60 protein-coding genes, 1 tRNA gene and 2 pseudogenes (2 of these 63 cut by a window edge) are annotated in these 55,217 nt (G+C 68.7%); 39 read left to right on the forward strand and 24 right to left on the reverse strand.

Annotated elements, in window-relative coordinates; translation table 11 throughout:
• Window positions 1-773, reverse strand: the 5' portion of a protein-coding gene (locus G6N45_RS12575; protein WP_163722628.1) for a nicotinate phosphoribosyltransferase. 583 nt of this gene lie to the left of the window's left edge; 773 of the gene's 1,356 nt are visible here — the first part of the coding sequence; its start codon is at window positions 771-773; its stop codon lies off the left edge, out of view.
• A 53-nt stretch (window positions 774-826) separates the two neighbouring features.
• Between G6N45_RS12575 and clpS the strand changes: the two genes are divergently transcribed.
• From clpS to rdgB, 11 genes are all read left to right on the forward strand, one after another.
• Window positions 827-1,129, forward strand: a complete 303-nt coding sequence (clpS, locus tag G6N45_RS12580) for an ATP-dependent Clp protease adapter ClpS (protein ID WP_048416333.1) — start codon at window positions 827-829, stop codon at window positions 1,127-1,129.
• A 7-nt stretch (window positions 1,130-1,136) separates the two neighbouring features.
• On the forward strand, window positions 1,137-1,721 hold the full coding sequence (gene aosR / locus G6N45_RS12585) for an oxidative stress transcriptional regulator AosR (protein WP_057147835.1): 585 nt from the start codon (window positions 1,137-1,139) through the stop codon (window positions 1,719-1,721).
• Window positions 1,721-2,743 (forward strand): P1 family peptidase, encoded by a 1,023-nt coding sequence (locus tag G6N45_RS12590; RefSeq protein ID WP_163722629.1) that lies wholly within the window; start codon window positions 1,721-1,723, stop codon window positions 2,741-2,743. The genes aosR and G6N45_RS12590 overlap by 1 nt, the downstream gene beginning before the upstream one ends.
• Before the next feature lie 16 nt (window positions 2,744-2,759).
• Window positions 2,760-3,173, forward strand: a complete 414-nt coding sequence (locus G6N45_RS12595; RefSeq protein ID WP_057147833.1) for a M67 family metallopeptidase — start codon at window positions 2,760-2,762, stop codon at window positions 3,171-3,173.
• Between the two features lie 19 nt (window positions 3,174-3,192).
• Window positions 3,193-3,465, forward strand: coding sequence for a MoaD/ThiS family protein (locus G6N45_RS12600; protein ID WP_057147832.1), 273 nt, complete (start codon window positions 3,193-3,195; stop codon window positions 3,463-3,465).
• Window positions 3,465-4,427 (forward strand): PLP-dependent cysteine synthase family protein, encoded by a 963-nt coding sequence (locus tag G6N45_RS12605; RefSeq protein WP_163722630.1) that lies wholly within the window; start codon window positions 3,465-3,467, stop codon window positions 4,425-4,427. The genes G6N45_RS12600 and G6N45_RS12605 overlap by 1 nt, the downstream gene beginning before the upstream one ends.
• Window positions 4,418-5,107 carry a rhomboid family intramembrane serine protease gene (locus G6N45_RS12610; RefSeq protein WP_179965315.1) on the forward strand — a complete coding sequence of 230 codons (690 nt, stop codon included), beginning with the start codon at window positions 4,418-4,420 and terminating at the stop codon, window positions 5,105-5,107. The genes G6N45_RS12605 and G6N45_RS12610 overlap by 10 nt, the downstream gene beginning before the upstream one ends.
• Window positions 5,104-5,934: a glutamate racemase gene (murI, locus tag G6N45_RS12615; RefSeq protein WP_163722632.1), complete on the forward strand. Its 831-nt coding sequence runs from the start codon at window positions 5,104-5,106 to the stop codon at window positions 5,932-5,934. The genes G6N45_RS12610 and murI overlap by 4 nt, the downstream gene beginning before the upstream one ends.
• A 58-nt stretch (window positions 5,935-5,992) precedes the next feature.
• Window positions 5,993-6,766 carry a cyclic nucleotide-degrading phosphodiesterase gene (locus tag G6N45_RS12620; RefSeq protein ID WP_163722633.1) on the forward strand — a complete coding sequence of 258 codons (774 nt, stop codon included), beginning with the start codon at window positions 5,993-5,995 and terminating at the stop codon, window positions 6,764-6,766.
• A gap of 111 nt (window positions 6,767-6,877) precedes the next feature.
• Window positions 6,878-7,660: a ribonuclease PH gene (gene rph / locus G6N45_RS12625; protein ID WP_057147828.1), complete on the forward strand. Its 783-nt coding sequence runs from the start codon at window positions 6,878-6,880 to the stop codon at window positions 7,658-7,660.
• Window positions 7,657-8,265 (forward strand): RdgB/HAM1 family non-canonical purine NTP pyrophosphatase, encoded by a 609-nt coding sequence (gene rdgB / locus G6N45_RS12630; RefSeq protein ID WP_163728310.1) that lies wholly within the window; start codon window positions 7,657-7,659, stop codon window positions 8,263-8,265. Before rph ends, rdgB begins: the two co-directional genes overlap by 4 nt.
• Here rdgB and G6N45_RS12635 read toward each other — a convergent pair.
• From G6N45_RS12635 to G6N45_RS28250, 5 genes and pseudogenes are all read right to left on the reverse strand, one after another.
• Window positions 8,262-9,326, reverse strand: a pseudogene (locus G6N45_RS12635) (acyltransferase family protein); the annotation flags it as partial. The gene rdgB and the pseudogene G6N45_RS12635 overlap by 4 nt on opposite strands.
• Before the next feature lie 19 nt (window positions 9,327-9,345).
• A complete protein-coding gene (locus G6N45_RS12640) occupies window positions 9,346-9,693 on the reverse strand; it encodes a DUF3817 domain-containing protein (protein ID WP_163722634.1) in 348 nt (115 codons plus the stop codon).
• On the reverse strand, window positions 9,690-10,073 hold the full coding sequence (locus tag G6N45_RS12645) for a hypothetical protein (protein ID WP_163722635.1): 384 nt from the start codon (window positions 10,071-10,073) through the stop codon (window positions 9,690-9,692). Before G6N45_RS12645 ends, G6N45_RS12640 begins: the two co-directional genes overlap by 4 nt.
• Window positions 10,054-10,611, reverse strand: a complete 558-nt coding sequence (locus G6N45_RS12650) for a hypothetical protein (protein WP_246228975.1) — start codon at window positions 10,609-10,611, stop codon at window positions 10,054-10,056. The genes G6N45_RS12645 and G6N45_RS12650 overlap by 20 nt, the downstream gene beginning before the upstream one ends.
• A 105-nt stretch (window positions 10,612-10,716) precedes the next feature.
• Window positions 10,717-10,824: pseudogene (locus tag G6N45_RS28250) on the reverse strand (hypothetical protein); the annotation flags it as partial.
• A 90-nt stretch (window positions 10,825-10,914) separates the two neighbouring features.
• On the opposite strand from G6N45_RS28250, the gene G6N45_RS12655 reads away from it, so the two are divergent.
• Window positions 10,915-10,997 (forward strand) — tRNA-Leu (locus G6N45_RS12655).
• 215 nt (window positions 10,998-11,212) lie between these two features.
• On the opposite strand, the gene G6N45_RS12660 is transcribed toward G6N45_RS12655, so the two are convergent.
• A complete protein-coding gene (locus tag G6N45_RS12660) occupies window positions 11,213-11,455 on the reverse strand; it encodes a hypothetical protein (protein ID WP_163722637.1) in 243 nt (80 codons plus the stop codon).
• A gap of 197 nt (window positions 11,456-11,652) precedes the next feature.
• Here G6N45_RS12660 and G6N45_RS12665 point away from each other — a divergent pair, with 197 nt between their 5' ends.
• Window positions 11,653-12,534 carry an alpha/beta fold hydrolase gene (locus tag G6N45_RS12665; protein ID WP_163722638.1) on the forward strand — a complete coding sequence of 294 codons (882 nt, stop codon included), beginning with the start codon at window positions 11,653-11,655 and terminating at the stop codon, window positions 12,532-12,534.
• A gap of 6 nt (window positions 12,535-12,540) precedes the next feature.
• Here the strand turns inward: G6N45_RS12665 and G6N45_RS12670 are convergent, their stop codons facing one another.
• Window positions 12,541-12,813 carry a WhiB family transcriptional regulator gene (locus G6N45_RS12670; protein ID WP_163722639.1) on the reverse strand — a complete coding sequence of 91 codons (273 nt, stop codon included), beginning with the start codon at window positions 12,811-12,813 and terminating at the stop codon, window positions 12,541-12,543.
• A gap of 123 nt (window positions 12,814-12,936) precedes the next feature.
• On the opposite strand from G6N45_RS12670, the gene G6N45_RS12675 reads away from it, so the two are divergent.
• Window positions 12,937-13,563 (forward strand): TetR/AcrR family transcriptional regulator, encoded by a 627-nt coding sequence (locus G6N45_RS12675; protein ID WP_163722640.1) that lies wholly within the window; start codon window positions 12,937-12,939, stop codon window positions 13,561-13,563.
• A gap of 15 nt (window positions 13,564-13,578) precedes the next feature.
• On the opposite strand, the gene G6N45_RS12680 is transcribed toward G6N45_RS12675, so the two are convergent.
• The gene (locus tag G6N45_RS12680) at window positions 13,579-14,418 is read right to left on the reverse strand and encodes an AraC family transcriptional regulator (RefSeq protein WP_163722641.1); all 840 of its coding nucleotides are present in this window, start codon (window positions 14,416-14,418) and stop codon (window positions 13,579-13,581) included.
• Window positions 14,419-14,442: 24 nt separating this feature from the next.
• Here G6N45_RS12680 and G6N45_RS12685 point away from each other — a divergent pair, with 24 nt between their 5' ends.
• Complete coding sequence (locus tag G6N45_RS12685; protein WP_163722642.1) at window positions 14,443-15,705, forward strand: amidohydrolase family protein; 1,263 nt, start codon at window positions 14,443-14,445, stop codon at window positions 15,703-15,705.
• Here G6N45_RS12685 and G6N45_RS12690 read toward each other — a convergent pair.
• Genes G6N45_RS12690 through G6N45_RS12700 form a run of 3 tightly spaced genes read right to left on the reverse strand, consistent with a single transcriptional unit; the run spans window position 15,678 to window position 18,578 of the window.
• Window positions 15,678-17,504 carry a sulfatase-like hydrolase/transferase gene (locus G6N45_RS12690; protein ID WP_163722643.1) on the reverse strand — a complete coding sequence of 609 codons (1,827 nt, stop codon included), beginning with the start codon at window positions 17,502-17,504 and terminating at the stop codon, window positions 15,678-15,680. The two genes, G6N45_RS12685 and G6N45_RS12690, sit on opposite strands and share 28 nt — an antisense overlap.
• A complete protein-coding gene (locus G6N45_RS12695; protein WP_163722644.1) occupies window positions 17,501-17,962 on the reverse strand; it encodes an SRPBCC family protein in 462 nt (153 codons plus the stop codon). The genes G6N45_RS12690 and G6N45_RS12695 overlap by 4 nt, the downstream gene beginning before the upstream one ends.
• Before the next feature lie 40 nt (window positions 17,963-18,002).
• Complete coding sequence (locus G6N45_RS12700) at window positions 18,003-18,578, reverse strand: TetR/AcrR family transcriptional regulator (RefSeq protein WP_163722645.1); 576 nt, start codon at window positions 18,576-18,578, stop codon at window positions 18,003-18,005.
• Window positions 18,579-18,686: 108 nt separating this feature from the next.
• Between G6N45_RS12700 and G6N45_RS12705 the strand changes: the two genes are divergently transcribed.
• From G6N45_RS12705 to G6N45_RS12725, 5 genes are read left to right on the forward strand one after another with little or no spacing between them, the layout of a single operon-like run.
• Complete coding sequence (locus G6N45_RS12705; protein WP_163728313.1) at window positions 18,687-19,703, forward strand: NAD-dependent epimerase/dehydratase family protein; 1,017 nt, start codon at window positions 18,687-18,689, stop codon at window positions 19,701-19,703.
• Window positions 19,700-21,928, forward strand: coding sequence for an acyl-CoA dehydrogenase family protein (locus G6N45_RS12710; protein ID WP_163722646.1), 2,229 nt, complete (start codon window positions 19,700-19,702; stop codon window positions 21,926-21,928). The genes G6N45_RS12705 and G6N45_RS12710 overlap by 4 nt, the downstream gene beginning before the upstream one ends.
• Window positions 21,929-21,943: 15 nt before the next feature.
• Window positions 21,944-23,152: a thiolase family protein gene (locus G6N45_RS12715; protein ID WP_163722647.1), complete on the forward strand. Its 1,209-nt coding sequence runs from the start codon at window positions 21,944-21,946 to the stop codon at window positions 23,150-23,152.
• A gap of 26 nt (window positions 23,153-23,178) precedes the next feature.
• Window positions 23,179-23,577, forward strand: coding sequence for a Zn-ribbon domain-containing OB-fold protein (locus tag G6N45_RS12720; RefSeq protein ID WP_163728318.1), 399 nt, complete (start codon window positions 23,179-23,181; stop codon window positions 23,575-23,577).
• The gene (locus G6N45_RS12725; protein ID WP_163722648.1) at window positions 23,574-23,987 is read left to right on the forward strand and encodes a nuclear transport factor 2 family protein; all 414 of its coding nucleotides are present in this window, start codon (window positions 23,574-23,576) and stop codon (window positions 23,985-23,987) included. Before G6N45_RS12720 ends, G6N45_RS12725 begins: the two co-directional genes overlap by 4 nt.
• Here G6N45_RS12725 and G6N45_RS12730 read toward each other — a convergent pair.
• The 6 genes from G6N45_RS12730 to G6N45_RS12755 are packed head-to-tail and all read right to left on the reverse strand — an operon-like array spanning window position 23,982 to window position 30,315.
• Window positions 23,982-25,313: an MFS transporter gene (locus G6N45_RS12730; RefSeq protein ID WP_163722649.1), complete on the reverse strand. Its 1,332-nt coding sequence runs from the start codon at window positions 25,311-25,313 to the stop codon at window positions 23,982-23,984. The genes G6N45_RS12725 and G6N45_RS12730 overlap by 6 nt on opposite strands.
• A complete protein-coding gene (locus G6N45_RS12735) occupies window positions 25,313-26,143 on the reverse strand; it encodes a putative hydro-lyase (RefSeq protein ID WP_163722650.1) in 831 nt (276 codons plus the stop codon). The genes G6N45_RS12730 and G6N45_RS12735 overlap by 1 nt, the downstream gene beginning before the upstream one ends.
• Before the next feature lie 29 nt (window positions 26,144-26,172).
• Window positions 26,173-27,630, reverse strand: coding sequence for an adenylate/guanylate cyclase domain-containing protein (locus G6N45_RS12740; protein ID WP_163722651.1), 1,458 nt, complete (start codon window positions 27,628-27,630; stop codon window positions 26,173-26,175).
• A 14-nt stretch (window positions 27,631-27,644) separates the two neighbouring features.
• On the reverse strand, window positions 27,645-27,947 hold the full coding sequence (locus G6N45_RS12745) for a hypothetical protein (protein ID WP_163722652.1): 303 nt from the start codon (window positions 27,945-27,947) through the stop codon (window positions 27,645-27,647).
• The gene (locus tag G6N45_RS12750) at window positions 27,944-29,464 is read right to left on the reverse strand and encodes a class I adenylate-forming enzyme family protein (RefSeq protein WP_163722653.1); all 1,521 of its coding nucleotides are present in this window, start codon (window positions 29,462-29,464) and stop codon (window positions 27,944-27,946) included. Before G6N45_RS12750 ends, G6N45_RS12745 begins: the two co-directional genes overlap by 4 nt.
• A complete protein-coding gene (locus G6N45_RS12755) occupies window positions 29,461-30,315 on the reverse strand; it encodes an SDR family oxidoreductase (RefSeq protein ID WP_163722654.1) in 855 nt (284 codons plus the stop codon). The genes G6N45_RS12750 and G6N45_RS12755 overlap by 4 nt, the downstream gene beginning before the upstream one ends.
• Before the next feature lie 171 nt (window positions 30,316-30,486).
• Between G6N45_RS12755 and G6N45_RS12760 the strand changes: the two genes are divergently transcribed.
• The 4 genes from G6N45_RS12760 to G6N45_RS12775 all read left to right on the forward strand — a co-directional run bounded on the left by G6N45_RS12760 (window position 30,487) and on the right by G6N45_RS12775 (window position 34,562).
• A complete protein-coding gene (locus G6N45_RS12760) occupies window positions 30,487-32,064 on the forward strand; it encodes a methylmalonyl-CoA mutase family protein (RefSeq protein ID WP_163722655.1) in 1,578 nt (525 codons plus the stop codon).
• Window positions 32,064-32,465, forward strand: coding sequence for a cobalamin B12-binding domain-containing protein (locus G6N45_RS12765; RefSeq protein ID WP_057147804.1), 402 nt, complete (start codon window positions 32,064-32,066; stop codon window positions 32,463-32,465). The genes G6N45_RS12760 and G6N45_RS12765 overlap by 1 nt, the downstream gene beginning before the upstream one ends.
• A gap of 88 nt (window positions 32,466-32,553) precedes the next feature.
• Entirely contained in the window at window positions 32,554-33,510 is a 957-nt protein-coding gene (locus G6N45_RS12770) for an LLM class F420-dependent oxidoreductase (protein WP_163722656.1), read from the forward strand.
• A complete protein-coding gene (locus G6N45_RS12775) occupies window positions 33,507-34,562 on the forward strand; it encodes a CaiB/BaiF CoA transferase family protein (protein WP_163722657.1) in 1,056 nt (351 codons plus the stop codon). The genes G6N45_RS12770 and G6N45_RS12775 overlap by 4 nt, the downstream gene beginning before the upstream one ends.
• Here G6N45_RS12775 and G6N45_RS12780 read toward each other — a convergent pair.
• A complete protein-coding gene (locus G6N45_RS12780; RefSeq protein ID WP_235570299.1) occupies window positions 34,550-34,816 on the reverse strand; it encodes a 2Fe-2S iron-sulfur cluster-binding protein in 267 nt (88 codons plus the stop codon). The two genes, G6N45_RS12775 and G6N45_RS12780, sit on opposite strands and share 13 nt — an antisense overlap.
• 148 nt (window positions 34,817-34,964) lie before the next feature.
• Between G6N45_RS12780 and G6N45_RS12785 the strand changes: the two genes are divergently transcribed.
• Genes G6N45_RS12785 through G6N45_RS12800 form a run of 4 tightly spaced genes read left to right on the forward strand, consistent with a single transcriptional unit; the run spans window position 34,965 to window position 39,031 of the window.
• Window positions 34,965-36,398, forward strand: a complete 1,434-nt coding sequence (locus G6N45_RS12785) for a class I adenylate-forming enzyme family protein (protein WP_163722658.1) — start codon at window positions 34,965-34,967, stop codon at window positions 36,396-36,398.
• Window positions 36,376-37,191 (forward strand): acyl-CoA dehydrogenase family protein, encoded by an 816-nt coding sequence (locus G6N45_RS12790; RefSeq protein ID WP_163722659.1) that lies wholly within the window; start codon window positions 36,376-36,378, stop codon window positions 37,189-37,191. The genes G6N45_RS12785 and G6N45_RS12790 overlap by 23 nt, the downstream gene beginning before the upstream one ends.
• Window positions 37,178-38,266, forward strand: a complete 1,089-nt coding sequence (locus G6N45_RS12795) for an acyl-CoA dehydrogenase family protein (RefSeq protein ID WP_163722660.1) — start codon at window positions 37,178-37,180, stop codon at window positions 38,264-38,266. The genes G6N45_RS12790 and G6N45_RS12795 overlap by 14 nt, the downstream gene beginning before the upstream one ends.
• Window positions 38,267-39,031, forward strand: a complete 765-nt coding sequence (locus tag G6N45_RS12800; protein WP_163722661.1) for an enoyl-CoA hydratase/isomerase family protein — start codon at window positions 38,267-38,269, stop codon at window positions 39,029-39,031.
• Here the strand turns inward: G6N45_RS12800 and G6N45_RS12805 are convergent.
• Both G6N45_RS12805 and G6N45_RS12810 read right to left on the reverse strand, forming a co-directional pair.
• On the reverse strand, window positions 39,028-39,999 hold the full coding sequence (locus tag G6N45_RS12805) for an enoyl-CoA hydratase/isomerase family protein (RefSeq protein WP_163722662.1): 972 nt from the start codon (window positions 39,997-39,999) through the stop codon (window positions 39,028-39,030). The two genes, G6N45_RS12800 and G6N45_RS12805, sit on opposite strands and share 4 nt — an antisense overlap.
• A 183-nt stretch (window positions 40,000-40,182) precedes the next feature.
• A complete protein-coding gene (locus G6N45_RS12810) occupies window positions 40,183-40,947 on the reverse strand; it encodes an SDR family NAD(P)-dependent oxidoreductase (RefSeq protein WP_163722663.1) in 765 nt (254 codons plus the stop codon).
• 102 nt (window positions 40,948-41,049) lie between these two features.
• Here G6N45_RS12810 and G6N45_RS12815 point away from each other — a divergent pair, with 102 nt between their 5' ends.
• Window positions 41,050-41,922, forward strand: a complete 873-nt coding sequence (locus G6N45_RS12815) for an ArgK/MeaB family GTPase (protein WP_163722664.1) — start codon at window positions 41,050-41,052, stop codon at window positions 41,920-41,922.
• Between the two features lies 1 nt (window position 41,923).
• On the opposite strand, the gene G6N45_RS12820 is transcribed toward G6N45_RS12815, so the two are convergent.
• From G6N45_RS12820 to G6N45_RS12830, 3 genes are read right to left on the reverse strand one after another with little or no spacing between them, the layout of a single operon-like run.
• Window positions 41,924-42,505, reverse strand: coding sequence for a TetR/AcrR family transcriptional regulator (locus tag G6N45_RS12820; RefSeq protein WP_163722665.1), 582 nt, complete (start codon window positions 42,503-42,505; stop codon window positions 41,924-41,926).
• 39 nt (window positions 42,506-42,544) lie between these two features.
• On the reverse strand, window positions 42,545-44,158 hold the full coding sequence (locus tag G6N45_RS12825) for an FAD-dependent oxidoreductase (RefSeq protein WP_163722666.1): 1,614 nt from the start codon (window positions 44,156-44,158) through the stop codon (window positions 42,545-42,547).
• A gap of 22 nt (window positions 44,159-44,180) precedes the next feature.
• Window positions 44,181-44,915: an IclR family transcriptional regulator gene (locus G6N45_RS12830; protein WP_163722667.1), complete on the reverse strand. Its 735-nt coding sequence runs from the start codon at window positions 44,913-44,915 to the stop codon at window positions 44,181-44,183.
• Between the two features lie 157 nt (window positions 44,916-45,072).
• Between G6N45_RS12830 and G6N45_RS12835 the strand changes: the two genes are divergently transcribed.
• The 10 genes in view from G6N45_RS12835 to G6N45_RS12880 are tightly spaced (at most 4 nt apart) and all read left to right on the forward strand, a layout consistent with a single transcriptional unit that may run on beyond the window.
• On the forward strand, window positions 45,073-45,939 hold the full coding sequence (locus G6N45_RS12835; protein ID WP_163722668.1) for an alpha/beta fold hydrolase: 867 nt from the start codon (window positions 45,073-45,075) through the stop codon (window positions 45,937-45,939).
• On the forward strand, window positions 45,936-47,624 hold the full coding sequence (locus tag G6N45_RS12840) for a bifunctional 3-(3-hydroxy-phenyl)propionate/3-hydroxycinnamic acid hydroxylase (RefSeq protein WP_163722669.1): 1,689 nt from the start codon (window positions 45,936-45,938) through the stop codon (window positions 47,622-47,624). Before G6N45_RS12835 ends, G6N45_RS12840 begins: the two co-directional genes overlap by 4 nt.
• On the forward strand, window positions 47,572-48,489 hold the full coding sequence (locus G6N45_RS12845) for a 3-carboxyethylcatechol 2,3-dioxygenase (RefSeq protein ID WP_246228977.1): 918 nt from the start codon (window positions 47,572-47,574) through the stop codon (window positions 48,487-48,489). Before G6N45_RS12840 ends, G6N45_RS12845 begins: the two co-directional genes overlap by 53 nt.
• Complete coding sequence (locus tag G6N45_RS12850) at window positions 48,486-50,243, forward strand: FAD-binding protein (protein ID WP_163722671.1); 1,758 nt, start codon at window positions 48,486-48,488, stop codon at window positions 50,241-50,243. Before G6N45_RS12845 ends, G6N45_RS12850 begins: the two co-directional genes overlap by 4 nt.
• Complete coding sequence (locus G6N45_RS12855; RefSeq protein ID WP_163722672.1) at window positions 50,240-51,565, forward strand: LLM class flavin-dependent oxidoreductase; 1,326 nt, start codon at window positions 50,240-50,242, stop codon at window positions 51,563-51,565. The genes G6N45_RS12850 and G6N45_RS12855 overlap by 4 nt, the downstream gene beginning before the upstream one ends.
• Window positions 51,562-52,401: a coniferyl-alcohol dehydrogenase gene (locus G6N45_RS12860; protein ID WP_163722673.1), complete on the forward strand. Its 840-nt coding sequence runs from the start codon at window positions 51,562-51,564 to the stop codon at window positions 52,399-52,401. The genes G6N45_RS12855 and G6N45_RS12860 overlap by 4 nt, the downstream gene beginning before the upstream one ends.
• Window positions 52,401-53,399 carry a cyclase family protein gene (locus tag G6N45_RS12865; protein WP_163722674.1) on the forward strand — a complete coding sequence of 333 codons (999 nt, stop codon included), beginning with the start codon at window positions 52,401-52,403 and terminating at the stop codon, window positions 53,397-53,399. Before G6N45_RS12860 ends, G6N45_RS12865 begins: the two co-directional genes overlap by 1 nt.
• A gap of 4 nt (window positions 53,400-53,403) precedes the next feature.
• Window positions 53,404-54,006: an NADPH-dependent FMN reductase gene (locus G6N45_RS12870; protein ID WP_163722675.1), complete on the forward strand. Its 603-nt coding sequence runs from the start codon at window positions 53,404-53,406 to the stop codon at window positions 54,004-54,006.
• Entirely contained in the window at window positions 54,003-54,854 is an 852-nt protein-coding gene (locus G6N45_RS12875; RefSeq protein WP_163722676.1) for an alpha/beta fold hydrolase, read from the forward strand. The genes G6N45_RS12870 and G6N45_RS12875 overlap by 4 nt, the downstream gene beginning before the upstream one ends.
• Window positions 54,851-55,217, forward strand: the 5' end (the start) of a protein-coding gene (locus tag G6N45_RS12880) for an SDR family NAD(P)-dependent oxidoreductase (protein WP_163722677.1). Its footprint extends 464 nt past the window's final position; the window shows 367 of its 831 coding nt (coding positions 1-367); its start codon is at window positions 54,851-54,853; the stop codon falls past the right edge of the window. The genes G6N45_RS12875 and G6N45_RS12880 overlap by 4 nt, the downstream gene beginning before the upstream one ends.

Raw genomic sequence — 55,217 nt, forward strand, 5'->3', positions numbered from 1 at the left:
ATCGCGTTGGCGACCCCGGCGGTGATGTCGTAGGTGTCGACCAGCAGCGTGGTGTCGACGCCCAGCGCGTCCACCTGGGCCCGGAACGCCGCCTTCTCGCCGTCGGTGGCGGTCTGGCCGGCAATGGTGTGCAGCAACGTGAACGCATGCGCGCTGGTGCCCAGCGCGGGAACGCCGTAGCGGCGCTCGGCCTCGAGGTTCGACGAGCCGGTGAAGCCCGCGAGGTAGGCCGCCCGCGACGCGGCGACCGCGGCGTACTCGTGGGTGCGGCGCGAACCCATCTCGATCAGCGGACGGCCCTCGGCGGCGCTGACCATGCGGGCCGCCGCCGAGGCGATCGCGGTGTCGTGGTTGAAGATCGACAGCGCCAGCGTTTCGAGCAGCACGCATTGCCCGAATGTGCCGTGCACCGAGAGCACCGGGGAGCCCGGGAAGTACAACTCGCCCTCGGGGTAGCCGTCGATGTCGCCGGTGAACCGGTAGTCGGCCAGATAGGCCAGCGTGTCGTCGTCGAGGAAGTCCGACAGCGCGGCCAGTTCGTCGCTGTCGAACCTGAAGTCCGGCAACGCTTCCAACAAGCGCCCGGTGCCCCCCGTCACCCCGAAGCGCCTGCCGTCGGGCAGCCGGCGGGCGAACACCTCGAAGGTGGTCTGCCGGTGGGCGGTGCCGTCGCGCAGCGCCGCGGCGAGCATCGTCAGTTCGTACTTGTCGGTCAGCAGCGCCACCGAAGACAGGGGCGAGGCGTGGGCCGTACCCGGGAGCGGCGAAGTCACGGCCCAACCGTATCGGTTCGGAGCCCGTGGATGACCCCGGTATTCTTGCCGGCATGGTGACGCCGGCGAAGGCACGACCGGAAACCCGCGAAGAACGCGACGTGGACTCCGACGTCGCGGCCGACACCCCCTGGATCACCATCGTGTGGGACGACCCGGTGAACCTGATGACCTATGTGACCTACGTCTTCCAGAAGCTCTTCGGATACAGCGAGCCGCACGCGACCAAGTTGATGCTGCAGGTGCACAACGAGGGCAAGGCGGTGGTCTCGGCGGGCAGCCGGGAGTCCATGGAAGTCGACGTGTCCAAGCTCCACGCCGCGGGGCTGTGGGCGACGCTGCAACAGGACCGCTGAATTCGCTGTGCGTAAATGGAAGCGGGTCGAAGGCGGCGACGGCCCCCGGTTCCGGTCGGCTCTGGCCGCCCACGAGGCCGACCTGCTCTCCAGCCTGGTGTCGTCGCTGTTGGGCATGCTCGACGATCGCGAATCGTCGGCTCCCGTCGACGAACTCGCCGAGATCACCGGTATCCGTACCGGCAATTCGGTTCCGCCGCAAGACGATACGATGAAGCGGCTACTGCCGGACTTCTACCGTCCGGCGACCGACCATCCCGCGGGTTCGGGTCCGGCCGAGAGCCTGAACAGCGCCCTGCGCAGTCTGCACGAACCCGAGATCATCGACGCCAAACGCACGGCTGCACAACGCCTGCTGGCGACGGTGCCGCCCGCCGGAGGCAAGTTCGAGCTGTCCGAGGACGATGCGCAGGCGTGGGTGTCGGCCGTCAACGACGTGCGCCTTGCGCTGGGCACGATGCTCGAGATCGGGCCCGACGGACCCGACCGGCTACCGCACGAGCATCCGATGGCCGGCCATCTCGACGTGTACCAGTGGCTGACGGTGCTGCAGGAGTACCTGGTCGTCAGCCTGATGGGCGGGGCGCGCTGATGGCCGGTGCCATCACCGACGTCGGCGGCATCCGGGTGGGCCACCACCACGTGCTCGACCCCGACGCGGCGCTGGGGTCCGGCTGGGCCACCGGGACGACGGTGGTGCTCACCCCGCCGGGAACCGTCGGCGGGGTCGACGGCCGCGGGGGAGCGCCCGGCACCCGTGAGACCGACCTGCTCGACCCCGGGAACTCGGTGCGCCACGTCGACGCCGTCGTGCTCACCGGCGGCAGTGCGTTCGGGCTTGCCGCGGCCGACGGTGTGATGACCTGGCTCGAGGAGCAGGAGCGCGGCGTGGCGATGGACGGCGGTGTGGTGCCGATCGTGCCCGCCGCGGTGATCTTCGACCTGCCGGTGGGCGGCTGGCAGCGCCGGCCGAGCGCCGACTTCGGGTACCGCGCCGCCGCCGCCGCGGTCAGCGACACCGGGATCGGCACTGTCGGCGCCGGTGTCGGGGCGCGCGCCGGGGTGCTCAAAGGCGGGGTGGGCACCGCCTCGGTGACGCTCGACATCGGCGTCACCGTCGGCGCCCTCGTCGTCGTCAACTCGGCAGGCGACGTCGTCGACCCCGGCACCGGGCTGCCCTGGTCGGCCCACCACATCGAGGACTTCGGTCTGGTGGCCCCGCCCGCGGACCAAGTGGCCGCGTACGCCGACCGGCACCGCGAGTTCGGTCCGCTCAACACGACGATCGCCGTCGTCGCGACCGATGCCGCGTTGAGCAAGGCGGCCTGCCGCCGGGTGGCGGTGGCCGCCCAGGACGGACTGGCCCGCACGATCCGGCCCTGCCACACCCCGCTGGACGGCGACACGGTGTTCGCGCTGGCCACCGGCGCGGTCGAGGTGGATCCCGACCCGACCCTCCCGGCGTCGATGTCACCGGAGGTGCCGTTGATGACGGCCGTCGGGGCGGCCGCGGCCGACGCCCTGGCCAGCGCCGTGCTCGTCGCGATGCTGGCCGCCGAGACGGTCGCCGGAATACCGACATACCGTGGCCTGTTGCCGGGAGCGTTCGAGTGAAAGGAAACCGACGCCGGTGCTGACGATTCGTGCTGACCTCGTGGAGGCGATGGTCAGCCATGCCCGGGCCGATCACCCCGACGAGGCGTGCGGCATCATCGCCGGACCGGAGGGGTCCGACCGCCCCGAGCGGTTCATCGCGATGGTCAACGCCGAGCGGTCGCCGACGTTCTACCGGTTCGACTCGGGGGAGCAGCTGAAGGTCTGGCGCGCCCTGGATGCGGCCGACGAGGCGCCCGTCGTCATCTACCACTCGCACACCGCGACCGAGGCCTACCCGAGCCGCACCGACATCTCGTATGCGTCCGAGCCGGACGCCCACTACGTCCTGGTGTCGACCCGCGACCCCGAGACCCACGAGCTGCGCAGCTATCGCATCGTGGACGGCGTCGTCACCGAAGAGCCAGTCACCGTCGTCGATCAGTACTGAGAAGAAGAGGAGTCTGCCCATGGCCGTTGAGGTGTCGATCCCGACGATCCTGCGTACCCACACCGGCGGCGAGAAGCGCGTGTCCGCCTCCGGCGCCACGCTGCAGGCCGTGATCGCCGATCTGGAGGCCAACTACGCGGGGATCTCCGAGCGCCTGGTCGATAACGGCAAGCTGCACCGCTTCGTCAACATCTACGTCAACGACGAGGACGTGCGGTTCTCCGGAGGTCTGGACACCGAGATCTCCGAAGGGGACTCGGTGACGATCCTGCCCGCCGTGGCAGGAGGCTGATGACCCGGTACGACTCGCTTCTCGACGCACTCGGCGGCACGCCGCTGGTGGGTCTGCAACGGCTTTCGCCTGCCTGGGATGGTGACCCCCACGTGCGGCTCTGGGCCAAGCTCGAGGACCGCAACCCGACCGGCTCGATCAAGGACCGGCCGGCGCTGCGGATGATCGAAGAGGCCGAGCGCGCGGGTCGCCTTCACCCGGGCACCACGATCCTGGAACCGACCAGCGGCAACACCGGCATCTCGCTGGCGATGGCGGCCCTGCTCAAGGGCTACCAGATGGTCTGCGTGATGCCCGAGAACACCTCGATCGAGCGCCGTCAGCTGCTCGAGCTCTACGGGGCGCGGATCATCTACTCGCCGGCCGAGGGCGGGTCGAACACCGCGGTCGCACACGCCAAAGAGCTCGCCGCGCAGAACCCTTCGTGGGTGATGCTCTACCAGTACGGGAATCCGGCCAATGCCGCCGCGCACTACGAGGGCACCGGCCCCGAACTGCTCGCCGATCTGCCCGAGATCACGCACTTCGTCGCGGGCCTCGGCACCACCGGGACGCTGATGGGTACCGGACGGTTCCTGCGCGAGCACGTGCCCGGCGTGCAGATCGTCGCCGCCGAACCCCGGTACGGCGAGGGTGTGTACGCGCTGCGCAACATCGACGAGGGCTTCATCCCCGAGCTGTACGACCCGGAGGTGCTGACCACCCGCTTCGCGGTCGGCTCCTACGACGCGGTGCGGCGCACGCGCGAGCTGGTGCAGGTCGAGGGGATCTTCGCCGGCATCTCCACCGGGGCCATCCTGCACGCGGCGCTGGGCATGGCCGCCAAGGCGGTCAAGGCCGGCGAGCGCGCCGACATCGCGTTCACCGTCTGCGACGCCGGCTGGAAGTATCTGTCGACCGGTGCGTACGCCGGTAGCCTGGACGACGCGGAAGACGCATTGGAAGGGCAACTATGGGCATGACGGGCGCCGGTGGGTATCCCTCGCCGGCCACGGGGCCGCGCAAGCGCCCCGCCTGGGTCCTCGGCGGGCTCACCATCGTGTCGTTCGTCGTATTGCTGTGGGTGGTGGAGCTTTTCGACTCGCTGAGCGGACACCGGCTGGACCAGAACGGCATTCGGCCGCTGGAGACCGACGGCCTGGCGGGCATCCTGTTCGCGCCGATGCTGCACTCGAACTGGGAACACCTGATCGCCAACACCGTTCCCGCGCTCGTGCTCGGCTTCCTGATGACCCTCGCGGGACTGTCGAGGTTCCTGTTCGCCACCGCGATCATCTGGATCGTGGGCGGGCTGGGCACCTGGCTGATCGGCAACGTCGGCGCGCAGTGCCCGTATGTCGGGGTGCGCTGCGAGACCAACCACATCGGGGCCTCCGGCCTGATCTTCGGATGGCTGACCTTCCTCATCGTCTTCGGGTTCTTCACGCGCAAGGTGTGGGAGATCGTCGTCGGCGTCGTCGTGCTGTTCGTGTACGGCGGCGTGCTGCTCGGCGTCCTTCCTGGCACGTTCGGTGTGTCGTGGCAGGGACATCTGTGCGGCGCGGCAGCCGGTGTGCTCGCGGCGTATCTGCTCTCCGGTCCGGAACGCCGGGCCCGGGCGTCCGGCGGACGCAACGCGGCCCCGCCGTACCTGCCCCGATGAGCGCCCATCTGCCGATCGGCATCTTCGATTCCGGTGTCGGCGGCCTCACCGTCGCCCGGGCCGTCATCGACCAGCTGCCCGACGAGGAGATCATCTACGTCGGCGACACCAGCAACGGGCCGTACGGGCCGCTGACCGTGCCGGAGATCCGCGCGCACGCGCTGGCCATCGGCGACGATCTCGCCGACCGGGGCATCAAGGCACTGGTGATCGCGTGCAACACGGCGTCGTCGGCCTGCCTGCGCGATGCGCGCGAGCGGTACGCACCGATTCCCGTCGTCGAGGTCATCCTGCCCGCGGTGCGCCGCGCGGTCAGCACGACCCGCAACGGCCGGGTGGGCGTGATCGGGACCGAGGCGACGATCGCGTCCGGGGCCTATCAGGACGCTTTCGCCGCCGCCCGCGACCTCGAGGTGTTCGGGGTCGCGTGCCCCCGTTTCGTCGATTTCGTCGAGCGCGGCGTGACCAGCGGGCGGCAGGTGCTCGGGCTGGCCGAGGGGTACCTGGAGCCGCTGCAACGCGCGGAGGTCGACACGCTCGTACTCGGGTGCACGCACTACCCGATGCTGTCCGGGCTCATCCAGCTGGCGATGGGCAACGACGTCACGCTGGTGTCGAGCGCCGAGGAGACAGCAAAGGACCTGCTGCGGGTGCTGACCGAACGCGACCTGCTGCGCGCGCATCCGGGCGACGACGCGCCGGCACCGCGCAGGGTGTTCGAGGCCACCGGCGATCCGGAGGCGTTCACCCGGCTGGCGGCGCGTTTTCTCGGACCCTCACTGGACGGGGTCCGGCCGGTGCAGCGTCACGCCGGCACGCGAACATGACGTTGGTCGCGCAAAGCGGCGATGTTTTCGCCATGGCGATCACGGGCATGGCAAGCTAGTGAGCGTGCGAATCACCGTACTGGGGTGCTCCGGCAGTGTGGTCGGACCTGATTCGCCCGCGTCCGGCTACCTGATCACCGCACCCGACGCTCCGCCGCTTGTTCTCGACTTCGGCGGAGGGGTTCTCGGCGCGCTGCAGCGCTTCGCCGACCCGAACTCTGTGCACGTGTTGCTCTCGCATCTGCACGCCGATCACTGCCTCGATATGCCCGGCCTGTTCGTCTGGCGGCGCTATCACCCGAGCCCCGCGCAGCAGCGTGGTCTGGTGTACGGACCCGCCAACACCTGGGCGCGCCTGGGCGCGGCGTCCTCGCCCGAAGGCGGCGAGATCGACGACATCAGCGACATCTTCGACATCCGGCACTGGGTGGACAATCAGCCCGTCGAGATCGGTGCGCTGACCATCGTGCCGCGGCTGGTGTGTCACCCCACCGAGTCCTACGGCATGCGCATCACCGACCCGTCGGGTGCCACGCTCGTGTACAGCGGCGACACCGGCTACTGCGACGCGCTGATCGACCTGGCCCGCGACGCCGACGTGTTCCTGTGCGAGGCATCCTGGACACACGATCCCGCACGCCCGCCGCGCCTGCACCTGTCGGGCACCGAGGCCGGTCGCGCGGCCGCCCGCGCCGGTGTCCGGGAGCTCCTGCTGACCCACATCCCGCCGTGGACGTCGCGTGAGGACGTCATCAGCGAGGCCAAGGCCGAGTTCGACGGACCCGTGCACGCGGTGGTGTCCAACGAGGCGTTCGACGTCGCCCGCGCCTGACTCCGCCCGTTCCCTTGTCGCCCAACCCGACATTCGGGCGGAGAAGTGCGAGAAGCCTCCGCCATTGCGTCGATCTCGGCGCTGTCATGGCGACCGGTTAGGGTTGGGCCCGTGTCCAGACGAGAAGACGGCCGGCTCGACGACGAACTCCGCCCGGTCACCATCACCCGCGGCTTCACCACCCATCCCGCGGGATCGGTGCTCGTCCAGTTCGGCGAAACGAGGGTGATGTGCGCGGCGAGCGTCACCGAAGGGGTTCCGCGCTGGCGCAAGGGCTCCGGCCAGGGCTGGCTGACCGCGGAGTACGCGATGCTGCCGGCCGCCACGCACGAACGCTCCGACCGGGAATCGGTCAAGGGCCGGGTCGGCGGTCGCACCCAGGAGATCAGCCGGTTGGTCGGCCGCTCACTGCGCGCGTGTATCGACCTCGCCGCTCTCGGAGAAAACACCATCGCGATCGACTGTGACGTCCTGCAGGCCGACGGTGGCACCCGCACCGCGGCCATCACCGGCGCCTATGTCGCGCTGGCCGACGCGGTCACCTACCTCGCGGCCGCAGGCAAGCTGAAGGATCCGCGTCCGCTGTCCTGCGCCATCGCCGCGGTCAGCGTCGGTGTCGTCGACGGCCGCATCCGCGTCGACCTGCCCTACACCGAGGACTCGCGCGCCGAGGTCGACATGAACGTTGTCGCCACCGACACCGGCACGCTCGTCGAGATCCAGGGCACCGGCGAGGGGGCCACGTTCCCGCGCTCGACGCTGGACAAGATGCTCGACGCCGCGATGGCGGCCTGCGATCAGCTCTTCGAGATCCAGCGGGCCGCGCTCGAGCTCCCGTATCCCGGCGTGTTGCCCGAGTCCGGCGAGCCGGCCAAGAAGGCGTTCGGCAGCTGATCCGGTTACTGGTTGCCTCGCGCAACCCGAAGAAGCTGGCCGAGTTGCACCGCGTGCTCGACGCTGCCGGGGTCTCGGGGGTGACGTTGCTGTCACTGGCCGATGTCCCTCCGTTCGACGAGGCGCCCGAGACCGGCGCGACCTTCGAAGCGAACGCGCTGGCCAAGGCCCGTGACGCGTACACCGCGACGGGCCTGCCCGCAGTGGCCGACGATTCCGGGCTGGAAGTCGAGGCGCTCAACGGGATGCCCGGGGTGCTCAGCGCACGCTGGTCGGGCCGGCACGGCGACGACGCCGCGAACACCGCACTGCTGCTCGGTCAGCTCGGCGACGTCCCCGACGAGCGCCGCGGCGCGGCGTTCGTCTCCGCATGCGCTCTGGTGCACGGGCCCGCCGACGACGACGCCGTCGTGGTGCGCGGGGAGTGGACGGGCAGCATCGTGCGCGCGCCGCGCGGCGACGGCGGCTTCGGCTACGACCCGGTGTTCCTGCCCACGGGGTCGGAGCGGACGGCGGCCGAACTCGGTCCCGAGGAGAAGGATGCGGCCTCGCATCGGGGCAGGGCGCTCGCCGCGCTGCTGCCCGCGCTGCGTGCTCTGCTCTGAGGCGCCGTCACCCGGTGCAGCAGCCAAGCCGCCGGCACGGTCAGCGCCAGGGTGGCCGCGATCAGTCCAGGCATCGATCCGGTGAACAGCGGCCAGCGCAGCACAAGGTGCATCGCCAGCGCCATCACCACCACGTGCAGGAGGAAGATCTCGTAGGAGATCTCGCCGAGCCACACCACGGGCCGGCTGGCCAGCACGCGGGTGTAGGAATCGCGGCTGCCCAGCGCCGCGGGTGCGACGACCAGGGTCGCGATCACCGCGTACAGCGTCGCCTTCACCGCAGGCACCCACCACGGGTCCGGGCCGAGGATCACTCCGCCGAGCGACGTGGCCACCATCAGATAGAGGGCGCCCGCGACCGGCACGGCGACCACCGCCCGACAGCGCACCCGGAGCGTCTGCAGCACCGCCAGCGCCATGCCGCCGGCGAACCAGGCGAGGTGACCGGGCAGCCACATGCCGGCGGAGCTCGGCAGCGCGTCGGTGGTCTCGGCGGCGACCAGCCATGCCGGCGTCACCGCGGCGAGCGCCGCGAGCCCGATAAGGATGCGCGCCGGCCGCCATCGCCGGCGCAGCAGCGCGAAGGCCAACGCGGGCAGAGCGAGGTAGAACGACACCTCGACGGCCATGCTCCACATCTGGGACAGGCCGGGGTGCAGCAACGTGGTGAGGTAGTCGTCGGTGTAGATCTGGGTGAACGTCAGGTAGCGCAGCAGCCCGTACAGCGACTGACCGGGGTTCGGGCCCGGGGTGAACACGGTGTAGATCTCGAACGCCGCGACGACGGCGATCACGTAGGCGGGCAGGATGCGGCGCAGCCGGTGCCTGCTGTATCGCCGGACCGACGGGGCAGGGGCGCCGTCGGCGGCCGAGCGCACCCACGGGCGGAAGAGCAGGAAACCGGTCAGCACGAAGAAGACGGCGACCCCGATGTCGAGCCGAGCAGACAACGCGCCGACGTAGCCGTGGGTGAGAAACCCGGTCGCGAACGCGGCATGGGTGCCGACGACGGCCAGCGCGGCGACCGCTCGCAGACCGGTGAGGGCGGGGTCCCGCCACACGGTCGGGTTATTCGTCGGGTTATTCAATGCCGAACTGGCTCTTGATGTTCTGGGTCTGGAAGTGCTCGACGACGATGCCGACGAGCGGGATGGTGCCCGCCAGCAGCACGCCGACGGTCTTGGCGATGGGCCAGCGCACCTTCACGGCCAGGTTGGCGGTGAACAGCAGATACACGAAGTACACCCAGCCGTGCACGACCGCGATCCAGCCGAGGGAGTCGTCGGCGAACGCGTACTTCATCACCATCTCGTAGCAGAGTGCGATCAGCCAGACGCCCGTCGCCCAGGCCATCACCCGGTAGCCGGTGAGGGCCTTGCGGATGGTGTCGACGGGAGTGAGCGGCGCGGGCGATTCGGGTGCGGTCACGTATCGGTTCCTGTCGGTCTCTGGACGTCGCTGTCGGCCTTGGCGAGTTCGGCGAGGTAGGCGTTGTACTCCCGCAGGGTGACGTCGGCCTCGAGTGGCGCGACGTGCGGGCGCTCCGGGAGGAGCCCGGCGGGGATCTCCGTCGGGGTGTCCTGGTGATGCGGCACGGGTGGGGCGTCCTCGTAACGGACGAACTTGTAGTACGCGTAGACGCAGAAGCCGGCGAACAGCGGCCACTGCAGCGCGTAGCCCAGATTCTGGAAATCGCCCGAGGTCGATTCGAACCGGGTCCACTGCCACCAGGCCAACGCGAGGCAACCGGACGCGGCGGCGATCACCAACAGGATGAGCGCCGGCCTCCTACGCCGCGTAGTGGACACCGTACAACGGTACCGCGCTGTCCTTGGGGCCGACGAACTCATCGAGCATGGCGGTCGCCTCCTTGCGATAGATCGACACTGTGTGGTTGTCAGATCGCGTCCAGGTGATGTCCAAGAGGTCGAGTGCGTTGGTGAACAGGCCGATGATGTCCTCGGACCGGTTGCTGAAGTGGTACCTGACGCTGCGGATACCGCGATCGTTGGCGACGACTCGACACCCGTCGCTGTGGAGGAGCCCGAGCACGAACTCCTCGGTTTCGCGGTCGACGATCGCCTGCTGCCAAGCTTCCAGCTCAATGCGTCTGCGGTGCTTGCGGCCGGGTCCGTGCTGTGGCAGGAGGCATGGCCAGTGATTCGAAAACAGATATACGTCTGCGCATCCAGTGCGACGCCAATAGACGCCTGCGCGTTGCCGGGGAAACAGAGCGTCTATCGCGGCCCGACAACGGTCGATGATCGCCGGATAACGCTTGTCGCAGGTGATGCGAATGTTGTAGGTGCGCCCCTGGCGCGAAATGCAACCGTCGCCGAGGTACATGCCGAGCACGTAGGCGTACGGCCCCTTGGGGAGGGCGTCGAAGTCATGGTCGCAAGGGCGCGCACCCGCGCTTCTCCGGCATCGGACCCCTGGGCGACGACGCCACTCCCACACAGTTTTCCTCGGAATGCCCGTTTGCCTTGCTATTTCGCAGTCGTTCAAACCTTCGAGAATCATGAGCTGGACAGCTTCGAACTCGTCTCTTGATCTGATGTCGACTCCTTCCGGACAGTGGTGACATCAGACTATGGGCGCGGTCCGACAGGTCGGATCAGTGAACGGCGCGCTAAGATCGGCGGGCTTGCGCGAGTGTCGGAACTGGCAGACGAGATGGATTTAGGTTCCATTGCCCTATGGGCGTGGGGGTTCGAGTCCCCCCTCGCGCACTCGCCCAGTTTGCGCGACGCTCGAAGATCTCACTCTCGCGAATCTTGCCCTGGACGTACTGTGCGACGACCGCCAACCGACGGTCATCATCCGGGTGCTGACTTCCGGTGCCCCGACGATGGTCGGGGTACCGAGAACTCGGGACGAGCCGGGCGACGCTACGTTAAGACCGCGCAATACGACATCGACGTCGCACCCATGGACGGCAGACGGTTCAGGCGGAAACCTCGGCCGCGGCCGGCTCGTGCGATTGAGCGGTGAAGCAGAAGATGCTCGCCGCGAAGCTGACCAGCGCCACTGCTCCGGCGAGAACCGCGAACAGCGTTTCGGACAGCCCCCAGCTCGCTAGGGCGAACGCCACCGCGATGATGGCGGTGATGAGGAGGAAGAGGCCCGTCGTCGCGACGGCCTCGTTGAACGGGTCTTCTGCGTGAGCGGTGCTGGCCCTCTCGGCCATGGTGTTCCTCCTCGAAATGCCGAACAACCGGCGTGTTGTCGGGAAATTACCCCCTCGTCAATCGCTGAAACCTCGGGCAACGTGACTGTGGTCACCGCGATCGCCGGTCGTTGCGCCGCGCACGGTCCGCCCCCTCGGGGCGGCCGTTCTGCGACCATGGTCGGCATGATCCGTCTCGAGCGGGGAAAGGTCAGCCTATGAGCGACGTGAAGTTCCTGGATCTGCACGGCGACCGGCTCGCCTACCGGGACGAGGGCAGCGGCGAGGAAGTGTTGCTGCTGATCCACGGGATGGCGGGCAGTTCGGAGACCTGGCGGTCGGTGATACCCCGGCTCGCCAAACGGTACCGGGTGGTCGCGCCGGACCTGCTGGGGCACGGGCAGTCGGCCAAGCCACGTGGTGACTACTCACTGGGTGCGTTCGCGGTGTGGCTGCGCGACCTGCTCGACGAACTCGGCATCGCGCAGGCCACGGTGGTGGGCCAGTCACTGGGCGGTGGCGTGGCGATGCAGTTCGCCTACCAGCACCGCGACTACTGCCAGCGACTGATCCTGATCAGCAGCGGCGGGCTGGGCCAGGACGTCGGTTGGACCCTGCGCCTGCTCTCCGCCCCCGGTGCCGAATTCCTGCTGCCGGTGATCGCGCCACCGCCGGTGGTCAAGGCGGGCAACACGATTCGCGGTTGGCTGTCGGCGAAGAGCATTCATTCACCGCGCGGCGCGGAGATGTGGAGTGCGTACTCGTCGCTGTCGGACTCGCAGACCCGGCAGGCCTTCCTGCGGACCCTGCGCTCGGTGGTCGACTACCGCGGCCAGGCCGTCAGCGCACTGAACCGGCTGTACCTGACCTCGGAGATGCCGGCGCTGGTGATATGGGGCGACGATGATCGGATCATCCCCGTCGAGCACGGCTACGCGCTCAGCGACCTCCATCCCGGCTGCCGCCTGGAGGTGCTGGCCGGAGTCGGACACTTTCCGCATGTCGAGAAGCCCGACGACGTCGTCGACCTGATCGACGACTTCATCACCGTGACCACGGAGACGGTCGCACCGCCGCCGGTGACCGACCCGATCCGCTGAGCGGACTCACCTCTTCCGGACCGGGTGCCCGTTGCGCTCGGCGAGTGATCGCAGCTGCTTGAGCGCGAACTGGCGGTTGCGGCCGCCTTCGGGGAGCACGATGCCCGCCCACAGCCCCACCGCTCCCGGCGTCACGCACGCCTCGCGGGCGCACTGCCACCGGCGAGGGCAGGACCGGCACAGTTCCTTGGCGCCCTCGTCCGCGGTGGTGATCCACCGATCGGGATCACGCGTGCACGGCGCGGTCCACGCGTCTTCGTCGATCGATACCGGATACATGGCCACACCCCTCCCTGTCGTTTCCTGCGTTCGCTGGCGACTTCACGATACGCGTGTATCGCACCGACAATACATTTGTACCGTCGTCCGCGCTGGGGCGCTGCGTTGTCTACGGTTGGCCACGTGGTATCCGACGCAGACGTAAAAACGGGTGGCGAGCCCCGCAACATCGAGCGAATCCGTGTTGCGGCGCTGCGCAGCTTCGCGCTGCACGGGACAGCGGCGACGACGATGCGCGGGGTCGCCGCCGCGGCCGGGGTGTCACTGGGGCTGGTGCAGCATCACTTCGCGACGAAGGCCGGGTTGATCAGCGCTGTCGACGAATACGTGGTGAAGTTGTTCGTCTCCTCGCTGGCCCGGCCGCTGCCGGACCCGCCGGTCGACTCGGTGGCCGAGATCGGCACCCGGGTCACCACGATCATCGCGGAGCACCCGGATGTCGCGGCCTATCTGAGCCGGGCGCTGGTGGACGGCAGCCCCGTCGGCGCACAGCTGTTCGACACCCTGCTCGCGGTGGGTATCTCGCGCTGGCAGCAGCGCATCGATCGGGGCGAGGTGCGCCCCGACATCGACCTCACCTGGGCCGCGATCAATTCCATGGTGCTCGCGCTCGGAACCATCAGCCTCAAGTCCCATGTGGAACGGCATCTCGGCGGGCCGCTCACCAGTCCGGGGCAACTCGAACGCTGGCAGAAGTCCGTCGACACGCTGTTGCGAGACGGCCTCTTCCGCCCCGGCCGGACTCCGTAACGACCCTCGGTCGCGTCAGCCGGCGACTCTCTTGCGGTAGGCGCTGGGGGTCTCGCCGCTGAAGGCCGCGAAGGCGCGGGTGAAGGAGCTGATGCTGGTGAAACCGACGTCGGTGGCCGTCTGCTGCACGGACTGCGCCGGGGCGGCGAGCAATGCCATCGCCCGCAGCATTCGGGCATGCAGAAGGTAAGTGCGCCAAGGCATTCCGAGGGTCTCGGCGAACAACCGGCGCAGCGTGCGCTCGGACACCGAGACCGCCCTGCTGACCTCCCCGCAGGTGACCGTGCCGAGGTGGGATTTGGTGTAGGCGAGGGCCGCGGCGACCAAGGGGTCCTCGGAGGTCGGCAGGCTCAGTGGAGCCTCGTGGTCGAGGGCCTCGCCGACGAGTGCGGCCAGCGTCCGGAAGAACCCCTCGGACACGCTGTCGTCGTCGGCCGCGCCCGGCCGGCGATCGATCGGCCAGCGCAGCGCGTAGATCATCATCTCCCGGATCAGCGGGGACACCGCGAGGATGCGGGCCCGGTCGCCGCCGTCGGGGATCAGTGTGCGGTCGAACATCACCGCGACGGTCTTGACGTCGGGGTTCATCACTGCCTGGTGCTCCAGCCCCGCGGGTATCCAGGCCGCCTGCTGCGGGGGCAGCAGATAGTGCGCCGAGTCGGTCTCCACCTCGACCACTCCGTGCAGCGCGTACTCGATCTGGTGGACCTCGTGCGAGTGCCAGCCGGTGATCAACGCGTCGCCCTCGTAGAGATAGCTGCCGCCGAGTGCCGGCCCACCGCGGCGCAGCTCGATGACCGGACGAGGTTTGGCCGCTATGGACAAGAAGTTGTCCGAACGCGCGGAGACGGTCACGAATTCTCACGGTACTACTGACTCATGAACGCCGACGACCTGATTCTGGTGAGCATCGACGACCATGTGGTGGAGCCGCCCGACATGTTCCTGCGCCACGTTCCGGCGAAGTACAAGGACGAGGCGCCGATCGTCGTCACCGACGACAAGGGCGTCGACCAGTGGATGTATCAGGGACGTCCGCAGGGGGTCAGTGGCCTGAACGCGGTGGTGTCCTGGCCTGCCGAGGAGTGGGGCCGCGATCCGGCCGGGTTCGCCGAGATGCGACCCGGGGTGTACGACGTGCACGAGCGCGTGCGGGACATGAACCGCAACGGCATCCTCGCCTCGATGTGCTTCCCGACGTTCACCGGCTTCTCGGCTCGCCACCTCAACATGCACCGCGAGGAGGCGACGCTGGTGATGGTGTCGGCCTACAACGACTGGCACATCGACGAGTGGGCAGGCTCGTACCCGGACCGCTTCATCCCGATCGCAATCCTGCCGACGTGGAATCCCGAGGCGATGTGCGCCGAGATCCGCCGGGTGGCGGCCAAGGGCTGCCGTGCGGTGACGATGCCGGAACTGCCCCACCTGGAAGGGCTTCCGAGCTACCACGACGACGAGTACTGGGGTCCGGTGTTTCGCACCCTGTCCGAGGAGAGCGTGGTGATGTGCCTGCACATCGGCACCGGCTTCGGCGCGATCAGCATGGCTCCCAACGCCCCCATCGACAATCTGATCATCCTGGCGACCCAGGTGTCGGCGATGTGCGCGCAGGATCTGTTGTGGGGGCCGGCGATGCGCAAGTACCCGGATCTGAAGTTCGCGTTCTCCGAAGGCGGGATCGGGTGGATCCCGTTCTATCTCGATCGCAGCGACCGGCACTACACCAACCAGAAGTGGCTGCGTCGCGACTTCGGCGACAAGCTGCCCAGCGACGTCTTCCGCGAGCACTCGCTGGCCTGTTACGTCACCGATAAGACGTCGCTGAAGCTGCGCCACGAGATCGGTATCGACATCATCGCCTGGGAGTGCGACTACCCGCATTCGGACTGTTTCTGGCCCGATGCACCGGAGAAAGTGCTGGCCGAGTTGAACGCCGCCGGGGCATCCGATTCCGACATCAACAAGATCACGTGGGAGAACTCCTGCCGGTTCTTCGGCTGGGATCCGTTCGCGCGCACCGAGAAAGCCGAGGCGACCGTCGGCGCGCTGCGAGCCAAGGGTGCCGACGTCGACGTGTCGATCCGGCCGCGTGCCGAATGGGCCCGGCGCTATCACGAAAAGCAGCTCGCCAAGGCCTGATTGAGTCGGCGTACCGCGGCGAACGGCGACCACCGCCGCGGTGATCGGCGGCGCGCGTACGGCCAGGGCTGATGTCGTTCCGGAACCGATTCCGCGCGAGCGGATTTGAGCTGGGCGCGAAGATGGGAACGCAACTCGTGCAGGCTCGGATCGGTCCACCGGTTGACGGCCTCGACGGCGTCGACGGTGAGATCGTAGAGCTCCCATTGGTCGTCGAGCGGGTCGTTGCGGTACATCGGTCCACCCAGACCGGTGGCCGCGAGGTGACGCACCCCGGGCTCGGTCCAGGTGGCGGGGTCGTCGAACGAGCGCACCAGCTTCCAGAGATGACCCGCACCGCCGGGCGCGGCGCTGTCCTCGACCCGCAGCACCATTCCCTCGAAATTGGCGGCGGTGTGCGCGGGGATGCGGATGCGCAGCGGCGCAGGCACACTCCTGGTCAACTTCAGCATCCGCGCCAGCCCGGACGCGCCGGTGTCGCCCTCGAGCACGTTGTCCCGGGTCATGAGGTAGACGGCGCGCGCGTCGTCGGCGTCGGCGCCGTCGACCACCGGCATCAGATCCCGGCCGGGCAGCGGGTGCACCTCGGTGAACGACTGGGCGAGCACCCGCGTCGTCGCTTCGACATCGATGCCCGCAGCCGACAGCAGCGTCGGCACCAGATCGACGTGGGACGTGGGCGCGGCCACCGTCCGCGCCGGCGACGTCCGGGTGCCGACCCGGGCGATGACGAACGGGACGCGGGTGGCTTCGTCGTAGAGGTTGAACCACTTCTGGTGCAGCCCGCCGTGAGCGCCAAGGAGGTCCCCGTGGTCGGCCGTGCGGACCAGGACCGCATCGGCGGATCCGCCGTCGGTGACCGCACGCCGCACCCGGTCGATCGGGGAATCGACCTCTGCGTGCAACCGGTAATACAGGTCCCGGTAGGCCTGCGCGTTGCGCCGGTACGTCCGCTCGATCGCCCGCGCGGGACCGTACCCGGAGTAGTACGCCTCACGAAAAGCGATCTGGGCGGCCGGTTTTCCCGCCAGATCCTCGTCGGCGGTGGGGGCAGGCGGCACGTGCGGCGGGTCGAGCGGGGACGGCCGTAACGGGCTGCGCCGTGCCCAGGCCGGGAACAACACGATGTCGTGCGGGTTGACGAAGCTCGCGACGAGCAGGAAGGGTCGGGCCGCCTCGGGATCGCAGGCCCGGCGCCGGGCGTAGCGGTCCTCGAGCCACGCGACAACGCGGTCGGCGATCAGCGGATCGCGCCGGATACCTGCATTGGACAGTTTCGCGCCGTGGGGCTCGGGGCCGACCCATCCGGAGAAGCCGTAGGGTGCAAGCAGATCCGCGTCGAGGTAGCGGCGCACCGCTTCGGGGTCGACGACGCCGTCGCCGTCGTTGGTGGCCAGCGATTCCCCGGTTGCCGGGTCGACGAGATCGGCGTGGGAGATGTGCCACTTGCCGTCGTAGTGGGTGTCGTAGCCGGCGGCGCGGAACCAGTTGCCCAGCGTTGGCACCTCGCCGCGGCGTAGCCAGCGCAACCGTGCATCGTCGTAGGCCTTGCCGATCCCGTCGGTCTGGGTGACGCCGTGCAGGTCCGGGTACTGCCCGGTGAAGATCGTCGGCCGGCTGGGCACGCAGGCCAGGGAGCCGGTGTAGTGGCGGGCGAAGCACACCCCGTGCGCGTCGAACCATGCTCTGCCCGGCAGGTTCTCGCGCCGCCATGCGGCGAGTGCCGCCGGTTCGTACGGTGGTGCCGCTCGCTCCTCGTCGGTCATCACGATCACGATGTCCGGTCGCGCAGAGGTCATGAGGAAACCCTTTCGGTCGCCTTTGCCAGTGAATCCAGCAGCGTCTGCGAGCGTCTCGCCACCAGCCGCGCCGCGATCCGCTCGAGGAGCCGGCCCAGCGGGCGGGCCGTCGTGCGCACCGAGGTGGTCAGCGTGACGGTGGTCCCCGAGTTGATCCGAGACTCACCCCGGGGCAACACGTCCCAGCGGTTCGACACCGACAGCCGGGGCGGCAGGCCGGCGATCGCGTAGGCGAGGGTCCGGGCCGGCCGGTAGTCGGTGATGGTCTCGACCACGGTGTCGCGGCCCATCTGCACACGCCGGCTCAGCCCCAAGGGTGGTCGCGCCTCGACGTGGTTGAGCAGGCAGCAGTGGTCGACACCGGCCGCCCACCCGGCCAGGTCGCCGAAGTCGGCCAGCAGCGCCCACACCGCTGCTGGTTCGGCGGTGAGGGTGCGGGTGCGGCTGAACTCTGCCATGGGCTCATCATCGCGTGCGGCGGCGACTCGCGCTGGTCGATCAGGTCAAGCGCAGTCCGCCGATCACGGTGCGGGTGATGGATTCGGCCCGCCGACGGGGGAAAGCGCGTCCTTCGGTCAGCGCGGCGTAGACGATGCCGCCGACGATGGCGTCGGCGGCGTCGCGTGCCGCCTCCTCGTCACACCCGTGGGCGACCAATCGGCTGCGCAGGCTGTCGTGCAGTGGCGTCGAGAAGCCCGCATTCAGCCGCGCCGCGGTGTCGGGGTGTTCCATCCCGGCGGTGGTCAGGAAACGCAACATCGCATTCCCCCTGGCTGTGGTCAGTGCCGCCGCCAGTTCGACCGCCCAGGCGCAGACGTCCGCGGTGACGTCGGTGCCGGAGGCCACCGGGCGAAGGATCCGGTCGGCGTCTTCGAGGATGACGTCGGCGACCAGGGCGTGCCTGCTGGGCCACCAGCGGTAGATCGTCTGCTTACCGACGCCCGCCCGGGCGGCCACCGCCTCGATGGTGAGCTTGTCGAAACCGCGGTCGAGCAGCAGTTCGCGGGTCGCCGTGACGATGGCCCGGCGCGACTTCTCGCTGCGCCGCCGGGGCGCGGTGACCGCAACGGCCATCGGCGACCTCCTGACTGAACACGGCTTTACACGCAGGTGCTGCAGCCGTAGTGTGCCACAAGACGAGACGGTGCGTCTCGTGAGAGGCCGACGAAGGGCGAGATGTCGATGGCGGGAACGGCACTGGTGATCGGCGCCAGTGGTTTCCTCGGATCGCACGTCACCCAGCGGCTCGTCGCGAGGGGCGACGACGTCCGGGTGCTGATCCGCACGACGAGTTCGACCCGGGGCATCGACGGACTTCCCGTCGACATCCGCTACGGAGAGATCTTCGATGCCGACGCGGTGCGCTCGGCCATGGACGGCTGCGACGTCGTCTACTACTGCGTCGTCGACGCCCGACCCTGGTTGCGCGACCCGCGGCCGCTGTGGCGCACCAACGTCGAGGGTCTGCGCACCGTTCTCGACGTGGCCGTCGACGCACATCTGTGCAAATTCGTGTTCACCAGTTCCATCGGAACCATCGGCCGGTCACCGGACGGTCTGGCCGACGAGCAGACGGTCCACAACTGGCTCGACATGGGCGGGGACTACATCCGTTCCCGGGTCGAGGCCGAGAACATGCTGCTGCGTTACTGCGCCGACCGGGGGCTGCCGGGCGTGGCGATGTGCGTGGCCAACACCTTCGGCGCGGGGGACTGGCTGCCCACCCCGCACGGCGGGATGCTCGCCGCCGCGGTGCGCGGGAAGTTGCCGTTCTTCATCGACGGATACGACGCGGAGGTGGTCGGTATCGACGACGCGGCGGAGGCGATGATCCTGGCCGGTGAACGGGGCCGCATCGGCGAACGCTACATCGTCTCCGAGCGCTTCATGAGCATCCGGGAGGTCCACGAGATCGGTTGTGCGGCGGTCGGTGTGGCCCCACCGAAGGTGGGTGTCCCGATCCGCCTGATGTCGGCGGCCGCGCACGTCGGCGGCGCCGTCGCCCGGGTGCGCGGCAAGGACACCAGATTCACCCCGCTCAACATCCGGTTGATGCACATCATGACGCCACTCGACCATTCCAAGGCGATGCGGGAACTGTGTTGGCGACCACGCCCGGCATCCGAGGCGATCGTCGCGGGCGCTCACTTCTTCCGCGATGCGTCGCGGCGATCGACGACCGTGCAGGAGCTCACGTGACGATCGGGCTCACTCCCGAGCAGGACCAGTTGGCGGCTGCCGTGGCGGATTTCGCCGAGCGGCACGCCCCGATCGAGAAGACTCGCCGGGCCTTCGACTCATTGGCCGCGGGGGAGCTGCCCGCGTGGTGGGACGAGTTCGTCGCCAACGGTTTTCACGCCGTGCACCTGCCCGAGCGGATCGGGGGACAGGGCGGGACGCTGACCGACACGGCCTGTGTGGTCGAAGCCGCGGCCACGGCGATGCTGCCCGGTCCGGTGCTGCCCACGATCATCGCCGGCGCCGTGGCGCTGCTGGCCGACGACACCGCCGCCGCGCACGCGTTGCTCGCACGGCTGGCCGAGGGCGTGCCGGCGGCGCTGATCACCGACCGCGACGGTCTGCGCGCGACGCCGTCCGACACCGGATGGACGGTGAGCGGCACCTCGGCCGCCACGCCGGGACTGTGCTCTGCCCAAGCGATCCTCGCGCCCGCACGCTCCGGAGGCCGCACCCTGTGGCTGATCATCGACCCCGCCGCAGCGGGCGCCGAGATCACCCCGCTCATGGGTACCGACAAGACCATCGACGTCGGCGCCCTGCGGCTCGACGGATATCGCTGCGCAGCGGATGGGCAGCTCATCGGCATCGACGACGAACGGGCCCGCTGCCTGGCGGTCGCACTCACGGCCGGCGCCACCTCAGGAGTCATCCGGTGGTGTGTGCGCGCCGTGACCGAGCACCTGCGCACCCGCGAGCAGTTCGGCCGCCCCATCGGGTCGTTCCAGGCGCTGCAGCATCAGGCGGCCATGTTGCTGGTCAACAGCGAGCTCGCGACCGCAGCGGCGTGGGACGCGGTGCGCTCGGCGTCGGAGTCCCTGGCGCAGAACCGGATCGCGGCCGCCTCTGCCGCCCTGATGGCGGTCGGTCCCGCGCCCGACCTGGTGCTCGACACGCTGACCATGTTCGGCGCCATCGGGTACACCTGGGAACACGACCTGCACCTGTACTGGCGCAAGGCCACCAGCCTGGCCGCCTCGATCGGGCCGGCGAGCCGCTACGCCCACGAGCTCGGCGAACTCACGCGCACCGAGAGCCGCTACGTCGCAGTCGATCTCGGCGACCTCGATGCTGAGTTCCGGGCCACCGTCGCCGGTGTCCTCGACAAGGCGGCCATGCTGCGCAACGACCGGCCGGGGCGGCAGGGGGACTACGAGAACCTGGCCGTCGGCCCGCAGCGCACCCTGCTCGCCGACACCGGGCTGATCGCGCCGCACTGGCCGCGGCCCTGGGGCGTCGACGCCACGGCGCTGCAGCAGTTGATCATCGACGAGGAGTTCGCCAAGCGGCCGCAGCTCGTGCGGCCGTCGCTGGGCATCGCGGAGTGGATCATGCCGTCGCTGATCAGTTCCGCGCCCGAACACGTTGCGCAGCGGTTCATTCCGCCGACCCAACGGGGTGAGCTGGGCTGGTGCCAGCTGTTCAGTGAGCCCGGTGCCGGCTCCGATCTGGCAGCGCTGACGACGCGCGCGACGAAGGTCGACGGCGGCTGGCGGATCAACGGCCACAAGATCTGGACCTCGTCGGCGCACACGGCCGACTTCGGGGCACTGCTGGCACGCACCGATCCGGACGCGGCCAAGCATCGCGGCATCGGCTACTTCATCGTCGACATGCGCTCCGAGGGCATCGACGTTCAGCCGATCCGGCAGGCGACCGGCGAAGCCCACTTCAACGAGGTCTTCCTCACCGACGTGTTCGTTTCCGACGAACTGCTGCTCGGCGGTCCGACGGACGGCTGGAATCTGGCGATCGCGACCATGGCGCAGGAGCGGGTGGCCATCAGCGGTTACGTCAACTTCGACCGGGCCCGCATTCTGCGTGCGCTGGCCAACGAGGGCGGCCAGGACCATGTCCGGGTGCGCAGCGCGCTCGGGGAAGCCGACGCCTACGCCACCGCGATCAAGGTGCTCGCCGTGCGCGAGGTGCTGCGCCTGCTCGACGGGCAGGCGCCGGGGCCGGCGTCGAGCATCGCCAAGGTGGCGATGAACGTGATGCTGCGCAGGACCTTCGCGGCGAGTCTCGACCTGTCCGCTCCCGCGGGACTGCTCGAGGACGCCGGGCCGGGAGGGGCGCCGCTGGTGGAACAATATTTCCATCTACCGGCCGAATTGATCGGCGGGGGGACCAGGGAGATCCAGCTCAACATCATCGCCCAGATGATCCTCGGGCTGCCCCGCGCCTGAACGACAGGAGAGCACATGGGATTACGTGGAGAGGCCGCCATCGTCGGCTACGTGGAACTGCCGCCGGAGCGGATGAGCAAGGCCACCGTCGCCCCGTTCATGATCGAGCAGTGGGCCGAGCTCGCTTCCGCCGCTCTCGCCGACGCGGGACTCGCCGGAACCGATGTCGACGGGATCGTCACCACCCACCTCGCCGAGTCGGAGATCTTCGTTCCGTCGACCGTTGCCGAATATCTGGGAGTGCGGGCGAATTTCGCCGAGCTCGTCGATCTCGGCGGGGCGAGCGCCGCGGGCATGGTGTGGCGGGCCGCGGCGGCGATCGAGTTGGGGATCTGCGACGTGGTGCTGTGCGTGATCCCGGCGCGCTACCTCACTCCGACGTCGGACAAGTTGCCCCGACCGATGACCGACGCGGTGTTCTTCGGCGCGTCGAGCAACCAATACGGTTCGCCGCAGGCCGAATTCGAGATCCCCTACGGCAACCTCGGCCAGAACGGCCCGTACGGTCAGGTCGCCCAGCGGTATGCGTCGATCTACGGCTACGACGAACGGGCCATGGCGAAGATCGTGGTGGATCAGCGCGTCAACGCCAACCACACCGACGGCGCGATCTGGAAGGACACGCCACTGACCATCGAGGACGTGCTGGCCAGCCCGGTGATCGCCGACCCGCTGCACATGCTCGAGATCGTGATGCCGTGTCTCGGCGGCGCCGCCGTCGTGGTGGCGGCCGCCGACGTCGCCGCCCGCTCCGCGAACCGGCCGGTGTGGATCAGGGGTTTCGGCGAGCAGGTTCCCTACAAGACACCCACGTATGCCGAGGACCTGTTGCAGACGCCGATAATCCGGGCCGCCGAGACCGCTTTCGCCATGTCGGGACTGACGCGTGCCCAGATGGACATGGTGTCGATCTATGACTGCTACACCATCACGGTGCTGTTGAGTCTCGAGGACGCCGGGTTCTGCGAGAAGGGCAAGGGCATGGAGTTCGTCTCCCGGCACGACCTCACCTTCCGCGGCGACTTCCCGCTCAACACCGCGGGCGGTCAACTGGGTTTCGGTCAGGCGGCCAATGCCGGCGGGATGCATCACGTGTGTGACGCGGCCCGGCAGATCATGGGCCGCGCGGGTGCGGCCCAGGTGCCCGACTGCAACCGCGCGTTCGTCTCGGGCAACGGCGGCATCCTGTCCGAACAGACCACGCTCGTGCTGGAAGGGGATTGACCGTGGACCACACCTTCACACGGCCGATGCCGGTCAAGACACCCACAACGGCACCGTTCTGGGACGGGCTGGCCGACCATCGCGTCGTCATCCAGTACTCGCCCTCGTCGCAGTCCTACGTCTTCTATCCTCGGGTGCGCGCCCCGGGCACCCTCGCCGACGATCTGCAATGGCGGGAGATCTCCGGGCTGGGCACGCTGTACTCCTACACCGTCGCACGCCGGCCCGTCGGCCCCCACTTCGCCGATGCGGTGCCGCAGCTGCTGGCGATCGTCGAATGGGATGAGGGACCGCGGTTCTCGACCGAGCTGGTCAACGTCGAGCCGGCCGACATCAAGATCGGCATGCGGGTGCGACCGGTGTTCTGCGATTACCCCGACCACGACGTCACGCTGCTGCGCTACGAGCCCGCCGGCGCCGCATGAGCGACGCCGAAGACAAGCAGGAGATCACTGACGTCCTGATCCGCTATGCGACCGGAATCGACACCCGTGACTGGCCGCTGTTCCGCACGGTCTTCACCGAGGACTGCCGGCTGGACTACGGCGAGATCGGAATCTGGCACGGTGTCGATGCGGTGACCGAGTTCATGGTGGCCGCGCATGCGCCGGCGGGACACACCATGCACCGGATCACCAACCCGGTGGTGACCGTCGACGGCGACACCGCCCGGGCGCGCGCCTATGTCGACGCGCTGATCATGGCCGCTGACAACGAATCCGGCGTCCACGCGGCAGGTGTCTACGACGACGAGTTCGTCCGCACCGGCCAGGGCTGGCGGCTCGCGCGTCGCCGGTTCACCACCGTCCTGGTGAGAACGGTCGGCGACTCATGATCTATCGCCCTGCGCGACCAGCTTTCGCAGCGGACGGCGCGCGGTCTCGCGCATCGTCAGCACGGTCAGCAGCGTGACGATGGCGGCGCCGATCACGTAGTACGCCGGGGCGATCTGGTTGCCCGTCCGCGCCACCAGCCAGGTGGCCACATACGGGGCGGTGCCGCCGAACAGGGCCACCGAGATGTTGTAGCCGATCGAGTATCCACTGGACCGGACGCGGGTGGCGAACAACTCGGCGCCCGCGGCCAGCGCCGTCGACGCGAACACCGACTCGATGGCGGCCAGGGCCGCGTGGGCGGTGATCGCGGCGGCCAGCGAGCCGCTGTTGAGCAGAAGGAACAGCGGATAGGTGAAGGCCGTGAACAGGACCGAACCCGCGATCAGCAGCGGCTTCCGTCCGATCCGGTCCGACAGCGCGCCCAGCGGCGGGATCAACGCTATCGCGACGACGCTGGCGACGGTGATGGACACGAACGCATCGGTCTTGCCGAACCCCAATGTCTTGGTGAAATAGCTTGGCAGGAAAGTGAAGACGACGTAGAAGCCGACGTTGTGGATGATCACCAGCCCGATGATCTGCAGGATGGGCCGCCATGCGGTGGTGACGGCCTCCTTCAGCGGGGAGGACGACAATTCACCCGTCTCGCGCAGCTCTTCGAACTCGGGGGTGTCACCAAGGCGCGTCCGGATGTAGAGGCCGACGGCGCCGAGCAGACCGGCGATCAGGAACGGTATCCGCCAGCCGTAGGTGTCCATGGCCGACTCGGACAGCATGGCCTCCAGAGCGGTGACGGTCACCGAGCCGAGCAGGAAACCCACCACCACAGACCAGACGAGGAACGACACCACGAATCCGCGGTGCCGGTCGGAGGCGTACTCGGCCAGAAAGCACGCCCCGCTGCCGTATTCGCCGCCGGCGGAGAACCCCTGCAGACAGCGCAGGAGCAGCAGCAGGATCGGCGCGAACACGCCGATGCTCTGATAGCTGGGGACCAGACCGATGGCGAGCGTGGAGGCCGACATCATCAGGATGACCAGCGCCAGCACCTTCTGCCGGCCGATCCGGTCGGCCAGGGGGCCGAAGAAGAAGCCGCCCAGTGGTCGCATGAAGAACGCCGCGGCGAAGATCGCGAAGGTGTTCAGCAGCGCGGCGGTCTCGTCGCCCGGGGGAAAGAACTTCTCGGCGATGTAGGTCGCGAGGAAGCCGTAGATCGCGAAGTCGAACCATTCGACGGTGTTGCCGATCGCTGCTCCGCGCACCGCCTTCGCGACGGTGCCGGATGTGGCATGGGTGCGGCGCGGGTGCGCATGTTCGACGGTCATCACGATCCTCCGGGCGGTCGGGGTGCAGGGGCCGCAGTGTCGTAGTGCTCGTGGGGGAGGTCAGTGATGAACATGTGTCCGGGCGCGTGGACGATCGCCACCGGCGGCCTGGCGCGCTGCACCGCCATCTGCGGTGTCACCCCGCACGCCCAGAACACCGGGATCTCGCCGTCGGCGATCGACACCGGATCGCCGAAGTCGGGGGAGGCGAGGTCGGCGATGCCCAGCGCGGCCGGGTCGCCCGCGTGCACGGGGGCGCCGTGCATGGCCGGGAAGCGCGCCGTCACGCGCGCGGCGCGCGCCAGATCGGCGGGAGGCATCGGACGCATCGAGACCACCATCGCTCCATGGAACGGTCCGGCGGGCACACAGGGCCGGTCGGTCACGTACATCGGCACGTTGGTGTGCTGACGTTGGTGCGCAAGAGGGACACCGGCCGCCGCCAGCGCCCACTCGAAGGTGAAGGAACACCCCAGCAGGAAGGCCACCAGATCGGCTCGCCAGTAGCGGTGCACGTCGGTCGGTTCGTCGATGCACCGCCCGTCGGCGAACACGCGATAACGCGGGACGTCGCTGCGCAGATCGGCCGCGGCCGCGAGTGTCTCCGGGCAGGGGTTGCCCGTGCCGCTCACGTCGAGCAGGGGGCACGGTCCCGGATTGCGGACACAGAACCGCAGGAAATCCAGCGCGTACGCCTCGGGCAGGACCACCAGGTTGGCTTGAGCGAAACCTGGCGCCAGGCCGCTCGTGGGGCCGGTGTGGCGGCCGGCGCGGATGTCGGCGCGCGCCCGCACCGCAGCGGTCACATCCCGGGCTGCGGCGGTTCGCATACGCGAGCATTCCCCGTTAGCGTACGGAACTAACGCGCAGGTGAGCCGGGTGCGTAGAGATGGGTGACGTCGGAGCGTCCCCGCAGGGTGGTCTCCCCGCACGGTGACCAGTGCGCCTGTTCGCCGGCGCAGGCCCGGGCGAATGCCGCACCGGAACTCACGACCCGGCCGGGGTGCTCCTTGGCGCAGTCGGCAAGGCGCGCCGCCTCGTTCACGGGGTCGCCGATCACGGTGTACTCGTAGCGGTTCTCCGCTCCGATGTTGCCTGCGAACACTGGACCGGCCGACACGCCGATACCGAAATCAACGCTGAGACTGGTCAATTCGCCGGCGAGGGTGCGGGCGACGGCCAGCGCGGCCGACGCGGGGTCGGCGATGCGCAGCGGCGCGCCGAACACCGCCAGCGCGGCGTCGCCCTGGAACTTGTTGATCAGCCCGTGCCGCGCGTCGACCTCGGCGACGACGATGCGGAAGAAGTCGTTGAGGATCCGGGCCACCTCGTGCGGTTCCCGCTCGACGGCCAACTGTGTCGAGTCGGTGAGGTCGACGAACAGCACGGCCGCCTCCCGTTCGTCGCCCGCGGGAGACTCGCCCTGCTCCAGTGCGCGGCGGGCCACCTCCTCGCCGACGTGTCGTCCGAACAGGTCGTGCAGCCGGTCGCGTTCTCGGAGGCCTGCGACCATGCGGTTGAATCCAGTTTGCAGACGGCCGATCTCGGACCATTCGTACACGTCGACGCTGCCCTCGATGTCGCCCCTCTCGACATCGGCCATCGCCGCCACCACCTGGCCGATCGGATCCGAGATCGACATCGACACCACGAGCATCGCGCGCAACCCGAGGACCACGGCCACCAGCGCCAGCACCAGCAGCGCGAGCTCGATCGGGCTGTCCTGGGTCAACAGCCAGTTGCGGTACCGCAGGATCAGCAGCAGTGCGATCGCGGTGCCCGGCAGTGCCGTACACAACGTCCACATCAGGATCAGACGCGCGCGCACCCCGGGTGCGGCGGGCCGTTCGCCCGGGGGCACGCGGGCCATCAGCGGCCGCAACGTGCGGAGGGTGAACAGGAAACCGGTGCACACCGCGGCGATCGCGCCGAAGAGCAGCGTCGTGGTGATAACGACGAACACCGACGCGTCGGCGTCGCGGTTGAGCGGAACCAGCACCGCTGCGGTCAACAACCACGGGGCCACCATGATCCCCGCCTGGCGACGGATGATCTTGGCGGTGGTGGCGATCTCGGCAGGAGTTGGCCGACGCCCCGCCGACAGCCAGCGCACCGACGGCCGCAGGATGGCGAGCGCGCCGAGTCCGACGGTGGTCGTGCCGACGGTCACGACGACGACCAGGGTGACGATGTTGCCGACCGTGACGACACCGCGCCCGCCCAGCGCTCCCACGATGGCCACGACTTCGGCGACAGTGAGGAGGTAGGCCGTGGTCAGACCCACCGCGTACCGGGTCAGCAGCCGCCGTGGCCTCACACGGGGAGAAGCTATCAGTCGCTGGCAGGCAGCGGCTTGGCTTCCTTCAGGGTCAGGGGAACCGACCCGATCGACAGCGTGCCCTTGCCTGCCTTGGTGACGAGCACCTCGGCGCCACCGTCGTCGACGTAGCGCTTGCCCATCAGGTTGCCGTCGGCGAGCCCCTCGTCGAGCGACAGGCCGCTGTCGACGCTGTCGCCGACAGGGACCATCGGTGCGCCGCCGGCCCGCAAATCGTCGAGGCTGTCGGCATTGCGCACCACGATGACCTGGGTGTCACAGACCTGGCTCTGCAGGCGGCTGCCGTTCTTGATCATGCGGACTCCTTCGATGCGGCGTTCACTACGGCGTTCAATTCGTCGACCAGTTCCCGTCGCAGCACCTTGCCGGTGGCGTTGGTGGGCAGTTCGTCCCGGAACACCACCCGGTCGGGAGTGCGGGATCCGCGCAACTGCGCGCGGACATGGGCGCGCAGGTCCTCGCTGTCGGGCTCGGTGCCCTGATGGGCGACGACCACAGCGACGATGATCTGACCCCATTCGGGATCATCGGCGCCGACGACAGCGCAGTCGCGGACATGCGGATGCTCGACGAGAACGTCCTCGATCTCGGCGGGCGCGATGTTCTCACCGCCGCGGATGATGGTGTCGTCGGAGCGGCCGCCGATGAACAGGTATCCCTCGCCGTCGAGGTAGGCGACGTCCCTGGTCGGGAACCAGCCGTTCTCGTCGAGGACGGAACCGATGTCGGTGTATTTACCCGACACCTGCTCACCGCGCACGAACAGTTCCCCGGGTTCGTCGGGGCCGACCACGGTCCCGTCGTCTGCGCGGATCTCGACCTCGATGCCGGGCACGGGCCGGCCCACCGATCCGAGCCGGCGAATGGCCGTCTCGTCGCCGGCGGCGAGTGCGGCGCGGTGGTCGTCTGGAGTGAGCACGGCGATGGTGGAACTGGTCTCGGTCAGACCGTAGGCGTTGACGAAGCCGACCGCGGGCAACAGCGCGAGCGCCTTGCGCACCAACGGCAACGGCACTTTCGAGCCGCCGTAGGCCAGCGTGCGCAGCGTGGGCAGCGTGACGGCTCGTGCCGCGAGGACCGAGACGATGCGGTCGAGCATCGTGGGCACCACCGTGGCCGACGTCACCCCCTCGTCGATCACCAGCCGCACCCATTCCTCGGCGTCGAAGTGTCTGAGATACACCATCTTCCGGCCCGCGTACAGGTTCGACAGGGCCGCGCCCACCCCGGCGATGTGGTAGGGCGGCACACAGATCAACGCGGCGTCTCCCGGTTCCGCGGAGGCGAATTCGACGGTGCCGGTGATGTAACTGGTCAGGTTGTTGTGGGTGAGTTCGACGGCCTTCGGCGTGGACGTGGTGCCCGAGGTGAACAGGACGACCGCGACGGCATCGGGATCGGCGAACACCGGAACGTCCGGGCCGGGCTCCGTTTCGCCTGCCGCGGAACGGAATTCGGCGGATCCCAGCACGCGGTACCCGTCGCCGACGGCCGTCCGGTACTCGTCGTCCACGACGACGAGCGGGTCGGGCAGGCGATCGAGAAGCGCGCGCAGGCCGTCGGCGGAGAGCCGGTAGTTCAGCGGCGTGACCGGTATCGCGGCGCGGGCCGAGGCGAACAGCAGAAGGGGGAGCATCGCGCCGCCCGTGCCGACATAAGCGACGTGCCGGGCGCCGGAGGAGGCGATCACCTGCGCGCCGCCGTCGGCCAGCGCGCTCAATTCGCCGGTGGTGAACCGGGTGTCGTCGTCGACCACCGCCGTCCGATCGGGATCGGCCGACGCGGCCATTTCCAGCAGCAGGGAGATACTCATGACTTGTCCAGGAAGATATCCCACATGGGGTCGTCCCCGCCGCCGTACGTCGAGAGATCCGTGAGGCCTGCGGCGGTGAGCACGTCGGCATCGATGAACGTCCGGCCGTTCACCTCGGCGGCGGGCCTGGCGAGGATCGCCACCGCGGCGTCGCCCATGATGTCCGGGCTGCGTGAGGCGTCGACGAGGTCGTCGCCCCCGGGGAGGTTGGCCACCGCAGAGGTCGCGATGTAGGTCTGCGGCCACAGGCAACTGAAGCCGATGCCCGCCCCGTCGCGTTCGCCGCGGAACTCCTCGGCCCACCCCAGCGACAGCAGCGTCATGCCGTACTTGGACAGCGTGTAGGACGGGTGCGCACCGAGCCAGTGCGGGTTCATGTTCAGCGGCGGCGCCAGCGTGAGCACGTGAGGGTTGTCCGACTTGCGCAGATGCGGCAGCGCCGCCTGGGTGAGCAGGAAGGTGCCGCGGACGTTGATGTCCATCATCAGGTCGAACTTCTTGGCCGAGAGCGCCTCGGTCGGCTCGGTGGCGATCGCGCTCGCGTTGTTCACGACGATGTCGATGCCGCCGAAGTGCGCGACGGCGGTGTCCACGACGCGCGAGACGTCGTCCTCGCGGCGGACGTCGCCGACCACCGCCACGGCCTTGCCTCCAGCGGCCTCGACCTCGGCGACCGCGGTGTGCACGGTGCCCGGTAGGCGGGGGTGTGGGTCCGCAGTCTTGGCCAGCAGCACCACGTTGGCCCCGCGGCGTGCCGCGCCCAGCGCGATGGCCAGGCCGATCCCGCGACTGCCTCCCGACACCACCATGGTGCGGTCAGTGAACAGCGACTCGGTCGATTCGTCGGACATCGCGCCTCCTCACCGGCACCGGATAGTGCCGTTCTCATTTTATGCGAACCACGTAATCGCTGTGTAGCGGGGCTTCGGATGCGTAATCGGGCCGTCGACACCCACCGCTGCGTGCATCTTTGCCTCAGACGGTATTGGCATTCTCATTTTTTGCAAGTACGTTATCCACTGATGAGCGACCCAGTACAGACACCCTCCGGGCTGCCGCTGGAGCCCGTGTACGGACCGGCCGACCGGGCCGGCGATCCGCCGCCGCCGGGCACGTATCCGTTCACCCGCGGCAACTTCGCGTCGGGCTATCGCGGCAAGACGTGGACATTCCGGCAGTACTCCGGCTTCGGCACGGCCGAGGAGTCCAACCGGCGGTACCGGTACCTGCTCGACCAGGGAGGCACCGGACTGTCCGTGGCGCTCGACCTGCCCACCCAGTGCGGCTACGACTCCGACGACCCCGAGTACGGCGAGGAAGTCGGCCGGGTCGGCGTGGCCGTGGACACGCTCGCCGACGCCGAGATCCTGTTCGAGGACATCCCGCTGGACGCCATCAGCACCAGCTTCACGATCAACGGCACCGCAGCGATCCTGCTGGCGTTCTACGTGGCCGCGGCCGAGAAGAAGGGCGTGCCGCGTGAGAAGCTCACCGGCACCATCCAGAACGACATCCTCAAGGAGTACGCGTCCCGCGGCACCTGGATCTGGCCGCCCGAACCGTCGCTGCGGTTGATCGCCGACACGATCGAATTCTGCGCCGACGAGGTACCGAGATTCAACGCGATCTCGGTGGCCGGCGCGCACTTCCGCGACGCGGGCGCCAACGCCGTCCAGGAGATGGCGTTCACGCTGGCCGACGGCGTCACCTACTGCGACACCGTGGTCGAGCGCGGCCGGATGACGATCGACAAGTTCGCGCCGCAGATCTCGTTCTTCTTCTACACCCACGGCGACTTCTTCGAGGAGATCGCGAAGTACCGGGCGGGCCGGCGGCGCTGGGCGACGCTGGTGCGGGAGCGCTACGGTGCCACCACCGACAAGGCGTCGATGTTCCGCTTCGGCTGCGTGGCCGGTGGTGCGTCGCTGTACGCGCCCCAGGCGCAGAACAATCTGGTCCGCGTCGCCTACGAGGCGATGGCCGCGGTGCTCGGCGGTGTGCAGTCGATGTTCACCGCGGCGTGGGACGAGCCGTTCGCGCTGCCCAGTGAGGAATCCGCGACGCTCGCGCTGCGGACCCAGCAGATCCTGGCGTACGAAACCGGTGTCACCAAAGTCGCCGATCCGCTGGGCGGTTCGTATTTCGTGGAGGCGCTCACCGATGCCACCGAGGAGAAGATCGTCGAGATCATGCGCGATCTCGAGGCGCACGGCGGCATGGTGCGCTGCATCGAGGACGGCTATCTGCAGGGTTTGATCGCCGACGAGGCCTACACGATCCACCAGGAGGTCGAATCGGGCGTCCGTCCCGTCGTCGGCGTGAACAGGTTCGTGACCGACGAGCCGCCGCCTGAGATCGCGACCTACGAACTCGACGCCGAGGGAAGGGATCTGCAGCTCAAGCGGCTCGTGAAGGTCAAGGCCGATCGCGATGCCGTCGGGGTCCGGCACGCCCTGGCGGCGCTCGCGAAATCGGCGGAAGGCACGGACAATCTCATGCACACGCTGATCGACTGCGCCAACGCCTACTGCACGGTCGGCGAGATCGTGTCGACGCTGAAGTCGGTGTGGGGCGAGTTCGTCCAGCCGGTGGTGTTCTGATGACCACCCGGGTGCTCGTCGCCAAGCCCGGTCTGGACGGCCACGATCGCGGCGCGAAGATCGTCGCGCGCACGTTGCGCGACGCGGGTTTCGAGGTGATCTACACCGGCATCCGCCAGCGGATCGAGGACATCGTGTCGATCGCACTGCAGGAAGACGTTGCGCTGGTGGGTCTTTCCATTCTCTCCGGTGCCCACGTCGCTTTGACCCAACGCACCGTCGACGCCCTGCGGGCGGCCGACGCGGGCGACATCGCCGTCGTCGTCGGCGGCACCATCCCGCAGGGCGACGTGCAGAAACTGCTCGACGCGGGAGCGGCCGCGGTCTTCCCGACGGGGACCCCGCTCGAGGATCTGGTGCGCGACGTGCGTGAACTGACCAAGGAAACCGCCGAGCAGTGAACGAGCGGACGGCGAGTGTGCGCTCAGGGCGATTCCGGGACCGTTCCGTCGCCCAGGACGCACATTCGGCGACGGAAGGGACGTGCAGATGAGACTCGGCGTGATGATCGGGGCTGAGCGCGGGGACATGGCGCGCAAGGTCGCGAAGCTGGTGTCCGACATCCAATGGGCGGAGTCCGCGGGCCTGGACACCGCATGGATGCCCCAGGTGCCCAACGACTTCGACTGCCTGACCATGGTCGCGCTGATGGCCGCCCACACGACGCGGATCGAACTCGGCACCGCTGTCGTGCCGCTGCAGGCCCAGCATCCCGTCGCGCTTGCCCGCCAAGCGCTTTCGGTGCATGCGATGGCTTCCGGACGGCTCGCGCTCGGAGTGGGCCCGTCGCACCACTGGATCGTGCGCGACATGCTGGGCCTGCCCTACGACAAGCCCGCGGCCTATACCCGCGACTATCTCGAGGTGCTCGACGCCGCACTCGCCGGTCCCGGCGACGTCGACGTCGAGAACGCGTCGTTCACCGTGCACAACCCGACGGCGCTGGCCGCCGACACCCCGCTTCCGGTGCTGGTGGCCGCGCTCGGACCGGTCATGCTGCAGATCGCCGGTGAGCGGGCCGACGGCACCGTGCTGTGGATGGCCGACGAGAAGGCGATCGGCGAGCACATCGCACCGAAGATCACCAAGGCCGCCGCCGACGCCGGGCGGCCCGCACCGCGCATCGTGGCCGGAATCCCGGTGTGTCTGTGCGCCAACAGCGAGATCGACGCGGCCAAGGAGCGCGCGAACCGCATCCTGGCCGAGGCCGAGACGTCGCCGAACTATCAGCGGCTGCTGGACCGCGGCGACGCGCGCACCGTCGGCGACCTCTGCGCTGCCGGCGACATGGAGCAGATCCTGCGACGATTCCGCATGTTCGCCGACGCCGGCGTCACCGATCTGTCGGTGCGACTGCTGCCCATCGGCGACACCCGGGACGAACTGGTGGCGTCGAAGTACCGCACCCGCGACGTGATCGCAGAGCTCGCCAAGGCCGTGCAGTGAGTAGTGGAGGCCCGCTGGCCGGCATCCGCGTCCTGGAGGTCGGTGTCATGCTGGCGGGTCCGTACGCCACGATGATGCTCGCCGATCTCGGCGCCGAGGTGATCAAGATCGAGCCGCCGGGCGGTGAGATCTCACGCCAGGTCAGCGACAGCTACTTCGCGAGCCTGAACCGCAACAAGCAGAGTGTCTGCCTGGATCTGCGGTCCATCGAGGGCAGGCAGCGGCTCGGCGAGCTGGTCGCGGATTCCCATGCGCTGCTGGTCAACATGAAGCCGTCGGCGATCCGGCGGCTGGGCCTGACCTATGAGTCGCTGCGACAGTACAACGAGGGCATCGTGTGCGTGGCGCTGACGGGCTACGGGCTCGACGGCGGGGATGACCCGGCGTTCGACTACGTGATCCAGGCGTCGACGGGGGTGGCGGCGATGACCGGTGATCCGGAGGGGCCGCCGACGCTGCCCGGGTATTCGTCGGCCGACAATTCGACAGGACTCACCGCGGCACTCGGTCTGCTGGCGCAAATCGTGTCCGGCCGCGGGGGACAGGTCGACGTGTCGCTGCGCGACGTCATGCTCTCGCAGCTGAACTACCGCGCCGCCGCGCACCTCAACGACGGCGTCGCGCCGCACCGGCACCCGTACGGTGCACACTCGTATTACGTTCCGGCGCAGCTTTTTCCGACCGCCGACGGGTATCTCGCGCTGTTCATCACCCACGACGCGTTCTGGGCGGCCTTCGCCGCCGAGGCAGGCATCACGGGCTTTCCGACCATGGCCGAGCGTGCGTCTCGGCGCGAAGAGGTCCTCGAGGTGGTCGGCGCCGTGCTCGCGACGGACACCGCCGTGCATTGGGAGGCCAGGCTACGGCCGCTGGGCATCCCGGTGTCAGCGGTGCGGTCGCTGCCCGAGGCGTTGGCCGCGACCCCCGAGGCTTTGGTCACCGCGGGCGATTTCCGGTTGGTGGGCACCCCCATCCGGATCGCGAACCACCATCCCGAGTACCGTCCGCCGCCCCGCCTCGACGAACACGCTCAGACCACTCACTCGTCGTAGGTGACCGTCACGTCGAGGGTGTCGGGAACCGCCTGGCAGGTCAGCACGTATCCCTCCTCGACCTCGTCCTCGGTCAGCGCGTCGTTGACCCGCATCGTGGCCCGGCCGGTCTTCAGCAGCGCCATGCACGTACCGCAGTTGCCCGCCTCGCAGGAGAAGGGCGGCCCCATGCCGGCGCGGCGGGCGCTGTCGAGCAATGTCTCACCGGGCCTGGTGGGCACGGATGCGGTGCTTCCGTCCAGCTGGATGGTCACGGTGCCTCCGGTCCGGCCTGTTTCGGCGTCCACTCGACGTCCTGCTCCTTCGCCCGTCCGACATTGTCATTCTGATAATAGGAGAATACTATTCTCCTCGACAACCGGTGTTCCTCTCAGCACCATCCACGAGGAGGGCGTGCGCGACGTGAGTGAGCCGATGGCGCTCGCCTTCGGGGAACGGCAGTACAGGCTCGCCGACCTCGACGCCCTGGCCGCGGCGATGGCCGCCGAACTCCGCGGGCGTGGAGTGGGTCCGTCGTCGCGGGTCGCCGTGATGTCGTCGAACCGGCCGGAATTCGTTGTCGCGCTGCGGGCGATCCGGCGCCTGGGGTCGGCGGCGGTGCTGCTCAGTCCCGCGTGGAAGCAGGCGGAGGTCGGCCACGCGCTTTCGCTGACCCGGCCGGCGTACGCCGTGGGCGACCAGCCGGTGCTCGCCGAGGCGATGCCGATGCTTCATCTGGATGAGCCGCTCCGCTCGGCGTCGTGCCCACCGGAGGCAACCGACCCCGGGGCGGACGCGGTCCTGGTGTTCAGCTCGGGCACGACCGGGATGCCCAAAGCCGTTCGGCACACGCATGCCTCGCTGGCCGCCGCGGTCCGGCACTGGCGCGGCGCGCTGCGGCTCACCCCGGCGGACCGTCTGCAGGTGATGACGCCCCCGTCCCACATCCTCGGCCTCCTCAACATCGTGACAGCGCTGGACAGCGGGGCGTGGATCCGGCTGCATCCGCGCTTCGACATCGACACGATGCTGCGCCACATCGATGCCGACCGCATCACCATCGACATGGCGGTCGCCCCCATCGCGCTGGCGCTGGCCGCGCACCCCGGTCTGGAAGCCCATGACCTGTCGTCACTGCGGTACCTCATGTGGTGCGCCACGCCGGTCACCACCAGCGTGGCCCAGGCCGTCACCGAGCGCACCGGGGTCGCCTGGGTCACCGCCTACGGAGCCAGCGAACTGCCCGTCATCACCTGCAACGATCTGCCCGCGGCTCGCCTGGACACCGTGGGCCGTGCGGTCGACGGCGTGCACGTTCGGGTCGTCGACCCCGAGACCGGGACGCCGCTCGGCGCCGGCGCCGACGGGGAGATCCAGGTGCGCTCGGAGGCCGCGATGGCGGGCTATCTCCCGGAAAGCTCAACAGCAGAGGCGTTTTCGGAAGGGTGGTATCGCACCGGCGACATCGGCAACCTCGACGCCGACGGTCATCTGCGCATCACCGACCGCGCCCGCGAGATGATCAAGGTGCGCGGCTTCCAGGTCGCGCCCGCCGAGATCGAAGCGGTGCTGCACGGCCATGCCGCCGTCGAGGATTGCGCTGTGTTCGGTGTTCCGGCCCCTGACGGGGAGGCGATCGTCGCCGCCGTGACGGTGAGCAGGACCGTGGATCCCGACGCGTTGATCGCGGTCGTCGCCGATCGGCTGGCGTCCTACAAGCGGCCCAGCCGGGTGCTGATCGTCGACGAGATCCCGCGCCTGCCGTCGGGCAAGGTGTTGCGCCGAGTGCTACGGGAGCGGGAGATGGGCGCGTGTGCGAAGAGCGGAGGAAGCTGTGGACGTCCGTCTGACCAGTGAACAGGAGCAGCTGCGCGATGCGGCCGCCGAGTTGGCGGCCGAGCTGGGACCCGGGTCGGTGGCCGGCCTCGAGGACGAGGTGCGCCTCGCACGGCTGGAGAAGGCACTGGACGCGACCGGCTTTCGCGCGCTGCGCTCCGACGGTGCGTCCGCCGTGGAGGTCGCGATCGTGGCCGAGGAGTTCGGCAGGCGGCTGGTCGACGTGCCGTTCCTGGGGCCGGTGCTCACCGACGACCTTCAGCGCAGGCTGGGGCGGACGGTCGCGATGAGCGATGCGCCGCCGCAGTCGGTGGATCTGACCGGCAGCCTGGTCGGCGTCGTCGAGTCACCGCCGGAACTGAGCGAGCTGTCCGAGGAGGAGTCGGGCCGCTGGTATGCCCTCGCGCTCGCGACGAGCGCCGCGGACATCCTCGGTGCGGCCCGGGGCACGCACGCGCTGGCGACCGAGTACGCCAAGGTGCGGGAGCAGTACGGCTCGGCGATCGGTTCCTATCAGGCGGTGGCGCATCTGCTCGCCGAAGGTCTGGCGCTGATCGAAGGGTCGATCAGCGTCGTGCGCCACGCCGCCTGGGCCGTCGACGAACTCCCGGTGGCCGAAGCGATCGACGCCGCGCGGATCGCCAAGATCTACTGCGCGCGGGCCGCGATGACTGTGTGCGAGACGTCGATTCAGGTGCACGGCGGGATCGGCAACACCTGGGAATGCCTGGCCCATGTCTATCTGCGCCGGGTCCTGGCCGCCACCGAGGTGTGGCCCGCCAAGCTGGAGGAGCTGACCATTGGACTTTCGTGATTCCGCCGACGAAGCCGCGTTCCGGCAGCGCCTGCGGTCCTGGCTGATCGAGCAGGAGGGCAGGTTCCCGACGTCGGGCGACGCGTACTGGGCCAGGGCAGGGGAGTGGCACCAGGCACTGTTCGATGCGGGCTTCTTCGGCACGTCGTGGCCGAAGGCGTACGGCGGTCATGACCTGCCGCCGGTCTACGACGTGATCGTCGACGAGGAGATCGCCAAGGCCGGTGCGCCGGCCCGGCCGAGTCTGGGCTACCTCGTCGTCGGCCTGAGTCACCATGGCAGCGAGGATCTTCGGCGACGCTTCCTGCCCGGCATGATCAACGGCACCGAACGGTGGTGCCAGGGTTTCTCCGAACCGGGTGCGGGATCCGATCTCGCCTCGCTGACGACCACGGCCGTTCGGGACGACTCCGGTTACGTGATCCACGGACACAAGATCTGGACGAGCTACTCCGACGTCGCCGACTGGTGCCTGCTGCTCGCGCGCACCGACAAGACCGTGCCCAAACACAAGGGCATCTCGGCGTTCATCGTGAACATGCACCAGTCCGGCATCGAGCAACGTCCGTTGAAGATGATCAGCGGCGTGACCCGAGAGTTCGGTCAGGTGAGCTTCGACGGCGCCCGGGTGCCCGCCGAGAACATGGTCGGCGCGCCCGGCGAGGGATGGAAGCTGGCCATGACGGTGGTCAGCCATGAGCGGGAGCCCTCGACCCTGGGGTTCTCCGCACGGTACGGAAAGACGGTGCGCCAGATGGCTTCCCGGGTCGACGGCTCGCCGAACGCCGAGCTGCTGTGGGCGTGGGTCCAGACCGAGATGCTGCGACTGCACGTGCGCAGACGGCTCTCCGAGCAGCTCGACGGCCTGACCCACGGTCCTGCGGGGTCGCTGGACAAGCTGCTGATGACCTGGGTGGAGCAGTCCGTCGGCCACGCCGCGCTGCACACCGTCGGCACCGGCGACGAGGAGCTGTTCGGCGCCTACATGTACAGCCGCGCCCAGAGCGTGATGGGCGGCACGTCGCAGATCCAGAAGAACATCATCGCGCAACGCATCCTCGGACTGGGGGCCTAGATGTACGACATGCCAGAAGAGATCGACGTCCGCGCCGAAGGTGGGCTGCGCATCATCACGCTCAACCGGCCCGACGAGCTCAATGCGGTCAACGACGCGCTGCACGTCGGCCTGGCCCGGATCTGGGAGGCGCTCAACGAAGACGCCGAGGTTCGGGCCGCGGTCATCACCGGTGCCGGCCGGGCGTTCTCGGCCGGCGGCGACTTCCACTATCTCGACGAGCTGCGCCGCGATGAAGCGTTGCGGCGCAAGACGATCAAGCACGGCCGCGATCTGGTGATCGGCATGGTGCGCTGCCGGGTGCCGGTGATCGCCGCGGTCAACGGTCCGGCCGTCGGTCTGGGCTGCAGTCTGGCCGCGCTGTCCGACATCGTCTACATGGCCGAGACCGCGCATTTCTCCGATCCGCACGTGCAGATCGGTCTGGTCGCCGCCGACGGCGGGCCGCTGGTGTGGGGGTCGCAGATCAGCCTGTTGCAGGCCAAGGAGTTCGCGTTGACGGGCGTGCGGATCAAGGCCCCGCGCGCGCTCGAGCTGGGGTTGGCGAATCACGTTGTCGCCGACCCTGTCTCCGAGGCGATCACGTGCGCGAAGAAGGTCATGGAGCTGCCCCAGCAGGCGGTCGAGGCCACCAAGCGGCTGATGAACATCCAGCTGGAGCGCTCGGTGATGGCGTCGCTCGACTACGCCAACCTCGCCGAGTACGTGTCGTTCGGCACGCCTGAGTTCAACACGATCGTCGACGGCCTGATCGCCAAGGATTAGGGCTTGCTGCGCCCCGAACGGCTGAGCCGCCACTCCGGCGGGAAGTTCAGATCGTTGTCTTTGACCACGTTGTTGAGCCCTTTCTCGAAGGTGCCCTCGGTGAGGTCGACGTCGCCCTGCTGATCGTTCTGGATGAGCGGGAGCATGCCCTCGACCATGCCGGTGAGCAGGCTGCCGAAGTACTCGCCCTTGTGCTGCTTGTAGAGCTCCAGGAAGGTCTTCTGCACCGCGACGGTGTCGGTGGGGCGCGACCTCGAGCAGGCCAGCGCGTACTTGTGGGTCTCGGCTTCCAGCGCATCGCGGGGCACGACGCTGTTGAGGAAGCCGCAGTCGTCCATCTCCTTGGCCGTGAAAGGCCGTCCGGTGAACAGCATCTCGGAGAACTTGCGCAGCCCCATGGTCTCGGCCCACCACCACAGCCGCGGGCCCCAGCCCACGTACCGGAATGCCGGGTGGCCGAACAGCGCGTCGTCGGAGGAGACCACCAGGTCCGCGTCACCGGCCTGGTAGAAGTGCCAGCCGTAGCAATACCCCTTGGCCTCGACGATGCTGATCTTGCGCAGTTCCTGCAGCGGCCGGTTGCCGGCTGGTGCCTTGGCGTAGAAGTCGGTCACGGTCGACAGGTAGCGGTACGAGCCGGCGGGCGGATATCTGACGTCGTCGTCGTTGATCGCGACCTCGTGCAGCAGCGGCATGCCGGGGTTCTCCAGCATGTCCCGCTGTTCGGGCAGATCGCCGCCGCTGCCGAAGTCCTCACCCTCACCGCGGATGACGACCACCTTGACGTCGTCGTCCACATTGCACTTGTGGATCAGGTCGGCGTAGAGCTGCCGCATGCCCAGCGTGGTCGAGTTCTGCGCCTCGGGGCGGTCGAAGGTGATCGTCGCGATCCGGTTCGCGGTGTCCTTCTCGAAGCGGATGTACTGCTCGGCGTCCTTCTTCATCTCTTCGTAGTCGTGGTCCGGCACTGCGCCTCCTTGATTCCGTCGAGCTCGAGGCCAGTCTCGCAGCGTTGGCGTCCGCCCGGACGTTTTCGACTCTTCGCTTAAATTCCCGCGGAATAGCATTCCTGGTCGCAGATTCGCGAATTTCGCAGCCGGGAATGCTATTCCGCGAGAGTGAGGTGCCCCCAATTCCGCGGGGAGCTGCTCTCATCGCGGCGGGAAGCGCAGCGCCCCGTCGAGGCGGATGGTCTCGCCGTTGAGGTAGTCGTTCTCGATGATGCTCTGCGCCAGTTGCGCGTATTCGCCTGCGCGGCCCATCCGTTTCGGGAATGGCACCTGCGGCCCCCAGTACTGTTCGAGTTGGTCGGCGGCCTTGCCGTAGGCCGGGGTGTTGATGGTCCCGGGCGCGATGGTCACCACGCGGATGCCCAGCGGCGAGAGGTCGCGCGCGGCGACCAGCGTCATGCCGAGCACCCCGCCCTTGGCGGCGGCGTAGGGGAGCTGCCCGATCTGTCCCTCGTAGCCGGCGATCGATGCGGTGTTGACGATGACGCCCCTGCCGCCTTCGTCGAGCGGTTCTGTCTTCGCGATCGCGGCCGCGGAGAGCCGCATCACGTTGAACACCGCGGTCAGGTAGAACTCGATGGTCTTCTTGAACCCGTCGAGGTCCAGCGGTGACCCGTCCTTGCCGACAAGTCGCCCGCCGCTGGCCGGACCGCCGTGAGTGTCGACCGAGATACGCAGTGGCGCAAGTGCTTCGGCCTTGGCGATGGCGGCATTGACCGATTCCTCGGAGGTGGCGTCGGTGCGCACGTACCGCACTCCGAGCTCGGATTCGAGGGCGGTGCCCTTGTCGTCGGCCATGTCGGCGACCACTACTTTGGCACCCGCGCCGTGTAGCCGGCGCACCGTTGCCTCCCCGAGGCCGCCCGCCCCGCCGATGACCAGTGCGGAACTGCCGCTGATCTGCATGCGTCCTCCTTGAAACTGAGACTCTCGATGCGAGAGAATATCATTCTCAACAGTGCAGCGGACAGCTGACCGAAAGCAGAACGCCTGCGTAAGGTGCGTGACGTGACCATCGACGAGTTGATCTCGGCGGCCCGCGACGGGTCTCCGAGGGCCACCGGCCGGTTGCTGACCCTGGTAGAGGGTCCACAGCGTCAGGAGGTGCTGGCAGCGGTCGGCGTCCCGGTGCCCGCGCGCATCATCGGGGTCACCGGTCCGCCTGGTGCGGGGAAGTCCACGACGGTGGGCGCCCTGGTCGGGGCCTACCGCGCGGGCGGGGAACGAGTCGCCGTCCTGGCGGTCGACCCCTCGTCGCCCTACAGCGGCGGCGCGCTGCTCGGTGACCGGATCAGGATGGCCGCCCACATCAACGATCCCGACGTGCTGATCCGGTCGGTAGCGACCCGGGGACACCTCGGCGGACTGGCCGCGGCGGTGCCTGCGGCGATCGCCGTCCTGTCGACGCTCGGGTACGGCCTGGTGATCGTCGAGACCGTCGGGGTGGGGCAGTCCGAGATCGAGATCGCCGCGGTGGCCGACCCGACGGTGGTGATCCTCAACCCCGGCGCGGGTGACGCGGTGCAGGCCGCCAAGGCCGGGCTGCTCGAGGTGGCGGATATCGTCGTCGTCAACAAGGCCGATCGCGAGGGAGCCGACCAGACCGTGCGCGATCTTCGCGCCGAAACCCACGCGCCGATCCTCAAACTCGTCGCCGCACGGGGTGACGGCGTGAGCGAACTCGTCGAGGCGATCGCCGCGCATCACCGGTCCGACAGCCCCGCGCGGCGGGCGGCCCGCGCGCGGTCCCAGATCCTGTCGATGGCCGCGACGCTGCTGCGTGCCCACGCGGACCTCGACCGGCTGGCGGCGGCCGTCGCCGACGGCTCCTGCGATCCGTATGAGGCGGCCGCGCAGTTGGTGGTCGGCGACGGTCGCTGACCTACTCCGGCAGGTCCACCAATTTTCTTGTATAGAAGAGTAATTGGCCGCGCAGTGTGTCGTCGTCGATGTCGTCCACCAGGGGGTGCATGACGCCGACGGCGATGGCTCCGGACAGCATCGCCGCGGGCAGACGCGCCTGTGGACTGGACTCGCCGATGAGGACCGCGAAGAGCCTGCCGATGAACTGCTGAAAGGGCGGGTGGCCGGCCAGGAACCGGACGATGACGGGGTCGAACTGCAGTGTCGCGACGGCGCGTCGTCGTGCGACGGCCTCATCGATCACACGGGTCAGCAGGAGTTCCCGCGCACGCGACGCGGACGGTTCGGCCTCCGCCGCCTCCAAGGCCTCCTCCAGCGTGCCGAGTTCACGTTCGGTCAACGCGATGACGATCTCGTCCTTGGTCCTGAACTGCCGGTAGACCGCGGCCTTGGTGACGCCCATCGCGTCGGCGATCATCTGCAACGAGGTTCCGCTCACGCCGTTCTCGGTGATCAGGCCGAGGGCGGCGTCGAGCACCCGGGTCTGTGCGGCCGTGCGCGGGATCGCACTGAACCTGGTTCCGCTGTCGGCCGACGTCATTCGCCGAGGGTAGCCGAACGGCTACCGTCGTGACCGCCGTCAGGACACCGAGCGCCCGGTGGCCGCGGTGTAGCCGGCACGGTAGCCGAACACCATGGCAGGCCCGAGTGTTCCGCCCGCCCCGCCATAGGCCTTCCCGGTCGGACCCGCCATCGCGTTACCCGCCGCGAACAGTCCGGTGATCGCCGTGCCGTTGACGTGCAGTACCCGGCCGTCGCGGTCGGTGCGCGGGCCGCCCTTGGTGCCCATCGCGCCCACCGACACCGGCACCGCGAAATACGGCGCGGTGTCGATGGGGCCCAAGGTCTTCGCCGCCGTCGTCGGCGCCGAGGTGTCGCCCCAGTAGCCGTCGTACGCGCTGTCGCCACGTCCGAACTCGGGGTCGTGCTCGGCGGCGACATTGGCGTTCCACGCGTGGACGGTGTGTGCCAGGCCTGCCGTGTCGATGCCGGTCTTCGCGCCGAGTTCATCGAGGTCCGCGGACTGGCAGAACCACTCGGGGACCGGCCCGTCAGGGTCGACGCCGAGGAATCCGTAGTGCTTGAGATGCAGCGAGTCGAACACGATCCAGGCCGGATCGTTGGCGTAGCCGAGCTTGGGGTCGAGGAAGTGGAACGGCCCGGCCATCGAGTTGTACTCGCCGGCCTCGTTGAGGAAACGCTTGCCGGCCCGGTTGACGATGATGCTCCGGGGGCGGGTGCGTTCCAGGCGTACGCTGCGGCTGCGCGGATGCCCTTCGAACGTGTCGCCGGGGATCTGCACGATGGGCACCCACCAGGCCTCACCCATGTTCGCCAGATCGGCACCGTGCGCCATCGCCATGCGCAGGCCGTCGCCGGTGTTGTTGGGCGGCGAGACGGCACCGCGCATGGGTCCGCGCAGATAGGACTCGACGAGGGTGCCGTCCCATTCGAACCCGCCGGTACCCAATACCACGCCGCGACGTGCACGTACTCGGAAGTCCCTGTCGCCCTGCGTGATTCGCACCCCTGTGACACCGAGGGCGTCGGCGATGAGCTCGACCGCGCGGGACTCGGTGTGCGGCGTTACGCCGACGTCCAGAAGTCCCTTCAGCAATCCGGCGATCAGGGAAGTGCCTGCGACGCAGTAGTCGCCCGACTCGCTGTCCACCGAGGCGTGGATGCGCGCCCGGGTCTCGGCGTCGATGCCGACGTTGCTGAAGTCGGCAGGGAAGGAGGTGATCCGGTCGCGCCACTCGCCGAGCGTCGCGAGGTCGAAGGGCTTCGTGTTCAATGACCGGCCTCCGGCGGGACGGCCGCCGGGAAGCTCGGGCTTGTAGTCGGGAAAGCCCTCGGCCACCTCGAACACGAGATCGCTGTGCGCCTCCACGAAGTCGAGCATCGACGCACCCGTGCGGACGAAGGTCTCGACCAGCTCGTCGTTCATCACGCCCAGCGACTGTGCGCGCAGGTAGGCCATCGCGTCGTCGGCTAAGAGCTCGCCGTCGGCCGCCCGGTCGTGCGCAGGTATCCACACGATGCCGCCCGACACCGCGGTCGTTCCGCCGACGGTGGCGGCCTTTTCGTAGACCTCCACCGATGCGCCGTTGACCGCCGCGGTCAGCGCGGCGGTCAGGCCGGCACCGCCACTGCCCAGTACGACGACGTCGACGTCGTGGTCCCAGTCGGTCACCGCTGTCTCCTTCCGGGCATCCTCAGCTGAGGATCGCCGATAACTCGTTGGCTGCCTTGATGACTGATTCGCGGCCGTCGTGGACGACGTCCTCGCGATGCGAGATCAGGTTGATGCAGGTGGGTGGCGACGGCGGTCTGCGGCGCACGGGTACGGCGAGCCCGTAGGTGTTCGGCTCGATCTCGCCGTGGGTGATCACCCAGCCTCGTTGGCGCGCTTCGCCGACCAGTTCACGCTCGCCGGGGCGGGGAGGCATGCCGGCCAGCAACGCGATCCCCGCGGCCCCCCGGTCCAGGGGGTAGCGACTGCCCTCGTGAAAGGACAGCTGGTAGTAGACGTTCGTCGGGACGATGACGGCCACCGCGACCTGTTGATCGCCTTCGGCCACCAGCAGGGAGACCGTGGTCCCGAGCTCGTCGGCCAGGCTGCGCAGTGTGGGTACGGCCAGCGTGCGGATGTTGTTGTCGAACGACGCGCCGAGCACCGCCAGAGCCGCGGCGGAGCGGTAGCGGCCGTCCTCGCCCTTGGCCACGAACCGGAACGACGCCAGGGTGCTGAGCAGCCGGTAGGCGATGGTGCGATGCACGCCGATGTCGTCGGCGACCTGCGCCACGGTCATGCCGGTGGGGGAACTGGCGACCAGCTGCAGTGCACTCAGGCCACGCGCCAGGGTCTGCGATCCCGGCGCACCGCCGCCCGCGGCGGCGTCTCCATCCGAGCTGAGGTGATGGCCGGGGACGGCGGACGCTCGGGTCATGGGCGGCCTTCCTTGACAGACACGGTGACGAGAGTGATGCTCTGACTATAGTGCACTCGGATGTGCGATAAATGAGCAAAGTGCTTACGTAATACGAGAATACGATTCTCGCCGTCGGAGTGTTCGCGATGTCGCGATCGTCAGGAAGGAGCGCTGGGTGGCGGAGTTCGAGAGCGTGTGGAGCGACCTGCAGGCCGTCCCGTTCTCGCAGGGGTATCTGCGCGCCGGCGGCGTGCGCACGCGGTATCTTCACGCCGGTGACCCGGCCGCTCCGGCCTTGGTGCTGCTGCACGGATCGGGCGGGCATGCCGAGGCGTACGTGCGCAACCTCGAGGCGCACGCCGAGCACTTCTCCACCTGGTCGATCGACATGCTCGGGCACGGGTACACCGACAAGCCGGGCCATCCACTCGAAATCGCCCACTATGTAGGGCATCTGATGGCCTTCCTCGACGCGATCGGCGCGCAGCGGGCGCATATCAGCGGTGAGTCGCTCGGTGGGTGGGTGGCGTCCCGGTGCGCGGTGGATCATCCGGATCGAGTGGACCGGCTCGTGCTCAACACGGCGGGAGGTTCACAGGCCGACCCGGAGGTGATGAAGCGCATCATCACGCTGTCGATGGCCGCAGCCGAGAACCCGACGTGGGAGACGGTGCAGGCCCGCATCAAGTGGCTGATGGCCGACAAGTCGAAGGACTACGACGACATCGTGGCCAGCCGGCAACGGGTCTACCGCCAGCCCGGGTTCGTCGACGCCATGCGCGACATCATGGCGCTGCAGGATCCGCAGATCCGTGCCCGGAATCTGCTGAGCCCGAACGATTACGGTGCGATCAGCGCGCCGACACTGGTGCTGTGGACGAGCGACGACCCGACCGCCGACGTCGAGGAGGGACGGCGGATCGCGTCGATGATCCCGGGTGCCCGGTTCGAGGTGATGGCGGGGTGCGGACACTGGCCGCAGTACGAGGATCCCAAGACGTTCGACCGGCTGCACCTCGACTTCCTGTTGGGGCGGACATGACCGGCGGCCACGACGTGGACGTCGTCATCGTCGGGGCAGGGCCGTCCGGCCTGACGCTGGCCAACATCCTGGGTCTGCACGGGGTCCGCACGCTCGTCGCCGAGGAGCGTGACACGCTCATCGACTATCCGCGGGGCGTCGGCCTGGACGACGAAGCGCTGCGCACCTTCCAGTCCATCGGCCTGGTCGACCGCGTTCTGCCGCACACGGTGCCCAATCAGATTCTGCGGTTCTTCGACGGGAAACGCCGTCTGCTCGCCGAGATGGCGCCTCCGGACGCGCGTTTCGGGTGGCCGAAGCGCAACGGCTTCGTCCAGCCGATGGTCGACGCCGAACTGTTCGCCGGCCTCGACCGGTTCGACCACGTCGAGGTGCAGTTCGGCCGCAGGATGCAGACATGCCGGGAACATGACGACGGTGTGACGGTCGAGTTCGCCGACGGCCCCCCGGTACGTGCCCGCTATGTCGTGGGGTGCGACGGCGGTCGCAGCGCGACCCGGCGGCTGATGGGTGTCTCGTTCGACGGCACCACCTCGTCGACCCGGTGGCTGGTCGTCGACGTCGCCAACGATCCGCTGGGCCATCCGAACAGTGAGGTCGGTGCCGATCCGCGCAGACCGTATGTCTCCATCGCCATCGCCCACGGCATCCGCCGTTTCGAGTTCCTCATCCACCCGCACGAAACCGACGAGCAGGCCGACGACCCGGCTTTCGTCACACAGATGCTCGCCGAACGGATTCCGTATCCGGAGCGCGTCGACATGATCCGCCACCGGGTCTACACCCACCATTCGCGCATCGCCTCGACGTTCCGCAAGGGCCGGCTTATGCTCGCGGGCGACGCCGCCCATCTGATGCCGGTGTGGCAGGGGCAGGGCTACAACAGCGGCATCCGCGACGCCGCCAACCTCGGCTGGAAGCTCGCCGCGGTGGTGACCGGACAGGCCGACGACGCGCTGCTGGACACCTACGACGTCGAGCGCCGTAAACACGCCCGGGCGATGATCGACCTGTCCACCATGGTCGGCCGGGTCATCTCGCCCACCAATTCCCGGGTGGCCGCACTGCGTGACCGGGTGATCCACGCCGCCTCGGTGGTCCCCACGCTCAAGCGCTACGTGCTCGAGATGCGGTTCAAACCGATGCCGCGCTACACCGAGGGAGCCGTGCACCACGCTGCGCCGCCGTCCGTGAATTCGCCGACGGGAACGCTGTTCATCCAGCCGCGGGTCGACACCCGCCACGGCCGGAACCTGCTTCTCGACGATGTGCTCGGGCCCGGCTTCGCGGTGCTGTGCTGGAGCAACAACCTGCGCGCCGTGCTCGGTGACACCGCCTTCACGCGGTGGAAGACGTTGGGCGCGAACTTCATCGAGGTGCGGCCGATGACGCAGCTGCACTGGACGGGGCATGACGACGAGGCGGTGACCGTCGTCGGCGACCGCTCGGGCGCGCTCAAGTCGTGGTTCGACGCCTCTTCCGACTCGGTGCTGTTCCTGCGTCCCGACCGCTGTATCGGCGCCGCCTGCATCGCACAGCACGCACCGGAGGTGTCGCAGTCCTTGTTCGCCGCGCTCCACCTGATAACGGAAGGAGGATCCGGTTCTCATGTCGACACTCGCGGTTTGCGCCATGTCGCACAGCCCGTTGCTGAACCTTCCGGGACCGTCACAGGATCTGCTTGACGACATCGGGTCGGCGATCGATGCGGCACGGGACTTCGTCGCCGCCTTCGACCCCGATCTCGTCGTGACGTTCTCGCCCGATCACTACAACGGGTTCTTCTACCGGGTGATGCCGCCGTTCTGCATCGGCACCGCCGCCGAGGGCGTCGGTGACTACGGCACCTATCAGGGCCCGCTCGACGTGCCCGCCGACATCGCAAGCGAATGTGCTGCAGCAGTTCTGCGTGCCGACGTCGACGTGGCACTGTCGGCGGCGATGCAGGTCGACCACGGCACCGTGCAGCCGCTGCAGAAACTCCTCGGCGACGCGACCGCCAAACCGGTCATCCCGGTGTTCGTCAATTCGGTCGCCACTCCGCTCGGCCCGATGCGGCGGGTGCGGGCGCTGGGTGAGGCCGTCGGCGGCTATCTCGCCACGCTCGGCAAGCGGGTGCTGATCATCGGCTCGGGAGGACTGTCGCACGATCCGCCCGTACCCACGCTGGCCACCGCACCGCCGGCAGCGCTCGACCGCATCGTGCACGGCATGCCGATGACCTCCGAACAGCGGCAGGCCCGCCAGACCGCGGTGATGGAGGCGGCGCGTGAGTTCGCCGCCGGGCAGGGTTCGCTGGCCCCGCTGAATCCGGCCTGGGACAAGGCTTTTCTCGATCTGCTTGACACTAACCGGCTCGGCGACGTCGACGGCTGGGACAACGCCTGGATCGCCGCGCAGGCGGGCAATTCGGCGCACGAGGTCAGAACGTGGGTGGCTGCCTTCGCGGCGCTGGCGACCCAGGGCCCGTATGCGACCGGGCACCGGTTCTACCGTGCCGCGCCGGAATTGATCGCGGGCTTCGCGATCCGCACGGCGGTGACCGCGTGAGCTCGCAGGCGGCCGACCAGGCGTTCGACCACAGCACCGACGTGCTGATCGTGGGGTCGGGCGGTGGTGGCATGACGGCCGCCCTGACCGCAGACGCCGCCGGTCTGGACACGTTGGTCGTGGAGAAGTCGCCGCGGTTCGGCGGCTCCACCGCGCTGTCGGGCGGCGGCATCTGGGTGCCCGGCGCGCCGTCGCAGCGGCGTGCGGGGCACGTGCCCGATTCCGACGAGGTCTTCCTCTATCTCAAGGGGATCACCGGCGGTCTGGTCAGCGACGCGCGGCTGCGCACCTATGTCGACGCCGCACCGGCGATGATGGAGTTCCTCGAGAACCGAAGCCCGTGGCTGGAGTTCGTGTGGAAGCCGGGGTACGCCGACTACTACCCGGAGGTGCGGGGCGGCTCCGCGCTGGGCAGCACCATCAACGTGGATGCGATCGACCTGCGTGTCCTCGGTGACGAGGAGCAGAATCTGCTGGCCCCGCTGGCGTTGGCGCCCAAGGGCATCTGGTTCGGACCCAAGGACCTGCGGCTGTTCTACCAGGTCCGGCAGTCCTGGCGCGGCAAGGCCGTTCTGCTCAAGCTGATCTGGCGGATGTTCCGGGCGCGGGTGTTCGGCGATCGGATGGCCGCCATCGGGCAGTCGCTGGCCGCGCGGCTGCGGCTGGCGATGAAGCAGCACGACATCCCGCTGTGGCTCGACGCGCCGATGACCGAGTTGATCACCGACGTGGACGGCGCGGTGGTCGGGGCGGTCGTGGAGAAGGACGGGCATGCGGTCCGCATCCGCGCCCGCCGCGGCGTCATCCTCGCCAGCGGCGGCTTCGATCACGACATGGCCTGGCGGCGTGAGTATCTGCCGGAACTCGAGCATGACTGGAGCTTCGGCAATCCCGCGGCGATGGGGGACGGCATCCGCGCCGGGGAGAAGGTCGGCGCTTCGACGGAGCTTCTCGACGAGGCGTGGTGGTTCCCGGCGATCTGCTGGCCCGACGGCCGGCTGCAGTTCATGCTCAACGAACGGATGATGCCGTCGCAGTTCGTCGTCAACGGCGCCGGTGAGCGGTTCATCAACGAGGCCGCGCCCTACATGGACTTCGCGCACGCGATGATCGAGGGCCAGCGCTGCGGCGTCGCCCACATCCCGTGCTGGCTCGTCACCGACGTCCGGTCGTTCCACCGCTACGTCGTCGCCGGGCATCTGCCGATCCCGAAGGTGCCGTTCGCGCCGGTGCCGACCGGCCGGAAGGTGCCCGCCGCGTGGTTGGAGTCCGGCGTGGTGAAGGAGGGCCGCACCTTCGAGGAACTGGCCCGCGCGATCGGCGTTCCCGAAGACCGGTTGCGCGCCACCGCGGACCGCTTCAACGCGTTGGCCCGCAATGGGCACGACGACGACTTCAACCGCGGGGACAGCGCCTACGACAACTACTACGGCGATCCCACGCTGCCCAACCCGAATCTGTATCCGCTCGGCGATCCGCCCTACTACGCGTTCCAGATCATTCTGGGCGACCTCGGTACCTCGGGTGGCCTGCGCACCGACGAGCACGCGCGGGTGCTGCGCGCCGACGACACCGTGATCGACGGTCTCTACGCCGTCGGGAACGCCTCGGCGGCGGTGATGGGCCGCAGCTATGCCGGCGCCGGCGCCACGATCGGACCGGCCATGACCTTCGGCTTCGTCGCGGCCCGCCACATCGCCGGCGCCTCGCTTCCGTCCCAGTCACCCGAACTTCAAGGAGGTAACCAGAAGTGAAGATTTCCCTGTTCTACGAATTCCCGCTGCCCCGACCGTGGTCCGACGACGACGAACACCAGCTGTTCCAGCACGGGCTCGACGAGGTGGAACTCGCCGACAAGGCAGGGTTCTCGACTGTCTGGCTCACCGAGCACCACTTCCTCGAGGAATACTGCCATTCCACGGCCCCGGAGATGTTCCTGGCGGCCGCGAGCCAGCGGACCGAGAACATCCGCCTCGGCTTCGGCGTCATGCACCTCCCGCCGCCGATCAACCACCCGGCCCGCATCGCCGAGCGGGTCGCCACGCTGGACCACCTGTCCAACGGGCGGGTGGAGTTCGGCACCGGCGAGGGCTCGTCGGTGGCCGAACTCGGGGGCTTCGACATCGACCCGGCCGACAAGCGCACCATGTGGGAAGAGGCTCTGGAGGTCTCCATCCGCTGTATGACCGAGGCGCCGTTCACCGGCTTCAAGGGCGAGCACGTCGAGATGCCGGCCCGCAACGTGATCCCCAAGCCGCTGCAGGACCCGCACCCACCGGTGTGGGTGGCCTGTACCCGCCCGTCGTCGGTGCAGATGGCCGCGCAGAAGGCCATCGGCGCACTGAGTTTCGCCTACACGGGACCGGAAGCGCTCAAGGAGAGGGTCGACGGCTACTACCGGGAATTCGAGGAACAGGGCACGCCCGTCACACCGGCGATCAACCCCAACCTGCTCGCCATCGGCGGCGACCTGTCGATGATGGTGGCCAAGACCGACGAGCAGGCGCTCGAGCGCCTCGGCATCGGCGGCGGCTTCTTCTCGTTCGGGATCATGCACTACTACCTGACCGGCATGCACACGCCCGGCCGCACCGGCGTCTGGGAACTCTACGAGCAGGCCGTGAAGGAGGATCCGACGCTGGCCTACGGTCCCGGCCGAGGCGCGATCGGCTCGCCCGACACGGTGCGTGAGTTCCTGCGCGGTTACGAGCGCAGCGGCGTTGACGAGATCATCCTGTTGCTCAACCCGCGCAGCCATGAGGGCACCATGGAATCCATCGAGATCATGGGCCGCGAGATCCTGCCCGAGTTCATCGAGCGCGACGAGAAGGCGGTCAAGGACAAGGCCACGCGGTTGGCGCCGGTGATCGAGAAGGTCGAGGCGCGCCGGCAGCCCTCCGACGCACCGATGTTCGACGAGACGTACGCCTTCGGCGGTCTGCCCACCGGCCGCGGGGGGAAGTTCACCGCAGGCGAGATTCCCGAGGCGATGGCCGAGATCAACGAGGGCCGGGTCAAGGCCGCGCAGGCCGAGAAGGACGCCAAGGCAGCGAAGGAACCTGCGAGCAGAGGGTGAGTGCCCTCGACGAGCTGGTGCGCTACGACGGCAGACACGCCGTCGTCACCGGATGCGCCTCCGGTATCGGTGCCCATGTGGCAGAACACCTCAGCCGCCTCGGCGCGCGCGTCACGGGGCTCGACCTGCGCGCACCGGGCGACACCGGGTCGCTCGCGGAGTTCGTCAGCGTCGATCTCGCCGACCCCGACTCGGTGACCGCCGCCGCGGCCACCGTCGACGGTGAGATCGACGCGTTGTTCAACGTGGCCGGTGTGTCCTCGGGCATCGGCGACGCGCAGCTGGTGGTGCGGATCAACTTCCTGGGCACACGGCAGTTCACCGAGGCGCTGACCGACCGGATGCCTGCGGGCGCCTCGATCACCAACGTGTCCTCGCTGGCGGCGTCCGCGTACCGCGAGAACGCCTCGGTCACAAGGGGTCTGCTCGACACCTCCTCGGTGGCCGAGGGGCTCACCTGGTGCAGGCAGAACCCGCACGCACTGGCCGACGGCGGCTACCGGCTCTCCAAGGAGGCGATCATCCTCTACGGCATGCGCCGCGTCGCTGAGCTGGGCGGTCGGGGCATCAGGATCAACTGCACTGCGCCCGGAGTCACCGAGACACCGATCCTCGACCAGTTGCGCTCGGCGTACGGTCAGGACTACCTGGACTCCTTCACCACCCCGCTGGGCCGGGTGTCCGAACCCGCGGAACAGGCCGCCGTGCTGGTGTTCCTGGGCAGCCGGGCGGCCAGTTACGTCACCGGGCAGGTGGTGTGGGCCGACGGCGGGATCCTCGCCCAGCGGTGCGCGGCTGCGATGCACGACGGCGCTGCGGCGCAGGGGAGTCGATGATGGCCGACGACATGAGGCTGTTCCGCGAGGCCGCCGAGGAGCTGCGCAACTGGGGCCGCTGGGGTGACGACGACGAACTCGGAACCCTGAATTTCATCACCGCCGAAAAAGTCACCGAGGCAGCGAGGTTGGTCCGACAGGGCAAGGTGATCTCCCTCGGCGGTGACTTCAGCGCGGGAGGTCCCCAGGGCGCCTTCAAGTTCCGGCAGAACCCCGTGCACGTGATGACCGTCGACGGCGGCGATGCGTCCACGCTCGTCGAGTACGGCCCGCAGTGGCTGCGCAACGCGGTCGCCGCCGACATGAGCGCGTTCTTCGCCGACAACCCGTTCCGGTTCAACGACGACCTCATCGTGATGCCGCTGCAGGCCGCGACGCAGTGGGACGCGCTGTCGCACGTCTACTACGAGGACAAGCTCTACAACGGCTTCCCGGCCGACTCGGTCACCAGTTTCGGCGCCTTCCACCTCGGCATCGAGAAGGTCGACGGCAAGGGCATCACGTCGCGCGGGGTGCTGCTCGACGTGGTCGCCCACCGCGGTGCCGACGTGTTCTGCGCGCCGGGCGATCCGATCACGCCCGCCGAGCTCGCCGAGATCGCCGCGGCCCAGAACGTCGAGATCCGTTCGGGCGACATCATCGTCGTCCACACCGGGTGGTGGACCCGGTTCCTGTCCACCGGGGACGGCGGCGAAGCCGGCTCGGGTCTGCACTGGACCTGCGCCCGCTGGCTGCACGACCACGAGGCCGCCGCGGTCGCCGCCGACAACCTCATGGTCGAAGATCCCGACCCGGCCAACGGCGTCGAGGGCACCTTTCTGCCGATGCACATGCTGTGTCTGCGGGACATGGGCCTGATGCTCGGGGAGTACTGGGATCTCGGTCCGCTCGCTGCCGACTGTGCCGCCGACGGCGTCTACGAATTCCAGCTCGTCGCACCGCCGTTGAAGGTTGTCGGTGCGGTCGGCGCGCCCGTCAGCCCGATAGCGATCAAGTGAGGCAATGGTGAGCACGCGAACCCTGACCGATCGACCGTTCATCGTGGGTCTGGGCGGAACCCTACGGGCCAACTCGTCGACCGAGCGGGCTCTTCGGCACTGCCTGGCATCGGTGGAACGCCAGGGCGGCCGAACACGGCTGTTCGCCGCCGAGGAGCTCGACCTGCCCATGTACGCCCCGCACGAACTCGAACGCACCCCGCGAGCACTCGAACTGGTGAAGACGCTGCGCGACGCCGATGCGGTCGTCGTCGGCTCGCCGGGGTACCACGGCGCGGTATCGGGTCTGGTCAAGAACGCCCTCGACTACATCGAGGACCTCCGCGAGGATCCGCGGGTGTACCTGGACAACACGCCCTGGGGGTGCATCAGCTGCGCGTACGGCTGGCAGGCCGCGGTCGGCACGCTGACCCAGCTGCGCAGCATCGGCCATGCGTTGCGCGCCTGGCCGACACCGCTGGGCGTGGCCATCAACTCCGCCGAGCCGGTGTGGGACCCGTCGGGCGGCCTGGCCGACACCGACCAGGGCAGAGCCGTCGCCAACCAGCTCGACCTGCTGGCCACGCAGGTCCTGGCATTCGCGCACACGAGCAGGGAGACGGCGTGATCGGTCGCCGCACTGTGCTGGTCGACGGTCTGCTCACCAGTTATCTGGAAGCGGGTCAAGGCGATCCGGTGGTGCTCCTGCACGGCGGCGAGTTCGGCGCCAATGCGTGCCTGGCGTGGGAACACACCATCGTGCCGCTCGCACAACGGTACCGGGTGCTGGCACCCGACATGCTCGGCTTCGGAGGATCGGCCAAGGTCGTGGACTTCACCGACGGCCGCGGTATGCGGATCCGCCACATCGCGCGCTTCTGCGAGGTGATGGGGGTGAGATCGGCCCACTTCGTGGGCAATTCGATGGGTGCGGTGAACCTGCTCGTCGACATGACGTCGGAGGCGCCGGTGCTGCCGGTGCGCAGCCTCGTGGCCGTCTGCGGCGGTGGCGAGATCCTACGCAACGAGCACGTCAGCGCGCTGTACGACTACGACGCGACACTGGAGGGCATGCGCCGCATCGTCGCGGCGCTGTTCCACGATCCGTCCTACCCCGACGACGAGCAGTACGTCCGCCGCCGATACGAATCCAGCATCGCGCCGGGTGCGTGGGAATCGTTGGCGGCGGCACGATTCCGTCGTCCCGGGCTCGCGGCCCCCGCCACGCCGAGCAGCAGCAGGGCCTACGACCGCATCGCGGTCCCGACGCTCATCGTGGAGGGCGGCGGCGACAAACTGCTGCCGCCGGGCTGGGCCGCGCAGATCGCCGGCCAGATCGGGCAGGGCCGGTCCGCGGTGATCGACGACGCCGGCCACTGCCCGCAGATCGAGCAACCCGCGGCCGTCAACGCGCTGCTGTCGGACTTCTTCGCGGGGGTACCGCCCCGCCGAAGGCTAGGGGGAGGGCACACATGACCGAACTGGCGGGCAAGGTCGCGATCGTCACCGGAGCATCGTCGGGGATCGGGCGCGGTATCGCCGAGCGGTTCGCCGCAGAGGGCGCTGCCGTGGTCGTCGCCGACGTCCGCGACGAGGACGGAGAGGCCCTTGTCGCCGAACTGACCTCGGCCGGGTATGCGGCGAAATTCCGGCACACCGACGTCGGGGACCAGGCTCAGGTCCGCGAACTCATCGATACCTGTGTCGCCGCCTTCGGCGGGCTGCACGTGATGGTCAACAACGCAGGCATCTCGAGCCCGCTGAGGAAGGGCCTGTTCCACGAGGACCTCGAGGAGTTCGACCGCGTGATGCGCGTGAACCTGCTCGGTGTCATGGCAG

This window comes from Mycolicibacterium psychrotolerans, assembly GCF_010729305.1.
GTDB lineage: Bacteria > Actinomycetota > Actinomycetes > Mycobacteriales > Mycobacteriaceae > Mycobacterium > Mycobacterium psychrotolerans.

What these genes read in the sequence shown, in the direction of transcription:
- clpS (WP_048416333.1), top strand. Translation starts at nt 827, where the DNA reads ATGGTGACGCCGGCGAAGGCACGACCGGAAACCCGCGAAGAACGCGAC.
- G6N45_RS12590 (WP_163722629.1), top strand. Translation starts at nt 1,721, where the DNA reads ATGGCCGGTGCCATCACCGACGTCGGCGGCATCCGGGTGGGCCACCAC.
- G6N45_RS12600 (WP_057147832.1), top strand. Translation starts at nt 3,193, where the DNA reads ATGGCCGTTGAGGTGTCGATCCCGACGATCCTGCGTACCCACACCGGC.
- G6N45_RS12605 (WP_163722630.1), top strand. Translation starts at nt 3,465, where the DNA reads ATGACCCGGTACGACTCGCTTCTCGACGCACTCGGCGGCACGCCGCTG.
- G6N45_RS12610 (WP_179965315.1), top strand. Translation starts at nt 4,418, where the DNA reads ATGGGCATGACGGGCGCCGGTGGGTATCCCTCGCCGGCCACGGGGCCG.
- murI (WP_163722632.1), top strand. Translation starts at nt 5,104, where the DNA reads ATGAGCGCCCATCTGCCGATCGGCATCTTCGATTCCGGTGTCGGCGGC.
- G6N45_RS12650 (WP_246228975.1), bottom strand. Translation starts at nt 10,611, where the DNA reads ATGTACCTCGGCGACGGTTGCATTTCGCGCCAGGGGCGCACCTACAAC.
- G6N45_RS12660 (WP_163722637.1), bottom strand. Translation starts at nt 11,455, where the DNA reads ATGGCCGAGAGGGCCAGCACCGCTCACGCAGAAGACCCGTTCAACGAG.
- G6N45_RS12665 (WP_163722638.1), top strand. Translation starts at nt 11,653, where the DNA reads ATGAGCGACGTGAAGTTCCTGGATCTGCACGGCGACCGGCTCGCCTAC.
- G6N45_RS12670 (WP_163722639.1), bottom strand. Translation starts at nt 12,813, where the DNA reads ATGTATCCGGTATCGATCGACGAAGACGCGTGGACCGCGCCGTGCACG.
- G6N45_RS12685 (WP_163722642.1), top strand. Translation starts at nt 14,443, where the DNA reads ATGAACGCCGACGACCTGATTCTGGTGAGCATCGACGACCATGTGGTG.
- G6N45_RS12690 (WP_163722643.1), bottom strand. Translation starts at nt 17,504, where the DNA reads ATGACCTCTGCGCGACCGGACATCGTGATCGTGATGACCGACGAGGAG.
- G6N45_RS12695 (WP_163722644.1), bottom strand. Translation starts at nt 17,962, where the DNA reads ATGGCAGAGTTCAGCCGCACCCGCACCCTCACCGCCGAACCAGCAGCG.
- G6N45_RS12700 (WP_163722645.1), bottom strand. Translation starts at nt 18,578, where the DNA reads ATGGCCGTTGCGGTCACCGCGCCCCGGCGGCGCAGCGAGAAGTCGCGC.
- G6N45_RS12705 (WP_163728313.1), top strand. Translation starts at nt 18,687, where the DNA reads ATGGCGGGAACGGCACTGGTGATCGGCGCCAGTGGTTTCCTCGGATCG.
- G6N45_RS12715 (WP_163722647.1), top strand. Translation starts at nt 21,944, where the DNA reads ATGGGATTACGTGGAGAGGCCGCCATCGTCGGCTACGTGGAACTGCCG.
- G6N45_RS12720 (WP_163728318.1), top strand. Translation starts at nt 23,179, where the DNA reads ATGCCGGTCAAGACACCCACAACGGCACCGTTCTGGGACGGGCTGGCC.
- G6N45_RS12725 (WP_163722648.1), top strand. Translation starts at nt 23,574, where the DNA reads ATGAGCGACGCCGAAGACAAGCAGGAGATCACTGACGTCCTGATCCGC.
- G6N45_RS12730 (WP_163722649.1), bottom strand. Translation starts at nt 25,313, where the DNA reads ATGACCGTCGAACATGCGCACCCGCGCCGCACCCATGCCACATCCGGC.
- G6N45_RS12735 (WP_163722650.1), bottom strand. Translation starts at nt 26,143, where the DNA reads ATGCGAACCGCCGCAGCCCGGGATGTGACCGCTGCGGTGCGGGCGCGC.
- G6N45_RS12745 (WP_163722652.1), bottom strand. Translation starts at nt 27,947, where the DNA reads ATGATCAAGAACGGCAGCCGCCTGCAGAGCCAGGTCTGTGACACCCAG.
- G6N45_RS12750 (WP_163722653.1), bottom strand. Translation starts at nt 29,464, where the DNA reads ATGAGTATCTCCCTGCTGCTGGAAATGGCCGCGTCGGCCGATCCCGAT.
- G6N45_RS12755 (WP_163722654.1), bottom strand. Translation starts at nt 30,315, where the DNA reads ATGTCCGACGAATCGACCGAGTCGCTGTTCACTGACCGCACCATGGTG.
- G6N45_RS12760 (WP_163722655.1), top strand. Translation starts at nt 30,487, where the DNA reads ATGAGCGACCCAGTACAGACACCCTCCGGGCTGCCGCTGGAGCCCGTG.
- G6N45_RS12765 (WP_057147804.1), top strand. Translation starts at nt 32,064, where the DNA reads ATGACCACCCGGGTGCTCGTCGCCAAGCCCGGTCTGGACGGCCACGAT.
- G6N45_RS12770 (WP_163722656.1), top strand. Translation starts at nt 32,554, where the DNA reads ATGAGACTCGGCGTGATGATCGGGGCTGAGCGCGGGGACATGGCGCGC.
- G6N45_RS12800 (WP_163722661.1), top strand. Translation starts at nt 38,267, where the DNA reads ATGTACGACATGCCAGAAGAGATCGACGTCCGCGCCGAAGGTGGGCTG.
- G6N45_RS12810 (WP_163722663.1), bottom strand. Translation starts at nt 40,947, where the DNA reads ATGCAGATCAGCGGCAGTTCCGCACTGGTCATCGGCGGGGCGGGCGGC.
- G6N45_RS12820 (WP_163722665.1), bottom strand. Translation starts at nt 42,505, where the DNA reads ATGACGTCGGCCGACAGCGGAACCAGGTTCAGTGCGATCCCGCGCACG.
- G6N45_RS12830 (WP_163722667.1), bottom strand. Translation starts at nt 44,915, where the DNA reads ATGACCCGAGCGTCCGCCGTCCCCGGCCATCACCTCAGCTCGGATGGA.
- G6N45_RS12840 (WP_163722669.1), top strand. Translation starts at nt 45,936, where the DNA reads ATGACCGGCGGCCACGACGTGGACGTCGTCATCGTCGGGGCAGGGCCG.
- G6N45_RS12845 (WP_246228977.1), top strand. Translation starts at nt 47,572, where the DNA reads ATGTCGCACAGCCCGTTGCTGAACCTTCCGGGACCGTCACAGGATCTG.
- G6N45_RS12865 (WP_163722674.1), top strand. Translation starts at nt 52,401, where the DNA reads ATGGCCGACGACATGAGGCTGTTCCGCGAGGCCGCCGAGGAGCTGCGC.
- G6N45_RS12870 (WP_163722675.1), top strand. Translation starts at nt 53,404, where the DNA reads ATGGTGAGCACGCGAACCCTGACCGATCGACCGTTCATCGTGGGTCTG.